We start from the raw sequence: 57,671 nt of genomic DNA on the forward strand, positions 1-57,671 counted from the left end.
CGGATCCCTCAAGAACGAGAAACTTCGTCGCCAGCAGCGCCGCCGCCCTCGTCAGTGAGCGGGGTTATAAGCGGACCCCCTGAAACAAGTCAACAGGACTCTTTCGGAAAAATCCAAAAAAGTGACAATTCTTTGATTCAAAAGAGAAATTCACGATTTTTGAGCGCCGAGACCTCTTCACCATTTGGTAAGAAAGCTTAACGCCCGGACGGGATCAAGAATGCCTGGGCGTGTCGCTCGAAGAGGCTTGGCAATGGCAGAATCCTTGTATGTCCAAGGCAAAACATGCGATATCAGCCGGAAACGATTTTCCGGCCTGCGAGCTGCCCAATCAGAAAGCGATAGAATTGCGCGTCCTTGACCAAGCCACCATTCCCGAACTGCCGAACCACTATCAGGGCAAGGTCCGGGAAAACTACGACCTGCCGGATGGCCGGCGCATCATCATCGCCACGGACCGGCTCAGCGCCTTCGATCGCATTCTCACTTCCATTCCCGACAAGGGTCATGTGCTGACTCAGACCGCACGGTACTGGTTCGAGGCGACACGGGATATCTGCCCCAATCACGTACTGGACTATCCGGATCCGAACGTGGTCGTCGGCCGCCGCCTCGATATCCTGCCGGTGGAGATCGTCGTGCGCGGCTATCTGGCGGGTACCACCGGCACGTCCCTGCTCACGCTATACAGAAAGGGTGAGCGCAACATGTACGGGCTTTCCCTGCCGGATGGGCTCAAGGACAACGAGGCGCTTCCCGAGCCGGTCATTACCCCGACGAGCAAGGCATTTCACGGCGGCCACGACGAGCCCCTGACCCCGAAAGAGATCGTGGATCAGGGACTGCTGACGAAAGCGCAGTGGGAACAGCTTTCGCATCATGCGCTTGCGCTCTTCGCACGCGGCCAGAAGCTTTCGGCCGAACGCGGGCTCATCCTCGTCGATACCAAATACGAGTTCGGCACGGACGCCGAGGGCAATATCGTGCTTGCCGACGAGATCCATACGCCCGACAGCAGCCGCTACTGGATGGCCGACAGCTACCGRCAGGCGTTCGAGGCCGGCTCCCGGCCGAAAAGCTTCGACAAGGATTTCGTTCGAGCATGGGTGGCGGAGCGGTGCGACCCTTACAAGGACGATATTCCGCCGATTCCCACCGAGCTCATCGARGAAACCGCGACGGTCTACCGAACCGCCTTCGAGATGATCACCGGCAAGCCGTTCATCGCGGATACCGAGGGCGTGACGGTTCTCGACCGCATCAGAAACAACCTTAAACCCTATTTCACCGCGAGTTGATCGTGCTGTGAGCGCTGGAACGGAGCTGTTGAAGAGAACGACATTGCGCAGGCCCAGACGAAAAGCAGAGGAAACGCGGGAGGATATCCTCGCCACCGCGGAAGCGCTTTTTCGCGAGAAAGGCATCTCCGGATGCTCGATCGCCGATATCGCCAATGCCCTGCAAATGTCGCCCGCAAACGTCTTCAAGCATTTCCATTCCAAGGCCGCGCTCGCCGATGCCATTTGCGAGCGTCATGTTGACCTCATGATCGGGCGCTTCGGAACGCTGGACGACCCCGCCCCTGCACCCGAGAGGCTTTGCATTGTCGTTCGTAAGCTGATGGAAGCGCATCTGCGGGATATCCGGGAAAATCCCTTTCTCTTCGAGATGATCTTCCTGATGTCGGAGGCTAACCTGCCGAGCGGCCTTCACTATAAGCAGTTGATCGAGTCTCTCTTCCTCGACCTTATCCGCGAGGGGATAGAAAGCGGCGTCTACGACGTGAAGGATCCGGAAACTCTCAGCCGGCATGTAGCGGCCRCCTTCGCGAGCGTATTGCATCCCATACTCCTCGCGAAGACTGATATCGAGGAATTGCATGACCGGTGCGAGGGGCTCACCCGGCTGGTCAATGCTGCGCTGCAAAGTCCGCTTGCAAAGTGACGAATTTTAACTTACGTCACTTTCCGCCGGAAGCGCAAGCCAGGCCGGCATTTGTTGGTGAGCCACTTCCGCGACCGATAAAAACGGCTTAATTTCCCGATCTTCTGCCGCCGGCGAACGAATCGCGCCGGGGCCGATGCCCCCGACGCCCTTGCTGGATGAGACCATGACCGGACGCAAGTTTACCCTCCCCCTGCTTTTCGCCTTGGCACTCGCCGGCTGCAGCGATTCCGGCCAGAACGGGGCCGGAAACCCGGCTGGAGGAGCCGCCGCCGAGCGCCCGCCGTCGCCCGTCAGCGTGGTCACGATGAAGAAGTCGGAGCAGCCGATCACCCGCATCCTGCCGGGCCGCGCTGTGGCCTATCAGCTGGCCGACATCCGGCCGCGCGTAACCGGCATCGTTCGGGACGTCGCCTTCAAGGAGGGCAGCGAGGTCAAGGCCGGCGATATCCTGTTCCAGATCGAGGACGATACCTATGCGGCGGAAGTAGCTCAGGCGCGCGCCAGCCTCTCCAAGGCGGAGGCAAGCATTCCGAGCGCCCAGGCCAACTTCGCCCGCTACGAGCGGCTGGTCAATAGCGGCGCGACCCAGATCGAGTTCGAGAATGCCCGAGTGACGCTGCTGCAGGCCCAGGCGGATGTGGAGCAGGCGAAGGCGGCGCTTGAGGCTGCCGAAATCAATCTCAACCTGACAAAGGTACGCGCTCCCTTCGATGGCATCACCTCGATCTCCAACGTCGACATCGGCAACATCGTGACGGCCAACCAGACGACGGCACTCACCACGCTGCGCCAGCTCGACCCGGTTTACATCGACCTTACCGAGTCGAGCACCAATCTTCTGGAACTTCGATCCGCGATGGCTTCGGGCCGGCTGAGCARCACGCCGGGCGAGGCAGCAATCAAGCTGACCCTGGAAGATGGTACGGAATATCCTCACGCCGGCAAACTCGACATGGCCGAAATGGCGGTAAGCGAAACGACGGGCACATACCAGATCAGGGCGCTGTTCGAGAACCCGAACAGGATCATCCTGCCGGGAATGTATGTGCGGGCCACCGTCACCCTCGGCTTGGAGAGCGGCTATCTCATTCCCCAGCGCGCGGCGACGCGCAACGCGAACGGGCAGCTCTCGGCCAAATTCGTGAGCGCCGAAAACAAGGTGGAAACCCGCATCTTCGCGACCAGCCAGGTCTCCGGCGATAACTGGCTCGTGACCGAGGGCATCGCGGACGGCGATCGCCTGATCGTTGACGGTTTCCAGTGGATCGCCGACGGCGCCGCGGTCCAGCCGGTCGAAGCCACCGTCAACGAGGAAGGCCTCGTCGTGGAATCTCCCAAGCCGGACGCCGCCCAGCCGGGCGCCAATCCATAAATCTCCTCGCAGCAGAAGACGAAACAGGCGCAAGGAACTCCAATGGCCAATTTCTTCATTCGGCGACCGGTTTTCGCCTGGGTCATCGCGATCGTCATCATGCTTGGCGGGGCCCTCGCCATCTTCACCCTGTCGATTTCCCAATATCCCGACATCGCCCCCACGACGGTCCGCATCACCGCGAGCTATGACGGGGCAAGCGCCGAGACGGTCGAGAAATCGGTGACGACGATCATCGAGGACGGCATGACCGGCCTCGATGACCTCACCTATATGACATCCTCTTCCTCCACCGGCAGTGCTTCGGTAACGCTCACCTTCGGCAACAGCATCATGCCTGACATTGCCCAGGTGCAGGTACAGAACAAGCTGCAGCTCGTGCAGTCGCAATTGCCGGACGTCGTGCAGCAGCGCGGCATCCAGGTTGCCCGCTCGACCTCCAGTATTCTTATGGTTGGCGCACTCGTTTCGACCGACGGAAAGCGTAATTCCGTGGATCTCGGCGACGTCTTTTCGACCCAGATCGAAGACAAGATAAAACGTCTCGAGGGCGTCGGCAGCATCGATATCTTCGGCTCTGGCTATGCGATGCGCATCTGGCTCGATCCCTTCAATCTGCAGAAGTACCAGCTTACCGCAGCCGATGTAACCGCAGCCATCCAGGCACAGAACACCCAGGTTTCGGTCGGCTCGCTCGGCGGCCTTCCCTCCGAGAAAGGCCAGCAGCTCACCGTGACCATGACGGCGCAGAGCCAGCTCACCACCGTCGATGAATTCGAATCGATAATCCTGAAGGTCGAACAGGGCGGCGCGACCGTTCGGCTGAGCGACGTCGCCCGCATCGAGATCGGCCAGGAAAGCTACGCGGCAAGCTCCCGCCAGAACGGCCTCCCCTCCACCGGTTTCGCAGTCAATCTGGCGACCGGCGCAAACGCTCTGGATACGGCCGCGCGCGTGAAGRCCGCCCTGACCGAGATCGGGCCCACGCTGCCGCAGGGGATTGAAATCACCTATCCCTACGACACCACGCCCTTTGTCCAGCTTTCCATCGAAAAGGTCGTCCACACGCTCATCGAGGCCATTGTCCTCGTGTTCGTCGTGCTCCTGATATTCCTCCAGAACCTGAGGGCCACGTTCATTCCGATGATCGCCGTGCCGGTGGTGCTGCTGGGTACCTTCGGCATTCTTGCGCTGGCCGGCTATTCCATCAACACACTCACCATGTTCGCGATGGTGCTGGCGATCGGCCTTCTCGTCGACGACGCGATCGTCGTCGTCGAAAACGTCGAACGCATCATGGATGAGGAAGGTTTAGGCCCGCTCGAGGCGACCGAAAAATCGATGGGCGAAATCACCGGGGCAATCATCGGTATCGCACTGGTGCTGACCGCCGTCTTCATTCCCATGGCATTCTTCGGCGGCTCCACCGGCATCATCTACCGGCAGTTTTCCATCACCATCGTATCGGCGATGCTTCTTTCCGCCGTGGTCGCGATCGTTCTCACGCCGGCGCTTTGCGCCACCATGCTGAAGCCGATCGATCACCATAAGAAGCGCCGCGGCATCGGCGCCTGGTTCAACCGTGGTTTCGATCGCTCCACTCACGGCTATGTCTCGACGGTGGGATATCTTCTCAAGCGTCCGCTTCGGGTGTTTCTGGTCTTCGCGCTGGTCATCGCCGGTTGCGCCTGGTTGTTCACCAGGCTGCCGAGCTCGTTCCTTCCCCAGGAAGACCAGGGCGTTCTGCTGACCATCGTCCAGACTCCGACCGGTTCGACGAGAGCCCGCACGGATGAAGTCGTGAAAAAGGTCGAGGCCTATTTCCTCGAGCAGGAAAAGGAAAACGTCGACGTGGTCTTCGGCGTTCTCGGCTTCAGCTTCGGCGGATCGGGGCAGAACAACGCGATCGTCTTCACCAAGCTCAAGGATTTCGAAGAGCGAACCGGCACCGGCCAGTCGGCTGCGGAAATCGTTCAGCGTGCGAGCGGCTACTTCTTCACGCTGCGCGATGCTCAGGTCTTTGCGCTCCTGCCTCCCGCCATCCAGGGCCTTGGCACGACGAGCGGCTTTTCCATGTATCTCGTGGACAGCGGCAATCAGGGTAACGCGGCGCTGACCACGGCATCACAGCAGCTTCAGCAAACTGTCCTCGGCAATCCGAATATCAGTTCGCTGCGAACCAACAGCCAGCGGACAGAAACCCAGCTCAAGATCGTCCTGGATCAGGAAAAGCTTGGCGCCATGGGCGTGGATCTGGCTTCCGTGAACTCCATGCTGGCGACGATCTTCGCCGGCCGGGACGTCAACGACTTCACGCTCAACAACGAGCTGAAACCGGTCTATGTCCAGGGTGATTCACCCTTCCGCATGCAGCCAGACGACTTGAAGTACTGGTATGCCCGCAACAATCAGGGAGAAATGGTGCCCTTCTCCTCCTTCGCCAAGGTGGAATGGATATCGGGCTCTCCCCAGCTTGAACGCTTCAACGGCACCAGCGCGGTCGCGCTTGACGGAGCTGCGGGTCCAGGGGTCAGCACCGGACAGTCCATGGACGAGATGGAACGGCTCACAGCCGAAATGCCCGGCGGATATTCGGTCGCCTGRCAGGGCATCTCCTACCAGGAACGGCTTTCCGGCTMGCAGGCACCGATGCTTTACRCACTCTCGGTCTTGATCGTCTTCCTGTGCCTCGCCGCCCTTTATGAGAGCTGGTCGATTCCGTTCTCGGTGATTTTGGCTGTTCCCGTCGGCGTGCTCGGCGCGCTTACCGCGGCGTTTTTGTTCGGCCAGGCGAACGACGTCTACTTCAAGGTGGGCCTGCTCACGACCATCGGCCTGGCCGCCAAGAACGCGATCCTGATCGTCGAATTCGCCAAGGACCGCCAGGAAGGAATGGGCCTCATCGAGGCGACCTTGGAGGCGGCCCGCCTCAGGTTGCGGCCGATCGTCATGACTTCGCTCGCCTTCATCCTGGGCGTGGTACCGCTGGCGATTGCTACCGGCGCGGGTTCCGCGGCGCAGAATGCCATCGGCATCGGGGTCTTGGGTGGTATGCTTTCTGCAACACTGCTCGGAATTTTCTTCGTTCCGTCCTTCTTTGTGGTCGTCAGGCGGTTATCAAAACGTGAAAAACAGGAGATGACAGTATGAGTTCTGTTAAGAGCTGATAATGTACGCTCGCCGGAAGTATTGAGTCGGTCCGGGCGTAGAGTGCGGAAGGCTGGGCCGGGGGGCCTGCCTTTCTAGAGTTTGTTAGGGCACTTAGGACAGAAAAATGACATCCATTCGCGCAGCGGCTCCACTCGTCCTGCTCCTGCTTTCCGGCTGCGTCGTCGGCCCGGACCATAAATCTCCGGAAATCACGCTTCCCGCCAAGTTTGGCGAGGGCGGCACCAAGAGCAATGGCGATGTTTCCATGGCTCCCTGGTGGAATGCCTTTAACGACAGCCGCCTCAACGGATACGTCCAGCAGGGCCTCTCGCAGAACCTCGACGTGCTGCAGGCGCTGGAGCGGATCAACCAGGCGGAAGCCAACGTGGTCGCCGCGGGCGCCGGCAGCCTGCCGAGCCTTACGCTATCCGCAAACAACACCACGAGCGGCGCCGACATGCGCCCCAACTCCCCTGCCACCGAAGCAACTCGGAACAGCACTGCCGGCAATGTCGACGTTTCGTGGTTCCTCGATCTCTTCGGCCGCTACAAGCGATCCAGGGAGAGCGCGCTTGCGAGCCTCGACGCAGCCTATGCCAGCGTCGACGTTGCTCGCCTTTCGCTGCTTTCGCAGATCGCGGCCGCCTATATCGATGCCCGCTACTATCAGGAGCGTATTGCACTCGCCCGGCAGAACCTCAGTTCACGCCGTGAGACGCTGCAGTTGACGCGCCTCCAGCTTGAGGCCGGCGCCGCTTCGCGCCTCGATGTCGTGCAGGCCGAAGGTCTCGTCAACTCCACCCTGGCGGATATTCCGGGGCTTGAGACCAATTTCCGCCGCGCCGCCCATCGTGTGGCGACGCTGCTTGGCCAACCTGCCTCCACGCTTGTACCGGAACTGCAGAAGGGTGCCCGTCAGCCGGTCGCCCGCTACAATGTCAAGGCCGGCGTTCCGGCCGACCTTATCCGCAACCGGCCGGATATCCGTGCCGCCGAGCGGCAGCTGGCCGCTTCGGTCGCGCAGGTCGGCGTGGCGGAATCGCAGCTCTATCCTTCGATCAGCCTCGGCGGTTCCATCTCGCCGAGCTATACCGCCATTTCGAGCAGCCCGGACAGCCGTGGCATTTCCTGGTCCTTCGGTCCGGCGCTCACCTTGCCGGTCTTCGACGGCGGTGCCCTGAAGGCCAATGTCCGCAGCGCCGAGTCCATCGCAAGGGAAGACTATCTCACCTGGAAGCAGACCGTGCTCAATGCGGTTGAAGAGGTCGAAAACGCCCTGGCTGCCGTTGCCCGGGACAGCCGTACCGTTGCCGCACTTCGGGAAACGGTACGCTCCTACCAGGAAGCGCTGAGCCTCGCGACAGCAAGCTACCGTGACGGCGCCTCATCGCTGCTCGATGTTCTCGATGCCCAGCGCCAGGTCTCAACCGCCCAGGCCAATCTCGCCGCGGCCATTCAGCAGATGGCACAGGACTACGTATCGCTCAACGTGGCGATCGGCGGCGGCTATGGCTTCGGCCAGGGAGGCCCGACCAAGGTTGCCGCAGCAAGCGCTGGCCCTGTCATCACCAAGTAAGAGGAGGCCGGCAACGGCCTCTTCACCCGACCAAAACAAAAAACCTCCGAAGCGGCAGCTCCGGAGGTTTTTTAATGTCGATGAAATCGGCTCAGTTCTTGGCGCGCTCGACGTAGGAATTGTCTTCGGTCGCGATGACGACACGGGTACCGGCATCGATATGCGGCGGAACCATCGTGCGGATGCCGTTGGAAAGCATCGCCGGCTTGTAGGAGGAGGAAGCCGTCTGACCCTTTACGACCGGCTCGGTCTCGACGATCTCGAGCGTGACGTGACGCGGCAGTTCGAGCGCCAGCGGTACGCCTTCATGGATGGAAAGGATGCAGGTCATGCCTTCCTGCAGATAGGCCTTCTGATCACCCATGGTCTCTTCGCTGACGACCACCTGGTCATAGGTTTCGGGATTCATGAAGTGGAAGCCCTCGCCGTCCTCATAGAGATACTGGAAGTTCACGTCTTCCACGAAAGCACGCTCGACCTGCTCGGTCGTACGCCAGCGCTCCGACACCTTTACGCCGTCGACGATGCGGCGCATATCCACCTGCGTGACGGGCGTGCCCTTGCCGGGGTGGAAGTTCTGGGCGGTAAGAACCACATAGAGCTTGCCGTCGACTTCGAGGACGTTGCCCTTGCGGACGGAGGAGGCGATGACCTTGACCATAAGATTCCCTTGTGCGTATCGGCTTGTGCTTGCCGGAAATGCGTCGTAGAGGACCGGATGATTGACCGGGCCCGAAGGACGGACGATCTGTTTTCTCGGCGCACCTACCCTAAAATGGCGCAAAGTGGAAGCCTCGCCGCAAAGAACCGGCGAAGAAAGCCTTGAAATGAGCCCCTTTCGATCAGCTCAAGTCCCCACACCCTGGTGGACGCCCGAAAGCCACGCGGACCGCCGGCCATTCCTCCTGGGCCGCAATGCCATTCGGTCCGGCCTGCGGGGTTTCTTTGCCGAGCGGGACTTCCTCGAGGTGGATACGGCCACACTGCAGGTTTCCCCCGGAAACGAGACGCATCTTCACGCCTTTTCGACCGAAGCGATCGCCATCGACGGACGAAAGGCACCGCTCTATCTGCACACCTCGCCRGAATTCGCAGCCAAGAAGCTTCTCGTCGCCGGCGAAAAGCGCATCTTCACCTTCGCGCATGTCTATCGCAATCGGGAACGCGGGCCGCTCCACCACCCCGAGTTCACAATGCTGGAATGGTATCGCGTCGGCGAGAGTTATGAGCGACTGATGGCCGATTGCACCGAAATGCTGGCGCTCGCGGCCGAGACCGCGAAGACGAAACACTTCAGCTTCCGCGGCATCGAGGTCGATCCCTTCGCCGAGCCGGAAAGGCTGACGCTCGCCGAGGCCTTTGACCGTTTCGCGGGTATCGATCTCCTGGCCTCCATCACTCCGAACGGAGAAACGGATCGCGATCGCCTGGCGGCGGCGCTTACGGATGCCGGCATACGCTTTTCCGATGACGACAGCTGGGCCGATCTTTTCAGCAAGGTGCTGGTGGAGAAGGTCGAACCAAATCTCGGGCAGGGCCGGGCCACCATTCTTCATGAATATCCGATTTCGGAAGCCGCACTTGCCCGGCCCTCCGGTCACGATCCCCGCGTGGCCGAGCGCTTCGAGCTCTACGCCTGTGGCGTCGAGCTCGCCAACGCCTTCGGCGAGCTGACCGATGCCGGCGAGCAGCGCCGCCGCTTCGAGCATGAAATGGCGGAAAAGGCCCGCATATACGGAGAGCGTTACCCAATCGACGAGGATTTCCTCGATGCGCTTCAGGCTATGCCGGATGCGAGCGGCGCAGCCCTCGGCTTCGATCGGCTGGTAATGCTGGCGACCGGGGCTACCCGCATCGATCAGGTGATGTGGGCACCCGTCGCGGAGGTGTTCGAATGACAGCCGCCGCACGTTCATTGAAAACGCCTGAGGAACTGGCATCGGCCGGTCTCGTCGAGCCCGCGAACCTGAGCGGCATCCACGCCGTGGCGGATCGCTATGCGATTGCGCTGACGCCGACGGTCGTTTCGCTGATCGACCAGGCCGACCCGCAAGACCCGATTGCACGGCAGTTCGTGCCTGATCTCAGCGAGCTTCTGACCACGCCGGAGGAGCGAGCCGATCCGATCGGCGATACCGCACACAGCCCGGCCAAGGGGATTGTTCACCGCTATCCGGACCGGGTGCTTCTGAAGGCGGTGCATATCTGCCCGGTCTATTGCCGTTTCTGCTTCCGCCGCGAAATGATCGGCCCGCAGGGAGAAGGCACGCTCGCGCCTGAAGAGCTTTCGGCAGCACTTGCCTATATCCGCGATCACTCGGAAATCTGGGAAGTGATCCTCACCGGCGGCGATCCGCTGGTGCTCTCGCCTCGCCGGCTTTCCGCCATCATGCAGGGCCTTGCCAAAATCCCGCATGTGAAGATCATCCGCTTTCACACCCGCGTGCCCGCGGTCGATCCCGAAAAGATCGATGACGCRCTGATCGCGGCACTCAAGGAAAGCGGCAAGGTGGTCTATGTGGCGCTCCACGCCAATCATCCCCGCGAGCTGACTGAAAGTGCCCGCGCCGCCTGCGCTCGGCTGATCGATGCGGGTTTTCCGATGGTGAGCCAAACGGTGCTGCTCAAGGGCGTCAATGACGATGCGGTCGTGCTCGGTGAGCTGATGAAAGCCTTCGTCGAGACGCGGATAAAGCCCTATTACCTGCACCATCCCGATCTTGCTCCCGGCACCAGCCATTTCCGGCTGGACATCACCGAGGGTCAAAAGATCGTCTCGGCACTGCGCGGCAACATATCCGGACTCTGCCAACCGACCTATGTGCTGGATATCCCCGGCGGCCACGGCAAAGCCGTCATCGGCGAAAGCGCGGTCCGCCGGGAAGGCGGCTGCTATTCCGTCAGCGATTTCCGTGGCGGGGAGCATGAATATCCTCCGAGGTCATGATCGGCCTCGCCGCTCTCCCTGAGAGTCGGGCATGCGTCCACACCCGCACGGCGCACGATGCCTGCGGTTTCAAGGAACGGGTATCGGAGAGCCCACACGAATGCGGAACCTCGCTATTGTTTAGTTGAGTGGCTCCGCATTCACGTGGCCTTCRGCGTTCTCTCGGGGCTTCCGGCCCCTACAGGTGAAACGCCTCGCCTCGCTGCGTGTGGTTATTGCGCATGATCTTCTCCGAAAACCGCTTACGCTTTTCGGGATCATGCGTTGTCGCCACACTTGCACGGCTCAACCGAACCTGGCCTGGCGGCCAGGGGGAGGCTTGATAGGGAGGGTTGCCTTTCGGCGCGCCTTTCCATGGTTTTCACCTCTTCCACCTTCGCCGCACGTTACGGTTCCGATGGAAGCGCCGGCTCCCGCCTGCCCGCGAACGTCTCGCGAAACACTCCGGCGACGGAAGCGGGCAATTGTAGGCATGGATGGAGAGAGCGGGGATGAGAAAAGTGATAAGTGTTTGATGGAATTGAGATCGGGTGGTGGTTTCGTCCCCGCGGGACCGCTAATCGGCGCTCGCCGAAATTCGTTTTTCCCGCCAGGCCRCAGTTGCGGCAAGCCATTCGCGCGTCCGTCCCTCGGGATCGGCATGGCGTGTGATGTCTGTCACCACCGCTGCGCTGTCGGCTCCCCGCTCCAACACCAGCGGCGCGCGCTCTGCCGTGATCCCGCCGATTGCCACGAGCGGCAGGTCGCCGATCCTTTTCTTCCACCCTGAAATCCGTTCCAGCCCCTGGGGAGCCCACTTCATTTCCTTCAGGATCGTCGGCCAGATGGGGCCAAGGGCGACGTAATCGGGCTCGGCGGAAAGTGCCGTTTCGAGCTCCGTCTCGTCATGCGTCGAAACTCCAAGCCTGAGACCTGCCCGCCGGATCGCATCGCAATCTGCCTCCGCCAGGTCTTCCTGCCCGAGATGGACGAAATCGCAGCCTTCCTCGATCGCCAGCCGCCAGTAGTCGTTGACGACCAGCTGGCAGCCGTGGGCTGCGCAGGTTTCCTTGGCCTCGCGGATCTGCCGCCGAAGCTCGGCAGGCGGGCAATCCTTGATCCGCAACTGCACCAGCTTGACGCCCAGCGGAACCAGCCGGACGATCCAGTCGGCGCTGTCGACGATCAGATAGAAGGGATCAAGCTTCATGCGAACACGCCCTTTCCGATGATAGGGGTCGAAGCGACGGCAACGTCGCGCGGCTCCAGCATTCCGGCCTCGAAGGCTTGCCGGCCTGCCATGGTCGCGCGGGAAAAAGCCTCCGCCATCGCGGGCGGATCTCCCGCCCCGGCAACCGCGGTGTTGAGGAGGACCGCATCGTAACCGAGCTCCATCACTGTGGTCGCGTGGGAGGGACGGCCGATGCCGGCATCCACGATCAGCGGAATGCCCGGAAAAGCAGCCCTCATCGCCGTCAAGGCAGATAGGGAACGGGGGCCTGACGCGCTGCCGATCGGCGCGCACCAGGGCATCAGGACCTCACAGCCCACGTCGAGCAGCCTTTCAGCCACGACGAGATCGTCCGTCGTGTAGGGAAAGACGGCGAAACCCTCCTCACAGAGAGTGCGCGCCGCTTCGACGAGCTCAAAGACGTCCGGCTGCAGATTGTCGTGGCGACCTATGACCTCCAGCTTGATCCAATTGGTGCGGAACACCTCCCGCGCCATTCGGGCGGTCAGGACCGCTTCCGCCACGGTGTGACAGCCGGCCGTATTGGGCAAAATGCGCACGCCGAGCGAGCGGATCATCTCGAAAAAGGCGCCGCCGGCCTTGCCGCCGGCCATTTCCCTTCGGAGCGAAACGGTGACGACTTCCGTTCCAGACCGGCGCACGGACTCCGCAAGGACAGCTGGAGAGGGATAGCGCGCGGAGCCCAGCAGCAGGCGCGACGAAAGTTTGGTTTCATAAAGCGAAAGCACCGATCATCCTCCCTGCATGGGTGAAAGTATTTCAACCCGATCGCCCGCGCTCAGAATGTGGTGCGACCGATCTTCCCTGTGCACGAGATCGCCGTTGACGGCGGTCGCGAGCCAATCCCCTTCATATTCAAGCTCATCGAGAAGGTCGGCGAGTGTCGAACTCCCGCAATCCCGCAGCTCCCCATTAACCAGTAGTTGCACGATTAAATTCCTTTCCTGCTGGACGCAACCTTTGTTCAAGCAGCGCGGCGGCTTGCCCGGCCATTGCGGGTGCCAGGAGAAAACCATGGCGATACATGCCGGCAATCGCCAATCCATCGGGACGTTCGACCACGCACGGCAGGTTATCCGCAAAGGCGGGGCGAACGCCCGTTCCTGTCTCCACCACCCGCGCCTCCCCGAAAGCCGGGTGCACCGCATAGGCGGTATTCAGAAGTTCCATGAGGGAACGCGCGGAGATCGGCCCTTCGTCCTCGGTTTCGATCATGGTCGCGCCGATCATGAACCGGCCGTCACCCCGCGGAACGATATAGATCGGATGGCGCGGATGGAGCAGGCGGACAGGCCGGGAAAGGCAGATGTCCGGCGTTTCCAGATAGAGCATCTCCCCGCGCACGCCGCGCAGACCGGGAAGGGTCGCGATTGCCGTCGGCCCGGTGCAATCCAGCACCGCGGAAAACAGTCCCTCTTCCGGTTGCCCTCCACTTCCGAGATGAAATGTGACCCCGCGCGCCGCCAGCATCTCATGAAGGCCGTTCAGCGCCCGGCGCGGATCGAGATGGGCCTCCTCGGCAAAGAACAGCCCATGCTGGAAGCGCCCGGCCAGGTCGGGCTCAAGAGCCTCGATCTCTTCGGCGTTCACCCGGCGATAGCCGCGCGTGCGGGCAGCGAAGCGATTGAGCTCCGGCAGATCGCGGCCGGAGGCCACGACCAGCGTTCCGTTGCGCACCACCTCGCCGGGCAGGGCCTCCTCCCACCAGCTTGCCGCATGGATGCCGAGCGTCAGGACCGCCTCTTCGGCGACCTCCCGCTCGCAATAGGGAGCCAGCATGCCCCCGGCATAGTGGGACGCTCCGAGCCCGACCGCGCTCCGTTTCTCCGCCACCTCGACGGCGAAGCCTCGGCGGACAAGTTCGAGGGCCGCCGTCAATCCCGCGACGCCGGCCCCTTTCACAAGCAGGCGCATCCGCCTATTGCTCCACCGGCATGTAGAGATCGCCGCCGTCGCGATACTTCGCCGCCATCGCCTCCAGGCCCTCCTTCTGCGCCTCGGCGCGGATATCGTGAGAAATCCGCATGGAGCAGAATTTCGGTCCGCACATGGAGCAGAAATGCGCCACCTTGTGCGCCTCTTTCGGCAAGGTCTCGTCGTGGAAGGAGCGCGCCGTTTCCGGGTCGAGCGACAGGTTGAACTGGTCCTCCCAGCGGAACTCGAAGCGGGCGCGGGAGAGCGCATCGTCGCGGACCTTCGCCGCCGGATGGCCCTTGGCGAGATCGGCCGCATGGGCGGCGATCTTGTAGGTGACGACGCCGACCTTCACATCGTCGCGGTCCGGCAGGCCCAGATGCTCCTTCGGCGTGACGTAGCAGAGCATGGCGGTGCCGAACCAGCCGATCATCGCCGCCCCTATGCCGGAGGTGATGTGGTCGTAGCCGGGCGCGATGTCCGTCGTCAGCGGGCCGAGCGTATAGAAGGGCGCCTCGCCGCAGACCTTGAGCTGCTTGTCCATGTTCTCCTTGATCTTGTGCATCGGCACATGGCCGGGGCCTTCGATCATCACCTGACAATCCTTAGCCCAGGCGATCTGCGTCAGCTCCCCGAGCGTCTCCAGTTCCGCGAATTGAGCGGCGTCGTTAGCATCCGCGATCGAACCGGGGCGCAAGCCGTCGCCGAGCGAGAAGGAGACGTCATAGGCGCGGCAGATATCGCAGATTTCCTCGAAATGCTCGTAGAGGAAGCTTTCCTTGTGGTGGTGCAGACACCACTTGGCCATGATCGAGCCGCCGCGCGAGACGATGCCCGTGACGCGGTTGACGGTGAGCGGGATATAGGCGAGCCGCACGCCCGCATGGATGGTAAAGTAATCGACGCCCTGTTCGGCCTGCTCGATCAGCGTGTCGCGATAGACTTCCCAGGTCAGGTCCTCGGCGATGCCGTTCACCTTTTCAAGCGCCTGGTAGAGCGGCACCGTGCCGATCGGAACCGGCGAATTGCGGATGATCCATTCGCGGATATTGTGGATGTTGCGGCCGGTCGACAGATCCATGACCGTGTCCGCACCCCAGCGGATAGCCCAGACCATTTTCTCCACCTCTTCCGCCATGGAGGACGTGACGGCCGAATTGCCGATATTGGCGTTGATCTTCACCAGGAAGTTCCGGCCGATGATCATCGGCTCGCTTTCCGGATGATTGATGTTGGCGGGAATGATCGCCCGGCCCTCGGCGACTTCGCGGCGGACGAATTCCGGCGTGACGAAATCGGGAATATGCGCGCCGAAACTTTCGCCGTCTCTCTCGAGGGCTTCCTTCGCGGCCTGGCGGCCGAGGTTTTCGCGAATGGCGATGAATTCCATTTCCGGCGTGATGATGCCGGCGCGCGCATAGGCAAGCTGGGTTACGGCCTTGCCTTCCTTCGCCCTGAACGGCGCGTTGCGGACCGGGAATTCCGGCGTCAGCCGTTCGCCGGTGGCAAAGCCGTTGTCTTCCGGCTTGACCAGGCGGCCCTCATAGCTTTCGACATCGGCGCGCGCCTTGATCCAGCTTTCGCGAAGCCGCGGCAGGCCGGATTCGATGGCCACCGCATGGGCAGGATCCGTATAGGGGCCGGAAGAATCGTAGACCGTCACCGGTGGCTCGCCCGCCGTCGGATGCAGCGCGATCTCGCGCATGGGAACCCGGATATCCGGATGGACTGTGCCGGGCTTGAAGACTTTCGTGGAAGCCGGAAGCGGGCCGGTCGTGACGACCGGAGTAAGCTTGGGGGTAGCGATATTCATGGGCAAGGCTCCAAGGTTTGACGTTTGGAGACCCAGTCCGGTGTTGGAATGATGGAAAAACGCCTTGAGCCGGGTTGGCCGGAATCCAGCCGTGAAGCCGCAGCGTTCGCACCGTCCCTACGCCAGTATGAACTGGATCAGGTTCAACGGGTCACTGCGCGCTCCAGCAGTATCTCAGCCCCTTGCCGGGACCCCCCTGGTGAATGGTGCGCATCAAAAACCCGACCACGGCGCTTGTCAAGCGCAAGCAAAAGAATCGGATTTTATCGAATCCCGCAGCCTCGGCTTCACCATCTTCCTTAGCTCAATCTTACGCTTTCCCGCTTAAACATGCGGTCAGCGATGAGCGCAGCAAAACCCTCGGGGATTTCATGATGAACCAGACTATTCGCGAACTGCTGGGACGGCTGGGCGGCCTTCCGGTGACCGTTACCGAACTGGACGACAGCGCCGATCTTTATGCCGCCGGCCTTTCCTCCTTCGCCTCCGTGCAGCTTATGCTCGGCATCGAGGAAGCCTTCGACATCGAATTTCCCGATAACCTCCTGAACCGCAAGTCCTTCGCCAGCATCGCGGCGATCGAAGAAACGGTCTCGATGATCCTGAAAGCCCGCGAGGTCGCCTGATGCCTTCCGCCGCCGTCGTCACTGACATGAGCCTCGGCGGCAGGGCGCATCGCGTCGCTGCCATCGCGGCCGAATTCGCCGACCGGGTCGATGTGGAAGGTCGTTTTCCACACGAGGCGGTCGAGGCGATGAAAGCCGAACGGCTGCTCGGCATACAGGTTCCCTTTGCCCAGGGTGGCGAGGGCGCTTCCATGATCGAGATCGCCGAGGTCTGTTCCATTCTGGGCCAGGCTTGCGCCGCAAGCGCCATGGTCTTCGCCATGCACCAGATCAAGCTCTGCAGCCTCGTCGAGCATGGCGGGGAAAGCAGCTGGCACGTGGATTTCATGCGCGAGCTCGCCGGACGGCAGCTTCTGATCGCCTCGGCGACGACCGAAGGCGGCATCGGCGGCAATCTGCGTAATTCCATCTGCGCGATCGAGATCGAGGGCGACACCTGCCGGCTCGAAAAGGACGCGACCGTCATTTCCTACGGCGCCCATGCYGATGCGATCATGATCACCTCGCGCGCCCACAAGGATGCAGCGCCGAGCGATCAGGTGATGACCGTCTTCAGAAAGGGCCAGTACACGCTTCAGAAGACCGTCGACTGGGATACGCTCGGCATGCGCGGCACCTGCTCCGACGGCTTTCTGTTCAAGGGCGAGGCCCCGGCGGTACAGGTCTTCCCGAAACCATTTGCCGAAATCGCCGCACAGAGCATGCTCGCAAGCTCCCACCTTCTCTGGAGCGCGGTCTGGTACGGGATTGCCGCCGACGCGGTCGCCCGGGCGCAGGCCTTCGTGCGCGCCGCCGCCCGCAAGGCGAATGGCCAGACGCCTCCCGGCGCGCTAAGGCTGGCGGAGGCTTCCAACCTCCTTCAGCTCCTGAAATCCAACCTGCTTTCGGGCCTGAAGGCCTATGCCGATGCCAAGGCCGATCCGGACCGGCTTTCCTCCATGGGTTTCGCGATCGCCATGAACAATGTGAAGCTCGCCTCGTCCGAGACGATCCTGACCATTATCAACCAGGCAATGATGATCTGCGGCATCATGGGCTACAAGAACGGCACGCCCTACAGCCTCGGCCGGCATCTGCGCGACGCCCATTCGGCGCAGCTCATGATCTCCAACGACCGCATCCTCGGCAATACGTCGACCATGCTGCTGGTACAGAAACCGGATACCAGCCTCCTCGGCTGAGCCCTCCCTTTGCACACCCATGAACGAGGTGAAGCCATGGACATGCAAGTTTCCTTTCTCGACCGTCTCTTCGAAGCCGGGCTGCTGATCGATACTGGTGTCGACGGTCTCTATGGCCGCAGCGGCGAATTCGAAGAGGTGATCGCCGCCTTCGAACGGCTGATCGACAGGATCGGCGGCGGCGRCGGAGCCGAAGCGATGCGCTTTCCACCGGGCATGAACCGCGCCTATTTCGAGACCAGCGGTTACATGAAGAGCTTCCCGCAGCTCGCCGGCACGGTGCATTCCTTCTGCGGCAACGAACTCGACCACATGAGCCTGTTGAAGTGCATGGAGGTGGGAGAGAACTGGACCGAAGGGCAGGAGGCGACCGATATCGTGCTGACGCCGGCCGCCTGTTACCCGCTCTATCCCACGATCGCCAAGCGCGGCAGGCTCTCCGCCGCCGGCGGGCTCTTCGATCTGCAGAGCTACTGCTTCCGCCACGAGCCCTCGAAGGACCCTGCCCGCCAGCAGCTTTTCCGCATGCGGGAATATGTCTGCATGGGCACCGAGGCCCAGGTGACCGATTTTCGCCAGCGCTGGATGGACCGCGGCGTCGAGATGATGAAATCGGTCGGCCTCGACGTGACGATCGATATCGCCAACGACCCCTTCTTCGGCCGCGCCGGCAAGATGYTCGCCAACAACCAGCGCGACCAGAACCTGAAATTCGAACTGCTGATCCCGATCACCTCCACCGCCAAACCGACCGCCTGCATGAGCTTCAACTACCATCAGGATGCCTTTGGCGCGAAATGGGGCCTCTATCTGGAAGACGGCTCGACCGCCCACACCGCCTGCGTAGGCTTCGGCCTGGAGCGCATCGCACTTGCGCTCTTCCACACCCACGGCCTCAAGACGAAGGAATGGCCGGAAGACGTCCGCGCCGTGCTATGGGGCTGAGCCGATGACCATGGTTTTCCCGGGGCTCGATCCGGCGAACTATCGGCCGCACGGGCTGCATTCCTCCGAACGCATATGGCCGGAAACCAATTGCTATGTCGATCTGTGGATCGAAGTGCTTTCGGCGCAGAACCTGCCGCCGGAAGCCATGCTCGGCTTTACCCTGACGCAGGACTTCGAAGGCGACCAGGCCACCTTCTTCAAGGTGCCGCTCGAAGATCTCGAAACCCTGTTCGGCATTCGCGTGACTGAGCTAGCAATCTTCGACCGGCCGGAACTCCATGTCCTGGAACAGATCGCCCGCGGCCGGCTCTGCCTCATGGAGCTCGACAGCTTCCATCTGCCCGACACGCGGGGCCTCACCTACCGCCAGGAACACGGCAAGACGACCGTGGCCATCAACCGGCTCGACCTTGACCGCCGCGAACTCGACTATTTCCATAACGCCGGCTTCTTTCATCTTTCCGGCGAGGATTTCGACGGGCTTTTCCAGATGAATGCGGCCTCGGATGCACTGCCCTTCCTGCCCTATACGGAGTTTGCGAAATTTCCGGCGAGCTATCCCGAAGAGGTGGCAATCCGCGAGACGGCATGGCGGCTTCTGCGCCATCATTTCACGCGCCGCCCGGCGAAAAACCCGATCCGCGCCTTTGCCGAGGTTTTTCCGGCCCAGGTGGAGCGCGTGGCCGAACGCGATTTCGGCTTCTTCCATAAATATGCGTTCAACACGCTGCGCCAGTTCGGCGCCAATTTCGAGCTTCTCGCAAGCCCTCTGGCCTGGCTGGACGACAAAACCTTTGCCAAAGCTGCCGAGCAGGCCCTGAAGATTTCGGAAGTTATGAAATCCACGCAGTTCCAGCTCGCACGTGCCGTCACCCGAAAAAAATTCGAGCCGCTCGCCACCGCGCTCGATCCCGCGACCGAGGCCTGGGATAGCCTGATGACCGAGATGGCGGTTACGCTTGACGGCACCCGCGAGGCGGCGTGAGCGGATTTTCACCGATCGATGCCGAAACCAGCCTTCTCCACGAGGGCTGGTCGCTCGTGCTGACCRCACCAGGCGCATTTTCCGGACCGGCCGGGCTTCCCGTGGCGCTCGACACCATTCCCGCGATCGTGCCGGGCACGGTCGCTGCCGCATTGGAGGCAGTTGGCCGGTTCGACCGCAACCAACCGGAGCCGCTGATCGACAAGGACGCCTGGTATCGTCTCCTTCTGCCGCATGAAGCGGTGGGACCGGCCATCCTGCGTTTCGAGGGACTTGCCACAGTGGCGGAGGTCTTTCTCGATGGCGAGCCTATCCTCTCCTCGGAAAGCATGTTCGAAGCATATGACGTGGAGATGATCCTGACCGGCGGGCAGGAACTTACGATCTGCTTCCGCGCGCTCGGTCCGCATCTTGAACGCACCGGTCCTCGCGCCCGATGGCGTCCACGGCTCATGAATGCACAAGGGCTGCGGCTCATCCGCACCACGGCGCTCGGCTTCATGCCCGGCTGGTGCCCGGAGGTTCATGCCGTCGGTCCGTGGCGGCCGATCAAGCTGATCCGCGAGCAGGCTTTTACCCCTCCCCCAACCCTTTCCGCCAGACTCGCAGAAAACGGAACGGGCATCCTGCATGTCAGCTTTGGTTACGAAGGGCCGGAGCGAGACTTCCGTCTGGTCTGCGACGGCCGCGAGGTGCGCTTTACGGCAACGGAGGGAAGATATTCCGCCGAGCTGCACATTCCCGATATCAGACCCTGGTGGCCGCATACCCATGGCGAACCGAACCTCTATGACGTGACACTACGGATCGACGGCGTAGACCACCATCTCTGCCGCACCGGCTTTCGGCGGATCGAAGTCGATCACGGCAAGGATGGCCAAGGCTTCGGCCTGATCCTCAATGGCGAGAAAATATTCTGCCGCGGCTCGGTCTGGACGGCCGCCGACATCGTCCGCCTTCCCGGTGACCGCGAAAGCTACGAGCCCTGGCTGCGGCTGGCGAAGGAAGCCGGCATGAACATGATTCGCACTCCGGGCATCGCGGTATACGAAAGCCCGGAATTTTTCGCGCTCTGCGACGAACTGGGCCTGATGGTCTGGCAGGACTGCATGTTCGCCAATTTCGATTATCCGGCTGCCGACCCGGATTTCGTGATTCACGTGAAAACCGAAGCCGAACAGTTCCTTGCAGCCACGCAAGCATCTCCATCGCTTGCCGTGCTCTGCGGCGGCAGCGAAATCCATCAGCAGGGAGCGATGCTCGGCCTGYCCGAACGCATCTGGAAAGGGCCGCTTTTCGAGGAAATCCTTGCCGGCATTGCGGCCGTGAGGCGGCTCGATATTCCCTATGTGCCGAATTCCCCGTGTGGCGGTGCACTACCCTTCTATCCGAATGCGGGGATTGCCCACTATTACGGCGTCGGCGCTTACAAGCGTCCGCTGGAAGATGCCCGCCGCGCCGAAATCCGTTTCGCGGCCGAATGCCTCGCCTTCTCCAATCTCTCCGCCACCGAGACACTCGCAGGTGGGAAGGAAGGCATTCCGCGTGATACGGGCGCGGACTGGGATTTCGAGGACGTGCGGGATCACTATCTCGGCCTTCTATACGATGCGGACCCGCAGAAGCTTCGGGAGAGCGATTTCGACCGCTATCTCGCCCTTTCCCGAGCCGTAACGGGTGAGGTGATGGAAGAAGCCTTCGCCGAATGGCGGCGGCCGGGCTCCACCTGCAACGGTGCCCTGACATTCACCTTCAAGGACGTGATGCAAGGACCCGGCTGGGGCCTGGTCGATGTCAGCCGCCGGCCGAAACCCGCATGGTACGCGCTGAAACGTGCCTTCCGACCGGTGCAGATCATCCTTTCCGATGAGGGCACCAACGGGCTCGACGTGCATCTCATCAACGAAACCGCCTCTCTGTTGCCGACCCTGCTGGAACTCACCTGCTTGCGCGACGGAAAAGTGCCCGTGGTTTCCGCGCGGCGCGAATTGATACTCGAACCTCGAAGCAGCCGCTCGCTCGCCGCAACCGACCTCTTCGGCGCCTTCTTCGACACCACCTATGCCTATCGTTTCGGCCCGCCTTCTCATGACGTGACAGTCGCCCGGCTGAGAAATGCCGGAACCGGCGAGGTGATCGCCGATGCCTTCCACTTTCCGCTCGGCCGGGCAGAAGCCCTCCATGACGCTGTCATTGAAACCGCGCTGACGGAGGATGAGGAAGGCTATCGGCTGGAACTCTCGACGGACCGCCTGGCGCAGTCGGTCGCCATCGAAGCGCCTGGCTTCCGCGCCGGCGACAACTGGTTTCACCTCGCACCGGGCGAGGTAAAGCGGATGAGATTGACTGCCGTCGAGGGGACCGCACCGGGCCGGYCATCCGGCACCGTTAGAGCATTAGGCGGCGAGCGAGCCGTCCCGTTCTGAGGTTCCAGCTTCCGGGTGGTGAATGCGTGTGACGCGCAACGCCATCTCTTCGATCGCCTTGAGATAGGCTGCCCGCGCATGCTCCGGCGTCAGATTATGGTCAGCGTCCGGAATGACGGTGGAGGTAACGTTCGGGAACCGCGCAAAGCCGCTTCCATCATGGCCGAAATAGAAATCGTGCTGTTCAAGGCCGAGATCGTTTTCGCTGTAGATCAGCGCGACCGGCACACCCCGCTGACGCAACGTCCGGAACATGGCATAGATAGCCTGTCCTTCCGGCAGGATGCCGCGAAATGCACGGAGCAGCCCGCTTGCTATCTTGCCTTGGACGCCCTTCAGGATATTCATGCCCGCGCGCCTGATATCGACCTCGCCCCGCAGCAGCCGCCGGAAGGTCTCCGCCCGCAGCACCCGCTGTCCGTAATCCTCCAGCCGCCGCGTGCCGTTGACGATCGCCTCTTCCACGGAGCGGCCGGGCCGCCAGCGGAAGACTGCGGGGTTGACGGACACCACGCCCGCGATGCGGGCATCCGCCAGCGCCGCCTGAAGGCCGAGATAGGCGCCGCTGCAGCGCCCGGCGGCGACCACCGGGCCGAGACCTCGGCTTTTCAGATAATCCATGGCTTCCGAGACATCGGCATTCTGGCATGAATCATAGAGAACCTGCTCCGGCAGGTCCGGTACGGGCGGGCTGTCGCCGGCATTGGCCGTATCGAAACGCAAAGAGGCGATGCCGGAGCGTGCGAGGGCGCGGGCCATCGTCACCGTCGTTCGGCCCCAGCCGGCGTGCCGGTCATAGGCGGAGGTGAGAAAGAGCACGGTCGCCCCCATGCGGGGTTGCAGCGGCTCGCAAAACACGCCGAAAAGCCGATTGTTATTCCCGAAACGAATGGGCGTTTCACGGAAGCCTTCGCTTGCAAGAGCCTTGGCCGAAACCGGCAGCGGGTTGGTCCTGCACTGGTCGGTTGACGCCGGCAGCGAAGCGACCCAGTCCACGAGCTTGTCGGCGACCGGCAACGGCAGTTTCGAGATAGCGGGATTGGAGACGAGTTGATCGTATCCCTCGAACGATTGCTCCGTCACCTCGACGCCGAGCGATTTCAACCGCGCTGCGAACTCCCTGTCGGCAGGCCGATCAACCCTGCCCACCACGAGAGCACGCGGTGCAGGGAGCTCATCGAGCGCCGCCAGATTGACCTTGCGCACCTCTTCCGCCACTTCGTCCGGCATGGTGAACGAAGCGATTGACACGCGATCCCTAACGCGTTGCTCCTGCGGAAGGCCCAGATTTTCATCGACGAACCCGGACCAGACGGCAAGCTCGCGCAGGTGCTGCCGGCCGGAAAGGACGGGAGCCAGAAAGGCCATCGCCGCCAATCCGGCCAGGTCTTTTGCAGCTCTTGCAGCGATAACAGCGCCAAGCCCCTGGGAGATGACGACGGTATTTTCGCAGCCGGAAAGCGCTTTCAACTGATCACCCGCCGCAACGAGGCTATCCGACCAGACCGAAAGTCCGCTGCCGAAATCCACCCCGTCCAGCGCATCGCCAGTACCGGGATAATCGAAGCGCAGGCTGGCAATACCGCGATCGGCGAGCTTTTCGGAGATGATGCGCCAGAATTTCCGTGTGCACATCTCCTCAAGCCCCCACGGGCCTGCAAGGAGCACGGCAAAAGAGGAGGGATCGACGCCCGTGCGGGGGCCGGAGAAAAGGCCGACCGTTCCGTTGAACGTGACCGGCTCGGCGGCGGGCCGAAAGGTAACCGGGGAGATGGGAGTGTTCGGGGCGTCCGCCATGATATCGCCGACAGATCAGAAGAGATCGCCGACGAATACCCCAATCTCGCTGCCAAAGCCTTAAGGCGCCCGCAATAATTTGCGGCATCTCGCCTCGAGTGTGCCGGAATCGCGTGTTGCCGCGTCCGGCACAAAGCGGCAGCGACGGGGATGCGCACGTGAAGGGCGCAACGGGAACGGAATTTTCAGCSTCCTTCCTTAAGCTCAGGTCGACCAAGAGAGATTGAGGCGCCGGATATTCCCTGGCGCCTCGTTCATGTATACATCATGCGGCCGAAAAGAGTGGCGAGGGAATGATGACGAAGATGAATTACGTTCTGACCGTAACCTGCAAGTCCACCAGGGGCATTGTGGCCGCGATCTCCGGATACCTCACGGAGAAGGGCTGCAACATCATCGACAGTTCGCAGTTCGACGATCTGGACACCGGCAAGTTCTTCATGCGCGTCTCCTTCATTTCCGAGGAAGGTGTGAGCCGTCCCGCCCTGATCGAAGGCTTCGAGCCCGTCGCGAAGAAATTCGGCATGGAATGGGATATCCATGACGCGGCCGAGCGCATGAAGGTGCTGCTGATGGTCTCGCGTTTCGGCCACTGCCTCAACGATCTGCTCTACCGCTGGAAGATCGGCGCCCTGCCGATCGATATCGTCGGTGTCGTCTCCAACCACTTCGATTACCAGAAGGTCGTCGTCAACCACGACATCCCCTTCCACCATGTCAAGGTGACGAAGGAAAACAAGCCGCAGGCCGAAGCCCAGCTCATGGATCTAGTCGAGCAGACGGGCACCGAACTCATCGTGCTCGCCCGCTACATGCAGGTGCTTTCCGACCAGCTCTGCGCGAAAATGTCGGGCCGGATCATCAACATTCACCATTCTTTCCTGCCGAGTTTCAAGGGCGCGAACCCTTACAAGCAGGCATATCAGCGCGGCGTGAAACTCATCGGCGCCACCGCACACTACGTCACGGCCGATCTGGACGAGGGCCCGATCATCGAGCAGGACACGGTGCGCATTACCCATGCGCAATCGCCCGACGACTATGTTTCGCTCGGCCGCGACGTGGAAAGCCAGGTATTGGCCCGTGCCATCCATGCCCATATCCACCGCCGCGTTTTCCTGAACGGCAACCGCACCATCATCTTTCCGCCGAGCCCCGGAAGCTACGCCTCCGAACGTATGGGCTGATAGACCGCTTGAGCCTATGGACGCGCGGTTGCGGCGCGCTATCCTCTCCGGGAACATTTGTTTCCGGAGCGGTGCATGTCCGATGCCTTTCCTGCCGATGGCGAAAATGACGGCCGAGCCATATCGGCCGAAGAGGTGGAGGCCGTGCTCAGGGATCACTACGGGCTTTCCGGCACGATCAACCCGATCGCCGGAAGAAGGCATCCCTATTTCCTGATCGACAACGGTCATATGCGTTATCTCCTGAAGGCTGCGCCCGCCGACGATCCTGAACAGGATGTCGAAGGAGAGCATGCGCTGATGCGGCATGTCGCCCGCAGTCCGGACGGACCGCGGGTGCCTGAACCCGTCGCGTCACGGGAAAATGAGGATGTGGTTCGGCTTTCCCTTGCCGACAAAGACTATCGGGTACGCCTCCTCACCTTTCTCGACGGCTCGCCTCCGCCCGCCGAAGGCTCCTTCTCCGAGGAAGCCGTTGCCGCCTTCGGTACGCTCTCGGCGGCACTGACCAAGAGCCTCGAAGGTTTCGACCATCCCGTACTCGACCGCCAGCCGGAACTCGATCTGCGACGCGCCGGACCGCTGACGGTCGAGCTTCTGGCCACCGTCGAGGACCATCCGGCGCGCGACATGATTGCCAAGGCCATGGTCACATCGCTTAGGCGCGTTCAGCCGCTCGGAGCGAAACTGCGCGTCCAGCCCTCCCATCAGAACCTCACCGGCCTGTCGGTCGTAGGAGATATGAGCGAGGGAGATTGGCGTCCCGACGGTTTGACGGATTTCACCGGCATTGCCCGCGGCTGGCTCGTGGCGGGCCTTGCCACGAGCTGCGCTTTCCTGTTTCGGCGCAATGGCAGCGATCCCTTTTCCATCCTGCCGGCGGCGCGGGCCTATCATGCGCTTTATCCGCTGACGGAAGCCGAGTTGGAGGCTCTGTGGCCCCTGGTGGTAATTCGCATCGCCTTGATGGCMGCGACTGCGGAGCACAGGCACGCGGCCGATCCGGAAAGCTATGAGGCAGCGGCGGAAGCCGAGGAAGGGCAACGCCTTCTTGCGAAAGTCACGGAAGCCTCGCCCGCCCTGATGAGCGCGGCCATCCWCGATGCCTGCGGCATAGCCAAGACCATGCCGGTTATCGGGCGGCTGCTGCCGGAAATCGAGCCCGACCGCATACGACTGGTCGATCTCGGCATGACCAGCGCACATTTCCGGGAAGGAAACTGGGCCGAGCCGGAAATAGACTGGAAGCTGCTGGCTCATGTCGCGTGGGAAACGGGCATGGGCAGCACCCGCTACGGTGAATTCCGGCTATCACGAACAAAGACGAATACCCGCAGCCGGTCGGAAAACTTCGCCCTTCATATCGATGTGTGCGTTCCCGCCGGAACGGCTGCGGCCGCCCCTTTTTCCGGCAGGCTGAAAGCGGCCGGTCCAAGACTGGTGCTTTCGGGCGCCGGGCTGACGCTGCATGCGGAGGGTCTCGCCTGCGAGCTTGCGGTAGACACCGAGCTTGCCGCCGGCGAAACGATCGGCGCAGTTGCCGGCGCCGAGGGTTCGGTCGGTGGATTGAGACTGCGTCTCTGCCGCGATCCCGAACTCGTGCCTCCACTGTTCTCGACGGCGGAGCAGGCGGGCATCTGGAGCATCGTTTGCCCCTCGCCTTCCGCCTTGCTCGGCATCGATGTCGATGCACCTCAACCGGAGGAACCGGCGCGGCCCGTGCGGGGCTGGCGTGAATACCTTTATGATGGTGCCGCCCGGCCTCTTCTCGATTTCAGCGGCGCAGCCGGCCTCGTCGGCCACGGCCGAAGGGAACTTGCATCCGCGGCGGAGCGGCAATTGCGGCTGCTGGACGCGGCGCCGGAAAATGCTTCCCGCGCAGAGGAGGAATATCGCCGGAGGATGGCTGCCCTTCTTCCGGACGAACTTGATAGAGCTTTCTTTGTCGAGAGCCCCGCGGCCGCAGCCCAACTCGTGGCGAAGCTGAAAACGGCCCGGGATGGCCTTGCGGTCGCCGACGAGACCGCCACCGGCTATGGCCGGCTCGGGCATTATGCCTGGGCCTTTGAAGAGACCGGGCTCGTGCCGGATATCCTGATTGCCGAAAGCCCAGCGGCAACCGGCTTTGTCGGTGTGTTTACCAGAAGCGAAATCGCGGCCGGTCATCTTGACGAGCGAACACCTCGATCGATCGGCGCGACGAGCTTTGCCGTGGCGAATGCCGCACTGGAACTCCTGGAGAAGGAAGCGCTTCGGGAAAACGCCCGCGAAACCGGCGCCTATCTCAAGACCTTCCTCGAACGTTTCTCCGAACGCTTTCCAGCGGTCGTGACCGTTCACGGCAATGGGCTTGATCTCGCGATCGACTATCACGGTGACGCCGAAGCCTTTGGCGCTAGATTGCGCCGGAACGGAGTGTTGGTGACCAATGAGGATTCCAGTCGGCTTCGGCTGCGCCCGCCGCTCTGCCTGGCGCCGGAGAGCGCCTACTTCTTCATTGAGGTCCTGGAGGATGTCCTCTCGGAAAGTTGAGGGATGGAAACCGTCGTCGAAGGAGATTTCCTCGCACCGACCTTGTTCGGGCCGCTTCTCATCCTATCTAAGGGCAGACGGACGAAGGTCGCCCAATTGCGAATGAGATTTCACAATTCCGCCCTTTTCTTGTCATGCTACAGAAAAAAATTCTATGTAGCGTGTTTTTCGTTGATTGCATCGATGGATTCGCATACATTCCGCTTCGTCGAGATCGGCGAATCCGCTCGGCAGAGGCGCAACCACCACACTGGGGAGAGTGACATGAATAAAATGATCCGCGTCGCCACCAGCTTTGGTCAAGCCGCGTTTAAAGTGAATGGCACGGGACCCTGCTCCCTTCCGTGCTGTCGAATGTAACGCTCCGGTTCAATCGTTCCAGAAAATTCATTCGCAGAGCTGCCTCGGCAGCCACAGCGGGAGTCTGTTCCATGCAGAAGCAAGTTATTGAGTTCGGCGGTGAGCCCGTCGGCATCGTAGTCCCGGACCAGGACCGCCTGAAGTTCATTGCGGTCAAGTTCCACGTCATCGACCTCGACGAGCAGCGTTTCGACACGCCGGATCAGGTGCGTCTGGCGATCCGGGATCTCGTGCGCTCGCGCAACAATGTGCCGGCCGCCATTCACGCCTGATATTTTCAAGCCGAAACAATTTACGAAACCGCCCGCATTGCTGCCGGGCGGTTTTTCATATCCGGATCCGAGGTTTTTTAGGGCTCACGCGATTATTAGATGTTCCTTGAAGGAACAACCGCTTTTTTCTTGACATACCCTATCCGCTTTAGCAAAAAAAGCGGATGCCGATGGTCAGGTTTGACGGGTTGCGTAAGAATGCTGGTTTGCAGTTGTAATTACATTACCGAAAAGGAAATCAGGGACACTATCGTCCAACTCCTTGATGAAGACTGTTGGCAGCTCATAGTACCTGCCAAGGTCTACCATGCCATGGCAAAACGCGGTCGCTGTTGCGGCTGTTTCCCGAACGTCGTCGATCTGATCATTCGCACGACGGAGGAATATCACGCCCGCCGCCACTCGACGGAAGCCGAGGTTGTCGTTTATATGTCCCGCTTGAAAGAATTCCACGAGGAAAACAGGAGAGCGGACATTGAAAGGCGACTCAAAAGTCATCGAGCAGCTTAACGAGGCACTGTTCCTGGAGCTTGGCGCCGTCAACCAATACTGGTTGCATTACCGCCTTCTCGAGGACTGGGGCTATACCAAGCTCGCAAAGAAGGAACGCGCCGAATCGATCGAAGAGATGCATCACGCCGACAAGCTGATCGAGCGCATCATCTTCCTCGAGGGCCATCCGAACCTGCAGACCGTCGGACCGCTGCGCATCGGCCAGAACGTCAAGGAAGTCCTGGAAGCCGATCTTGCCGGCGAATATGACGCCCGCACGGCATACAAGGCCTCCCGCGACATCTGTCACGCGGCAGGAGACTATGTCTCCATGAAGCTGTTCGAAGAACTGCTCGCCGACGAGGAAGGCCATATCGACTTCCTGGAGACCCAGCTCGAACTTCTCGAAAAGATCGGTGAAGAGAAGTACGGTCAACTCAACGCTGACTCGGCCGATTCCGCAGAATAATTTGCTGGAGAACGAAGTCCGGCGGGCTATCCGCCCCGCCGGGCTTTGCTCTTGGCTCAGGCTGTCGCCGGAGCGAGAGAGGCGAATTCCGCCACCACCTGATCATAGACCGCTCGCTTGAACGGTACGATAAGCCCCGGCAGATCTGCCATTGGCTTCCATTCCCAGGCATCGAATTCCGGCTCATGCCCTCCAGGTGGCGGATTGATGGAAATCTCGCTTTCATCCCCCTCGAAACGGAAGGCAAACCAGCGCTGCGTTTGGCCGCGATACTTTCCCTTGAGGCCGATGYCGATCAGTTGCGGCGGCAGATCGTAATTGATCCAGTCTCTCGACTGGGCCAGCAGCGAAACCGAGCGGATACCGGTTTCCTCATAGAGTTCCCGATAGGCAGCAGCTAATGGGTCCTCACCCTTGTCGATCCCTCCCTGAGGCATCTGCCAAAGCTGCGGCGAGCCGTCATATTCGGTATTCCCCTCGGCAATCCGCCGGCCGGCCCATACCAGGCCTTCCCGGTTCAACACCATCACCCCAACGCAAGGCCGATAAGGAAGATCTTCCGGTCTCACGGATTTCTTGCCGCCGTTGCTCATTCTCGTTTCCTGCCCCGTTTAGATTGGATTTAGGTGTACCTGTGGCTCAATTCCCTTGCGCCTTTGCAGGATCGGTCACCAGTGCGGATATCCCGACGATTTCGATGCCGCGCCGCTCGGCCTCCCCGGCCCATCTGCCAATGGCTTCTATGCTCTCGTCGAAAGCGGAGGCAACCCCGATCGCCGTTCCGTTGCGGCGCGCTATCCTCTCCAAGTCGTCCAGCTTTCTCAAAACCGCCTCCACCTGCAACTGACTATCGAGCGTCACATCCGCGAAGGCGTGCGGCAGTTCGATCGCCTTCGCGATATTCCCGCTCACCGATGGCGTCGAGGAGCCATCGTCGAGAAACAGCAAGCCACGGCTCGCAATGTCACGCAGAACAGGCTCCAGCGCATCAGCATCGGCGAGATAGCGGCCGCCGAGATAGTTCATGATACCGGTGTAATTGGTGATCCGGCCCATCGCTTCGTGCAGCCGGGCCAGATTTTCCTTCGCCGAAGCATCCGCAAGAAGCGTCGAGGGGCCGGGATCATTATTCGGATAGCCGAAAGGTTCGAGCGGAACCTGTATGAGGATCTCATGGCCGCTGCGGCGCGCTTCCTGCATCCACCGCTGAAGGCTGTTGCCGGTGGCCGCAAAAGCAAGCGTCACGCCTCCGGGCAATTCCTTGATGGCCTTCTGGGAGCCTGTCTGACTGAGCCCCAGCCCCCCAAGCACGATGGCGACGCGCGTGCCGCGAGCGCCGGACCAAGGACGCGCATATTGATCCATGGGGCGCAGGCCATCCGAGCTGATCACGGGCAATCGGCCTTGGGGCGTTTCCTCGAGGAGCGCTTCATTCGGCAGGGCGGCCATTCGCGGATCCTGGCCAACTCGCGGCGTATCGATCAGTACCCGCCCCTCGCCCTGACGCTGGCGAGGCGTGTATTTGGTCACTACCGTCCCATCATCGGTGAGCGTTCGCTCAACGCTCGCCCCGGAATGCGGGCCCGATCGCGGCAGGCCATTACTTGCGAGGTCGCTGGAGTTCGCGACGGTCTTTTCAGCTGCATTCCCTGCCGGTTCGACAGTTGGCGGGGAAGCATCTTCCGACACCTGCCTCAGCGTTTCATCGCCCCGCATGGCATAAAGGGAGAGACCCATAATGCCGACGATGCCGGCAAGAGCCAACAGTAGGGCCGGAAAAAACACCGTTGTCCGGCGCCGGCGGGACGGCCGGTTCTGTCCCAGCGGTGCATGGAGATCGGTGCCCAAGGGTTTGATAACCTCAAGAAGAAGCCGGCTCTAGGCCGGCTCCCCATCGGATTACTGCTTGACGGCGGCGGCCGCCTTTTCCGGGTTCGGCGGGAAGGACGGATCCGTCTTCCTGCCGTGCAGGAGATCAAGCGCATAATTGAGCTGGATATCATCCTTGGCCTCAGGGGGTACATAGGCGGCGGAGCCGGAGCCTTCATCGGTCTCGTTCTGCCCCTGAATATGCCCGCGGAGGCTCGATTCACCTTCGGCGCGCACTCTTCCCTGCAGTTCTTCCGGAAGCGGCTGCTCGACCTTGATGTCCGGCTCGATGCCGGTGCCCTGGATCGATTTGCCCGACGGCGTGTAGTAAAGTGCCGTCGTCAAACGAAGCGCGCCTGCATCTGCGAGCGGGATGATCGTCTGGACCGAACCCTTGCCGAAGGAGCGGGTACCGACGACGGTCGCCCGGCGCAGATCCTGCAGAGCGCCCGCGACGATTTCCGAAGCGGAGGCGGAGCCGCCGTTGATGAGCACGACAACTGGCTTTCCATCCGTCAGGTCGCCCGGTCCGGCATTGAAGCGGCGTGTCTCGTCGGCATTGCGGCCGCGCGTGGAAACCACTTCGCCACGCTCCAGGAAGGCATCGGAAACATTGATAGCCTGATCGAGAAGACCGCCCGGATTGAGCCTGAGGTCGAGGACGTAGCCCTTCAGCTTATCGGCCGGCACGTCCGCCTTGATCTTCTGGATCGCCTTCTCCAAATCGTCATACGTCTTTTCCGTGAAGGAAATCACGCGCAGATAACCGACATCACCACCTTCGACGCGGGATTTGACGGCACGCACGGCGATGATATCGCGCACCACGGTAATTTCGAGCGGCTTGTCGGCACCCTGGCGGATGACCGTCAGCTTGATCGGCGTGTTGACCGCGCCGCGCATCTTCTCGACCGCGTCTTCCAGCTTGAGACCGCGAACGGGCGCGCCGTCGATTTCGGAAATGAAATCGCCTGCCAGGATGCCGGCACGCGCCGCGGGCGTGTCGTCGATCGGCGCGATCACCTTGACCAGCTCGTTCTCCATCGTGACTTCGATGCCAAGCCCGCCGAACTCGCCGCGCGTCTGCGTGCGCATGTCCTCGGCATCCTTGGAGTTCATGAAGCTCGAATGCGGATCCAGGGAAGTCAGCATGCCGTTGATGGCGTTCTCGACAAGCTTCTGCTCATCCGGCGGCGTCACGTACTGCGCACGGACACGCTCGAAAACATCGCCAAAAATCGACAGCTCCCGATAGGTCGAGGGGCCCGCCGCCTGCGCCGGCACTCCGGCCGAGTAAATCATGCTCATCGCGGTCGCCCCCATGAGCGCGCCGACGATGACGAGAGAAGCCCTACGAATCATTTCGTGCCCTTCCAGTTTCTTGCGCGGTCCACCACGGTCTCGAATCGACCGGCGTGCCGTCCTTTCTGAACTCAATGTAAAGCGTTGGCCGCTCGGTTTCCAGCGCCAATGCCGTTGCGCTTGCCACTCTTTTCTGTCCCATCACCGCGATGGGTTCGCCGGAAAAGACGAACTTTCCCTGCCTCACGTTCACTTCATCCATGCCGGAAAGGACCAGGTGGTAACCGTCTCCGGCATTGAGAATGATCATCTGCCCGTAGCTCCTGAAGGAGCCGGCGAAAACGACCAGGCCATCGGCCGGCGCCGTCACCACGGAGCCGGGATTGGAGGCAACGGTAATGCCCCTGGCGGTATGTCCGGTCCCGTCCGCATCGCCATACCGGCGCAGAACGTCACCGGCGACCGGAAGCTCCAGCTTCTGCCTCAGGCTCGAAAACGCATATGCGGGGGTAATGCGGTTTTTGTCGGGCATGCCGCTCGCGGCAAGCTCCTTCGCCCTCTCGCGCTCGGCCTGGGAAAGCCGCTTTTGGCGCTCTTCTTCCCGACGGGCCTGCTCCATGGCCTCGCGCATGGAGGCGATTTCTCCTTCGAGCGAGCTGATGAGGCCTTCGAGCGAGGTGGCACGACCCGCGAGCTCCTCGGAACGATGTCGTTCCGCTTCCAGCTCGGCCGTGCTTTTCTCATTCAGCTTTTCATTCTCCGCGAGAAGAAGATCCATCCGCTTTTCTTCTTCCAGGTTCGCGGCGATGGTGCCGGCAACCGCGGTCTTTTCATCGACCGCTTCGGCCTGGAGGTTGGCCAGCGCCTGGAGATCGACCACCAGTTTCTCGGTCTCCGCGCGCATTCCCGGAACGACCGCGCCGAGCAGGATAGCACTGCGCACCGAGGCAAGCGCATCTTCCGGCGTGACCAGAAGTGCCGGCGGCGGATTACGCCCCATGCGCTGCAGGGCGGCGAGCACTTCCGCGAGCACCGCCCGCCGCTCCTTCAAGGAGCCGCGAATGACGCCTTCCTGGACGTGTAGCCGCGCAAGTCTCTGCTCGCTCGAAAGGATTTGCTTTTCCAGCTCCTTCCGGCGAGCCGCGGAATCGATGAGCGCCTGGCGCAGATTGGCCGCAGTCTTTTCGAGTTCGGCAATATTCTGCTCGATCGCCGCCGCCTTTTCCTCCGAAAGCGTGATCGTACGGGTCAACTCCTCCAATTCGCCGCGCGTTTCGTCGCGCTTGCGCTGAAGGTCGGTTGAAGGATCTGCGGGGGTGGCGGAAGTGGATGATGCGGCTGCAGGCTGTTGCTCGGTGACCTGGGCCAGCGCCACGGATGAAGCGGAACCGGCAAGACAGGCCAGGCCGAGGCCTGCCGCGATGAGCGGCAGCGCGCGCCTGGGAAATTGCGAAGCCGGTGGTTTCATGCCCGTTCCGATAAGGCTGGATCGCTTGAAGCGTCTCAAGGCTAAGCTGATTTGTCGCTCAAGGCCAGAAACAAGATCGTGTTTGCCGTTCACACCCGGTGATAGGGATGGCCTGCGAGAATGGTGACGGCTCTATAGAGCTGCTCGGCGATCAGGATACGCACGAGCTGGTGCGGCCAGGTCATGCTGCCGAGGTTCAGGACCGCATCCGCCCGGTTCCGAAGCTCTGGATCGAGCCCGTCGGCACCGCCGATCGCCAGCATCATGTCACGCTTGCCCCCGTCGCGGTAACGGCCGATCAACTCCGCRAATGCTTCGCTGTCGAGGCTCTTGCCACGTTCGTCGAGCAGGATGAGGACGGCACCTTCCGGAAGCGATTTTTCGAGCCCCGCCGCTTCCTCGCGTTTGCGGGTTTCGGCATTGGYCGCACGGCTTTCCGCGATCTCGATCTGCCTGGCCAACTCAAGTCCCACCGCCGGCCCTGCCTTGGCGAAGCGGTCCATATAACGGGACGCAAGTTCCTTTTCGGGTCCAGCTTTCAGCCGTCCCACGGCAAAGAGGCTTATCCGCATGTCCTGTCCTGATGATTTTGACGATCGAATTCACGTCGGCGCCGAGCCTATGCCCGACCACCAGGATTCGACCTCCGATCCGACCGGTTCAGGACAAGCCTAAGCCCGATCAGTGTAGCAGCGCACCTTCCTCGATATCCGGAGCGGCCCACATCTTTTCGATATTGTAGAACTCGCGGATTTCGGGGCGGAACACATGAATGATGATGTCACCGGTGTCAATCAGCACCCAATCGCCCGTCTCCAGGCCCTCGACCCGGGCACTTCCATACCCTTCGTCCTTGAGGTCCGAAATCAGGTGATCGCAGATCGCCGTGACATGCCGGCTCGATCGTCCGGAGACGACGACCATGTAGTCCCCGAGCGCAGATTTTCCGGCGATGTTGATGGTGACGATATCTTCGGCTTTGGAGTCCTCGAGGCTTGCGAGGACCAGTTCTAGAGAGCGGGCAGCGGCATCGGCGCCACGTTCCAGGCTCTGCGGGAGGACGGAGGCCGTCTTTCCCTTCGCGTGCACTGTTGTCAGGGTTCTTCCTTTCTTCCGTAACAGCTACAGGCATTCCCGGCGAATCCGGCTTGATCCGGCCGCCTGTTCAGAAAGGTGGCATCGAATTGACGATCTTTCAAGGGACAGCGCCAAAAGGTGAACAGGAGAGGCGGGAAACCATACTTTGGCGTTATTCGGCAGCCGGTTTTTCGCGCCTTTTGCCCGTTTCCCAGCCATTTGCCCGGATTGCGGTGGAACTCAGCGCCGACCTCGGCCCGTGAATGAACGTCCAGGCCGGAGCAGTTTTTTTCCAAAGCACTCCGGCATCGTCTTCATCGACGCGARCATAATCGAAGGCACGGGCCATCCGCGAAGACAGGAACGACAATGTCGAACCCGGCCGGTCAATGACAGCTATCGGGAAGGTGCAGGCGATCTGCCGCCACTTCTGCCATTGATGAAAGGTCTTGAGGCTGTCCGCACCCATGATCCAGATGAAGCGGATATCCGGGTTGCGCGCCTTGACGAAGGCGAGTGTCCTGGCCGTATAGGCGCTGTCGAGGCTCTTTTCGAAAGCAGTGATCTTGATTCGCGGATCGTGGATCAGCCGTTCGCTCATGGCGAGCCGGTCTTCGAGCGAAGCGAGTTCCTTGCGGCTCTTCAACGGGTTTCCGGGAGTGACCATCCACCAGAGCTGGTCCAGGCCCAGCCGCCGAAGCGCGATCTCCGCGACCAGCAGGTGCCCCTCGTGCGGCGGATTGAAGGAACCACCGAAAAGCCCGACGACCATGCCGCGCTCCACATGCGGCATGACGAGATAGCGCCGGTCTATTCGTTCCCCCTCCACGTGATGTCAGGGCCGTATTTGCCCGGTGCCGTGCACGCGGTATTTGAACGAGGTGAGCTGCTCGACGCCCACGGGTCCACGGGCGTGCATCTTGCCGGTGGAAATGCCGATCTCGCCTCCCATGCCGAATTCCCCGCCATCGGCGAACTGCGTCGAGGCATTATGCAGCAGGATCGCCGAATCGAGCTCGTTGAAAAAGCGCTCCACCACCTTCGGGTTTTCCGCGATCACTGCTTCGGTATGGTTGGAGGAATAGGTATTGATGTGGCGGATGGYGCCGGAAATACCATCGACGATCGCGACCGAGATGACCGCATCGAGATATTCCGTGCGCCAATCCTCCTCGGTCGCCGGCTTGAAGCCGGGGAAGACCTTCAGCACCGCCGCGGAAGCCCGGATTTCGCAACCCGCTTCCGTCAACGCCTCCAGGATCGGCATCAGATGCGTGCCGATCGCCGCGCTGTCGACCAGCAGGGTCTCGGCCGCGCCGCAGATGCCGGTGCGGCGCATCTTGGCGTTGACGACGATCTTTTTCGCCATTTCCAGATCAGCGGAAGCATCCACATAGATATGGCAAAGGCCTTCGAGATGGGCAAACACCGGCACGCGAGCCTCATTCTGAACGCGTGCGACGAGGCTTTTCCCGCCACGCGGCACGATCACGTCGATCGCACCGCCGAGACCGGACAACATGGCGCCGACCGCCGCACGGTCGGTCGTGGGCACGACCTGGATCGCATGTTCGGGAAGTCCGGCAGCTTTCAGCCCTTCGACCAGGCAGGCATGGATCGCTTGGGACGAATGGATGGAATCCGATCCGCCGCGCAGGATCACCGCATTTCCGGCCTTGAGGCAGAGCGCGCCTGCATCGGCGGTCACGTTCGGGCGGCTCTCGTAAATCACCCCGATGACGCCGAGGGGCGTGCGTACCCGCTCGATCCGCAATCCGTTCGGGCGGTCCCAGGCGGAGATCACATCACCGACCGGGTCCTTTAGTGCCGCAATCTCCCGAAGTGCTTGCGCCATGTCGGAAATACGCTTTTCCGTCAGCGTCAGGCGATCGACGAACGAGGGCAGGAGCCCCTTGCCTTCGGTATTCTTCAGATCCGCCGCGTTCGCGGCGAGGATCTTATCCTTGGACACTAGAATCGCATCGGCCATGGCGAGGAGGGCTTTGTCCTTGGCCTCTGTGCCAGCTGTCGCAAGCGCCCGCGCCGCCGCCTTGGCGTTGCTGCCGATCTCGTCCATGATGGCCGTCACATCCGTCATCGCGACCCTGTCAAGCATGAGCGGCATCCTCCTTGTGATCCTCTTTGCGGGCCTTCCGCCCGGCCGGCGCGGTCATCACCAGATCGTCGCGATGGACCATGGCGGCACGTCCCGCATAGCCGAGCACCGCCTCGATCTCGCTGGATTTGCGGCCGGTGATCTGGCGCGCCTCCTCGGCATCGTAGCTCACCAGGCCACGGGCGATCTCCCGGCCATCCGTCCCGATGATGGCAACCGTATCGCCACGGTGAAAATTGCCTTCGATGCGGCGTACGCCGGSAGGCAGCAGGCTCTTGCCGCTGCCGAGGGCGGTTTCCGCGCCCGCATCCACGAAAAGCTCCCCGGCCGGCTGAAGCTGCCCGGCGATCCAGGTCTTGCGTGCCGTTACCGGCGTGCCGGAAGGTGCAAACCAGGATGAACGGGCGCCCTCCTCTATCGCCTTCAGCGGATGCTCGGCCTTGCCGGACGCGATGATCATCRCGCAACCCGCGCCGGTCGCGATCTTTCCGGCATCGATCTTGGTGCGCATGCCGCCGCGTGACAGCTCCGAGGCCGCGCCCCCGGCCATGGCCTCGATCTCGGACGTGATGGCCGGTACGACGTCCATGAATTTCGCGTGCGGATCGAGATGCGGCGGAGCGGTGTAGAGGCCGTCGATATCGGAGAGCAGGACGAGAAGATCCGCCCCCGTCATGGTCGCGACGCGCGCCGCCAGCCGGTCGTTATCGCCGTACCGGATTTCCGAGGTCGCGACGGTATCGTTCTCGTTGATGATCGGCACGGCGCCGATCTTCAGCAGCTGGTTGATCGTCGCGCGGGCGTTCAGATAGCGTCGGCGCTCTTCGGTATCGCCCAGCGTGAGCAGGATCTGGCCTGCGACGATATCGTCCTTCGACAGGCTTTCCGACCAGGCGCGGGCGAGCGCAATCTGGCCAACGGCGGCGGCCGCCTGGCTTTCCTCARGCTTCAAGGCGCCGGAAGGCAGGTCGAGAACCGTGCGGYCAAGCGCGATTGCGCCCGAGGAAACGACCAGCACATCGACATTCTGTTTCCTCAGCGCGGCAATATCGGCGCAGATCGCGTCAAGCCACGCCTTCTTCAATCCGCTCTTGCGATCGACAAGCAAGGCGGATCCGATCTTGATGACGATCYGGCGATGGCTGGCGAGCGGCTTGCGGGAGGCGCTCATTGAGCCTCCTCCTCGCCGGCGTCCCTCAGCGGCACCGACCGGTCCGGCAGTGTCGTCTCTTCGCCTGCGCTCGCCTCGACGATTACGTCGCGGAGTGCACGCAATACCTCCGTCATGCCCTTGTTGGTGACTGCGGAGATCAGGAAGGGTTTCTGCCCGCTCGCCTTTTCCAGTTCCTTGGCCTTTTTCCTGAGTTCGGCCTCGTCCAGCACATCGATTTGCGAAAGGGCCACGACCACCGGCTTGTCGATCAGTCCGCCGCCATAGGCCTCCAGCTCGTGCTTTACTGTCTTATAGGCCTTGCCGACGTTTTCCTCCTGCGCCGAAACGAGGTGCAGGAGCACCCGGGTGCGCTCGACATGGCCGAGGAAGCGGTCACCGATGCCTACGCCCTCATGAGCACCTTCGATCAGCCCCGGAATATCGGCCAGCACGAATTCGCGGCCGTCGATGGTCGCAACCCCAAGGTTGGGATGCAGCGTGGTGAACGGGTAGTTGGCGATCTTCGGCCGCGCCCGCGTGACGGTCGCCAGGAAGGTCGACTTGCCGGCATTCGGCAGGCCGACGAGGCCGGCATCGGCAATCAGCTTCAGCCGCAGCCAGATCGTCTTCTCTTCCCCTTCGAGCCCAGGATTGGCCCAGTTCGGCGCCTGATTGGTGGAAGACTTGAAATACGCGTTTCCGAAGCCGCCATTGCCGCCTTTCGCAAGGCGAAACCGCTGGCCTTCCTTCGTCATGTCGACGATCAGCGTCTCGTTGTCTTCCTCAAAGATCTGCGTTCCGACCGGCACTTTCAGCGTCACGTCGGCACCGTTCGCGCCGGTGCGGTTGCGGCCCATGCCGTGCGTGCCGATCTTGGCCTTGAAGTGCTGCTGATAGCGGAAGTCGATCAGCGTGTTGAGGCCGTTTACCGCTTCGACCCAGACATCGCCGCCGCGCCCGCCGTCGCCACCGTCCGGACCGCCGAACTCGATGAACTTTTCACGCCGGAACGAGACCGCGCCCGCGCCGCCGTCGCCGGAACGTATGTAGACCTTTGCCTCGTCGAGAAATTTCATCTTCTGGGAAGTCCTGTTTTTTGTCGGGGCCTGACCTTGAGGCAATCGGTGGATTTCGTATCGCCGGTTTGGGCGAAGGTCAAAGATTATCACGAAGTTCGCGAGCCATAATATCCCATCGGAAATGACATGGGCGTCGCGCTGCAGCCGGCGGAGGCCTGCCCCGCCGGCTGCTCTGGACGTATCATGGTCGGCTGGATAACCGCAGGTTCCGGGCATCCAGCACGGTTTCGATATGTGGCGCCATGCTGTTGCGCGACAGGCTGAAAAGCTGGCAGGCATCGACGATGTTGAAACCGAGCTTCGTCTGAACCCGCAGTGAAGCGATGTTGTCGGCAAAAGCCCCGGAGTGAAGCGTGGTTTCCGGCATGCGCCGGAAGAAGCGCTCCACAACCGCGCCCGTGGCCTCGGTCATATAGCCGCGGCCCCAGTAGAAGCGGTTCAGCCAATAGCCTAGATGCCAGAGCTCATGCCTCAACTCGATGCCGACGACACCGATATGGACGTCGTCACCGGTCGTAATCGCAAGCGCCCACTCGTTCAGGTCGCCGGAAACCCGCGGAGCGAGCCAATCCAGCGCATCCTGCCTGTCATAGGGCTGCGGCACGCGCGAAAGCATGCGGCTCACCTGAAAGTCCGCAAGCGACTCGGCAATCATTGCCGCATCGCTCATTCGGTGGGGCCTCAGCATCAGCCGGCCTGTGGAGATGACGGGGCAGGGCCCCGGCATGGGGCGGGTTACGACCCGCCTTTCCAAGACGGCGGCGTTCATCTGAGCTCCCCCCAGCTTCTCAGCGACATCCAGGTCTTGCGGTCGAGCCGGTACCATTCGACGGCAATCATGCCGCCCAGCGCCAGCGAACCCACCATGCCGCTGCCCTGGAACTGGAAACCCGATTTCTGGATGACCCGGCGGGAAGCGACATTGGTGACCCGGCAGCGCGCGTCGATATATTCGATGTCGCGGGTCCGGAAGGCCATGTCGATCAGCACATGGGCGGCCTCGGTGGCATAGCCCTGGTTCCAATAGGGTTCGCCGAGCCAGTAACCGATTTCCAGCGCCTTTTCATCCTCCTGTGGCTCCAGCGCGCAGCAGCCCAGGAAGGCGCCGTTGTCGGCTCGCGTGATGGCATAGACGCACTTGCCGATCTCGCCGTTTTTCGCGCGTCGCACGAAATCGGCTGCGTCTTTTGCCGTATAGGGATGCGGCATACGCGACACCATGGTCGCGATATTCGCATTGTTGGCGAGATGGGCAAGGGCGTCGATGTCTTCTTCGTGGGGGGCTCGCAGAACCAATCTCTGCGACAGTAAGACGGGGCAATCGCGCCTCGACCGCTCCGGCCGTAGCCGTTCCTCTGGCGGCCGGGATTGGCTCGCCCTCAACAATTCGCCTTGCATGTTCAGTCCTCCTGTTGGGGGTAAAGAAAARGGGAAGATGGTGGTGTCCCATCTTCCCTTTTTTCTTACTGAACCTTGGACGTTCAGCCGGGTCGATGTGACACCGGCTGCTTAAGAACGCTTACCGGCTTTATTCTGCTGCTTCCGCTTTCGGCATTACGGACACGTATACTCGGCCGTTGGCCTTCGTACGGAAGTTCACATTGCCGGCCGTAAGCGCAAAAATCGTGTGGTCCTTGCCGAGGCCGACGTTCTGACCCGGATGCCACTGCGTRCCGCGCTGACGCACGATAATGTTGCCTGCGATGACGGCTTCGCCGCCGAACTTCTTCACGCCAAGGCGCTTGGATTCGGAATCGCGACCGTTACGCGACGAACCGCCAGCTTTCTTATGTGCCATTGGTGTTCTCCTTTAACCTTCGAAATCCCGATTAAGCCAAGATGTCCGTGATGCGGACGACCGTGTGGTGCTGCCGGTGGCCGCGAATCCGCTTGGAATTCTGGCGGCGGCGCTTCTTGAAGGACAGAACCTTCTTGCCACGGTTGTGCTCGACCACTTCGGCCTTGACCGTCGCACCCTTGACGAAGGGGGCGCCGATCTTGGCATCGGCGCCTTCGCCGATGACCAGGATTTCATTGAATTCTACGACGGCGCCAGCATCGGCTTCCAGCTTTTCGATGGTAAGCACGTCGTTGGCGGCCACGCGGTACTGCTTACCGCCGGTCTTGATGACTGCGAACATTTTTTATCCTTTCATGTTCGTTCCGGCTCTGCCCCTTTCGGAACGGCCGTCTTTTTGTCAGTCGGTCTCTAGCAGGATTTTCGAAAGCAAGCTTTTGAAGACGTCTGCCGGTGAATTTCGCTTAGAACACCGGAAGGGTTCTCCGCGAAGAAAGAGAGCTGGAATCCTTTTCCACCTCTGATCGCGTGCGGGCATACGTGACAGACAAAAAACTGTCAAGATGAAAGCTTGTAAAGACTTGATATTCGCCCCTTGCCAGCCCGATCTTTCATCGCTATGAGAACGCCCGCGCCGTCCAAAGCGCGACCAGCCCCGTGGAGAGGTGGCTGAGTGGTCGAAAGCACCGCACTCGAAATGCGGCATAGGGGCAACTCTATCGTGGGTTCGAATCCCACCCTCTCCGCCAGTTTGGCACCAAGCCAAATTTGAGAAACATCCCCGCCGACAGCGCCATCGAATTCGTCAGCAAGCTGCCTCGGTCAAGCGCTGCGAGACATCCCACAGACGTGCCGCGGTCGCGGCGTCAAGTGCCTGCGGCGGTATCTTCGCTTCGGCTGGATATCCCCGCCCCTCGCTCAACCCGTCCGGACCGTAGTAGGCGCCGCCTTTCGCGTCCGGCGAAGTCGCGGCAAAAAGCGTGGGAAGAGCGCCTTGCCATGCCGGCTGGAAAAGGAACCACAGAAAAGTGCGGGCCATGCCTGCAGCGCTCCAGCGTCCCGGCGCATTGTGGAGAAGATCGGTGCGGGACACACCGGGATGCGCGGCGATGCTGGCAACACCCCACCCACCGGCTTCGCTCCTCCGTTGCAGCTCGAAGGAAAACATCAGGCAGGCGAGTTTCGACTGACTGTATACGGACATCGGTCTGTAGCTCTTCTCCGCATTCAGATCGTCGAAGTCGATCGCGCCGTTCCGGGCAGCGACGCTCGACAGTGTGACTACGCGCGCATCCTTTCCCTTCCGCAGAAGCGGCAGAAGTTGCCGTGTCAGTGCGAAATGACCCAGATAATTGGTGCCGAACTGCAATTCAAAACCGTCCACCGTTTCCTGCCGCTTCGGCGGCACCATCACGCCGGCATTGTTGATCAGCAGATCGAGACTGTCCCTCTCGCTTCGCAGCCTTTCGCCGAAATCCGCAACGGAGTTGAGATCTGCTAAATCGAGCCGCTCGAACCGGATATTTGCACCTGGTGCGTCACTCCGAATTCTCGCTACCGCGGCAGCCCCCTTCTCAGGGTTGCGGCCTGCGATGATGACCTCGCCACCCGCCCGCCCCAGCGCCAAGGCATCCTCGAACCCGAGACCTCCGGGGCCGGTGACGATCGCCGCGCGACCTTTCTGCGAAGGAATGTCGGAAGCCGTCCACTTTGCCATGATCCTGCCTTTTCGGAAAACCGCACTTGGTGTAAAATAATTATTACACTAAGTGCAATTTTCAAGAGGCTACTGGATGAAAACGAGTGGCGGGCCGGAAACTCCCCCTGAAGGCTTGCGGGAGCGCAAGCGCCGCGAGACTCTGCAGCGCATCACGGATGCCGGAATCCGTCTGTTCATCGAGAAGGGATACGAGGCGACAACGCTCGATGCGATAGCGGCCGCAGCGGGCATTTCCCGGCGGACGTTCTTCTACTACTTCAAATCCAAGGACGAGATTCTGCTGTCCCTGCAAAGCGGTGTGGGCGACATGATCGTCGATGCGCTGAGGGAAGTCCCTCGGGGCAGGCGGCCTCTCGACGCAATCCGCGAAGCGGTCGTAAAAGTCTGCGCGCTCATTCCTACCGACGACATGATCGCCATCGATCGCCTGATGCGCTCYAGCGAAGCCGTTCAGGCCCGAAAGCAGGCGAGCTATGTTCAGCAGGAAAAGGCTCTATTCGCGGCACTGCGGGAACGATGGCCGGACCCTCAGCGCGAAGCCGGCCTGAGGCTCGTTGCCATGCTCGCGATCGGCGCTATGCGCCTCGCCTCCGACGCGTTCAACCGTGAAGGCGGCAGGCGCTCCATGGCGGAACTGCTGCAGGAAGCATTTGACGCGCTGCAGGCCGAAATCCGCCCCTCACCGGAGTAGATGACCGTCCGGCCTATCGCCATCGTCGCACGTGTTCGACCAGAACCCGAAGCTTCGGCGCCATGTTGCGCTTATGGGGGAAGTATAGAAAGAAGCCAGGAAAGGGCGGCAGGAAGTCCTGCAGCAGCGGAACGAGCCGGCCGGTCTCCACATAGGGCCGGAAGGTCTCTTCCAACGCGAAGGTTATCCCGGCCCCGCTGAGCGCCGAGCGAAGCATGAGGCGCAGATCGTTGGTGGTGATCTGCGGCTCGACCGCTACATCGAAGGGAATGCCGTTCTCTTCGAATTCCCAGCGATGCGGCGCGACATTYGGTGCCGGACGCCAGCCGATGCAGCGATGGCGGATCAATTCGCGGGGATGCTTCGGGGTGCCGTGCGCTGCCAGATAGGCGGGCGCGGCAACGGCCGACTCGCGCTGGTCGCCCGAAAGCGGCACCGCGATCATGTCCTGTTCGATGACCTCACCCAGCCTGACGCCCGCATCGAACCCGGCAGCGACGATGTCGAACTCCTCGTCCGTGACAGTGACGTCTATCGTGACATGCGGACATGCCTCTGCAAAGGAGGCAAGCAGCGGGCCGGACAGGAACTGCTCGGCGATCGAGGTCACGGCGATCCGCAACAAGCCTCGCGGCTCATCGTCACCCGCGACCCGATCGAGCGCCGTGGCGATGTCCGACATCGGCTGCGACAGAGCCTCGCGCAGCCGCTCGCCCGCCTCCGTCAGGTGCACGGAGCGCGTGGTGCGGGTAACGAGCATCGTTCCGAAGGCGTCCTCCAGCCGACGCATTCCCTGACTGACGGCCGAGCGGGTCACGCCGAGACGATCGGCGGCAGCCCTGAAATTGTCCTCTTCCGCGACGGCCAGAAAGAGCGGCAGAAGGTTCATGTCGATCTTCATTGTCGAGYTTTGCTAACCACCGAGTTCAGCGAGCGATGGATACCGGCAACAATCACAAAAGTCCATCTTCTCCACGAAACGGAAAAACGGAGCATGACATGGACAAGATCATTCTGATCACCGGAGCATCCAGCGGCATCGGCGAGGGCATCGCCCGGGAACTCGGTGCCGCGGGGGCGACGCTGTTGCTGGGCGCGCRCCGCCTGGATCGCATCGAGGCCATAGCCGCTGAAATTCGAGAGGCGGGCGGACGCGCCGAGGCCCGAGTGCTGGATGTCACGGACCGCCGGTCCATGGCCGCCTTCGCGGAGACAGCGGTCGAGAAATGGGGTCGCATCGACGTCCTGGTGAACAATGCCGGCGTCATGCCGCTCTCGCCGCTTGCCGCCGTCAAGCTGGACGAGTGGGAGCGCATGGTCGACGTGAACATCAAGGGCGTGCTCTGGGGCATCGGTGCGGTATTGCCGGTCATGGAGGCACAGCGCAGCGGACAGATCATCAATATCGCCTCGATCGGCGCGCTTTCTGTCGTACCCACGGCCGCCGTCTATTGCGCGACGAAGTTCGCGGTCCGGGCGATCTCGGACGGGCTGCGCCAGGAGAGCTCTTACATCCGCGTCACCTGCGTCAATCCCGGCGTCGTGGAAAGCGAACTCGCCTCGACCATCACCCATGAGGAGACCATGGCGGTGATGGACGCCTATAGGGCGATCGCGCTTCAGCCCGCCGACATCGCACGCGCGGTTCGTCAGGTGATCGAGGCTCCGCCGGGCGTGGATACGACCGAGATAACGATCCGGCCGACTGCGTCGAGCAATTGAGGCGTCCGGAGTCCTTCCGACCGAAGAACGGTCCCGTGACAACGGCATTTTTCATCCTCCAGCAACCGAACGAAAGGAATGATCCCATGACCTTTTTCTCGTCGCTCAATCGACTTGCCGGTGCCAGCCACAAGCTGCTGATCGTTTCAGCATTTGTGGGCACAGTCGGCCCGGCTATGGCCAATACCCCCGCACCGGATACCGATACCGAAGCCCGCAACCAAGCCATCGTGCGCGAGGCGTTCGATAAATGGGGTGCCGGCGGCAATATCTTCGCAGGGCTTCTCGCGCCCGATGTCGTCTGGACGATCCATGGCTCCGGCCCGGTGGCCGGCACCTACCGCAGCGTCGAGGACTTCGTCAAGCGGGCCTCGGCTCCGCTGATCAGCCGTCTCGCGACCCCTCTGATCCCGGAGGTGCATGATATTTTTGCTGACGGCAACACGGTCATCATCCGCTTCGACGGATCGGCCACCACGACCTCGGGCGCTCCCTACCGCAACCAGTTCGTCTGGATCTTCCGTATGGAACAGGGTTCCGTCGTGGAGGCCGAGGCCTTTCTCGATCTCGTTGCCTATCAGGAAGTCGTGGAGAACAACGAGCCCCGCGCGCAATAGCGACGTTCCCGAATTTGATTGCGGGACCGGAGCAAAGCACGCTTCGGCCCGCCCCGCCCCGAAACGTTTATGACGAGGAGCCTGACCATGCAGCATGCCTTTGCAGTCTTGATGACCGTCGCACTCCTGAGCCAATCAGCACAAGCCGAGGAAAGCGAATTGCAAGCCAATCACCCCTATGTCGGCCTCTGGGTCACCAAAGACGGCCATATCCGCCATGAACTTCTACCGAACGGGCGCTATGTCGAGGCGCGCGGAACCCGCGAGCGCGCCTACGAAGGACGCTACGAAGTGAGCGGCAACCATATCGAATATTGGGACGATACCGGATTCACCGCGGATGGCGATTTCATTGACGACGTTCTGCACCACGCCGGCATGATCCTTTATCGCCAGTGRAAGCGGACGATTGTTCGCTCAGCCGCGCGCGATCGCGTGAAAGAAGGTGCCGCTGACGAACCCGCGCCTGCCTCCCGACGGGCCGATCTCCTTGCCGGCGCCATCGGCGATCCTCGCAAAAGGCTCATCCGCACCGGGTGAAACCGTGCTTGCATAATGGAACTCATGCCCCCGGACCGTTTCGCCCTTTCGGCCTAGCGGTCCGTTTTCCAGTAGCTCAGCCTGCCGGTAGCCAAGGTTCATCTTGCGCCTGGCGAAACTGGTGCGGTGGGAAAGCAGCCCAGTCATCTCGTGGGTAGCGCCTTCGGCATCCTCCAGCGTCTCGCCGAGCACCATGTAGCCGCCGCATTCGCCATGAACCGGTTTCGTTTCGGCAAAACGGGAAAGTCCCGCCTTGAAGTTCATGGCAGCCGCGAGCCTCCCGGCATGAAGCTCGGGATAGCCGCCCGGCAGCCAGCAGACATCGCAATCCGCCGGCGGCGCCTCATCTGCGAGCGGCGAGAAGGGAATGATCTCCGCGCCCGCTGAACGCCATTCCCGTGCCAGATGCGGATAAAGGAAAGTGAATGCCGCGTCGCTTGCAAGCGCGATCCGCTGACCGGGTGGCGGCAGCGACTTTTCCGCCGAACCGGGCGGAATATCGAAGGGCTTTGCCAGTGCAAAGATCGCGTCGAGATCGAGAGAGGCTTCCATCGCATCTGCCAGCCGCTCGATATGCGCATCCATTTCCGGATGCTCGCTCGCCTGCACGAGGCCGAGATGCCGTTCGGGAAGGATGAGCGTTGGATCGCGCAGGATCGTGCCGACCACAGGCAGTCCGGCAGCCTCGATCGCATCGCCGCAAAGCTTCCTGTGCCGTTCGCTGCCGGCGCGATTGAGGACGCAGCCGGCGATCTCAACGGTCGGATCGTAGTGGGCAAAGCCGTAGGCGATAGCGCCTGCGGTCTGCGACTGGCCGGACACGTCGAGCACCAGCAGCACCGGCAACCGGAACAGCCGGGCAAGATCGGATGCGGCCCCCGAGCGATTTTCTTCGCTGACGATGCCGTCGAAAAGCCCCATGGCACTTTCGATCAGCAGAAGTTCGGCATCTTCCGCCTGGCCGCGCGCGAGATGCCGCAGCAGGTCCGGCGCCATGGCCCAGCTGTCGAGATTGAGGCCGGGCAGATGGGTCGCAGCCTGGTGAAAGCCGGGATCGATATAGTCGGGACCGGTCTTGATGCCGCGCACCTTCACCCCCCGCCGCGCGAAGGCCCGCAACAGGCCGATGGTGACGCTCGTCTTGCCGGAGCCGGAGCGCGGTGCCCCAATGATGAGCGCGCGCGCCGTCATCGAATAATCTTGCCTTCCAATACTGYCTGCATGGAAACGATCCTACCGATGACGACAAGCGCGGGTGCGGCAAACTCTTGCCGCTCGACCTCCGCCTCCACGGTGGAAAGCGTCGCGACGAGCGAACGTTCCTCCGGCGTGGTCGCCGACATCAGCACCGCGACGGGCGTGTCTGGCGATAGGCCTCCTTCCATAAGAAGCCGGGCGATGGCGCCGATCGTCCGCAATCCCATATAGACGACGATCGGCTCGCCAGTCCTGGCGAGCGCCTTCCAATCGAGATCGTCTTCCGTTCCCGCGGCATGGCCGGTCGCCAGCGTGATCGCCCGGCTGATGCCGCGCATGGTGGCTGGAATGTTGGCACTCGCGAGCGCCGCGAGCGCCGAGGTCATGCCCGGCAGGACGCGGAAGGAAATCTTCTCCCGCGCAAGCGCCTCGGCCTCTTCGCCGCCGCGCCCGAAGATGAATGGATCGCCACCCTTCAGCCGCAGCACTCGCTTGCCCTGATGGGCAAGTTCGACCAGCTTGGCAGTGATTTCGTCCTGGGCGATCGAGGGCTTGCCGCCGCGCTTGCCAACGAAGATCAGCTCGGCGGTTTTCGCAAGCGACAACACACCTTCGGAAACCAGCGCATCGTGGACGATCACGTCGGCCTTCGCGAGCGCATCCGCGACCTCGAGCGTCAAATAGCGCGGATGACCGGGACCGGCGCCGGCAAGCCAGACATGGCCGGCCTCGAAGGCAGGTGCCTCGATGATCGTTTCGATGGTTTCACTTAAACGCATATGCAAACCTTTTGCCGGTGATCGCCGGTCGGGATATAGAAGCTGCCATGGAAGCGGCCAAGGAACCAGATAGCAAGAACCTGCGCCGTGGCTGGACCACGGGAACCTGCGCGGCGGCGGCCAGCAAGGCGGCCTGCATGGCGCTCGTTTACGGCAAGTTTCCCGATATGGTGGACGTGACGCTGCCTGGAGGCCAACGCCCGAGTTTCGCGCTTGCCGTGGAAGAAAGCGGCGAAGGATTTGCCAGGGCCGGCATCGTCAAGGACGCCGGCGACGACCCGGATGTCACCCATGGCGCGCTCATCGTCAGCACGGTGCGGCACGGTGCGCCGGGCAGCGGTATCACTTTTCGCGCCGGCAAAGGCGTCGGCACGGTCACGAGGCCCGGACTTCCTCTGCCGCCCGGCGAACCCTCGATCAATCCTGTACCTCGGAAAATGATTGCGCAGGCAATCGCCGAGATTGCAGGAGAAGCCCGTGATTTCGAAGTGGAGATCTCGGTTCCGGACGGTGAGAAGATCGCTGAAAAGACGCTGAACGGCCGGCTCGGTATTCTCGGCGGCATTTCGATCCTTGGGACGACCGGGATCGTCATTCCGTTTTCCTGTTCGGCCTGGATTCATTCCATCTGGCGCGGCATTGATGTCGCCCGCGCCGCCGGCCTCGACCATGTCGCCGGCTCCACCGGCAACACCTCCGAAAAGGCGGTTCAAGCCCATCACGATCTGCCCGAGATCGCGTTGATCGACATGGGCGATTTCGTGGGCGGCATGCTGAAGTACTTGCGCGACCATCCGGTCCCCAAGATCACCATTGCGGGCGGCGTCGCCAAGATGACAAAGCTCGCCCAGGGCATGCTCGACGTGCATTCCAAGCGCGGGCTTGCCGATCTCGAAGCCCTGGCAAAGGTCGCGGCGGAAGCCGGCGCCGGTAGTGACCTTGTTCAGCGCATCGCGACAGCCAATACTGTTTCGCAGGCCTTCACGCTGGCCGATGAAACCGGATTGCCGCTCGGCGATCGGATTGCTGCGCTTGCCTGGAAGACGGCGGCGAAGGCCCTCAATGATCGGAGCATCGCCCTGGAAATCCTCGTCTTCGATCGCCAGGGCAGGCTCGTTGGGGAGACGCCGTTCACGCCCTCGGATCATTCGGAATCCTTGTCCGGCTGACTGTCGATATGCGGCCAGCCCGGTCGGAAACGACGGACATAATCGGCATTGTATAGCTGGCTTTCCACAAAGTCCGTCAATCCGAGCCCTCTTCCGACAAAAATCAGCGCGGTGCGCTCCGCCGGCTCGGCCGCCAGCCTCTTCCGGATGTCCGCAAGCGTGCCGCGGATAACCCGCTCGTCCGGCCAGGACGCCCGCACCACGATGGCAACCGGGCAATCGGCGCCGTAAAGCGGTGTGAGTTCGTCCACCACCCGGTCAATCGCATGGATGGCGAGGTGGATGGCAAGGGTCGCGCCCGTCGCGCCGAAGGCTGCAAGCGTCTCGCCCTCCGGCATTTTCGAGGCTCGGCCGGAAACACGCGTCAGCACCAGGCTCTGGGCGACTTCCGGTATCGTCAGCTCGCGCTTGAGAGCGGCCGCCGCAGCCGCGAAGGAGGGTACGCCCGGCGTCATCGTATAGTCTATGCCGTGCTTCTCAAGCCGCCGGATCTGCTCCGCCACCGCGCTCCAGACGGAAAGATCGCCGGAATGCAGGCGCGCGACGTCTTTTCCCTGAGTATGCGCGGCCACATATTCCCCCTCGATCTCATCGAGCGACATCGACGCCGTATCGACGATGCGGGCGTCCTTCGGGCAGTAGTCCAAGAGTTCGCGCGGCACGATCGAGCCGGCATAGAGGCAGACGGGCGAACGGGCGAGGATATCGCGCCCCCGCACGGTGATCAGGTCCGCCGCGCCCGGCCCGGCGCCGATGAAATGAACCGTCATCCGACTTCCTTCATCTCCGCAAGCGCGCAGGTGGCGCCGTTGGATATCAGCCGCGCCACGATGATTTCCGAATGCTCGCCGGCAACAGCCAGAGCCGCGGCCTCCGAAAGGCTGGAGGAAAGCGTCTTGGCGATGCTGTGCCGGGAAACCGTCCGCGTGCGCGGTTCGGCTTCAAGCAACGCCTCGTCATCGACGATGTGCAGCGGAAGCCCGAGCTTTTCGGCAAGCTCGATGATACCGGCCTCCTCCCGCTTGATCTCGCCGGTTGCCAGCGCAGTTATGGATATCCGTGAAATGCGCGCCTCCGCGCAGGCTGCATCCAGCGCCGACATCACATCTTCCGCCGAGCAGCCCTTGCGGCATCCCAATCCCGCTACGATCATGATTCTTACCCCTGTTTCTGCCATTTCCATTGCGTCACCGGCAGGGCCGGCCGCCAACCCGACATGCCGCCGATTGGGGCGGCCCGAGATACTTCGATGCGGACCAGTTCGCCGCCGAGATGGRCATGGGCGGCAAGAAGAACCGCCTCCATTTCCAGCGTGACGGCATTGGCGACCAGCCGCCCGCCCGGCTTCAATGCTGCGACGGCCGCATCGAACACGCCCGGTTCGCTGCCACCGCCGCCGATGAAGATAGCATCGGGTGTTTCCAATCCCGCAAGGGCATCGGGCGCTTTTCCCTGCACGACGTGCAGCCCCGGCGCGCCGAAGGCAGCAGCATTGCGGGCGATGCGGGCCGACCGCTCATGATCCGCTTCAACCGCGATCGCCTGGAGCGACGGATCGGCCAGCATCCATTCGATGCCGATCGAGCCCGACCCCGCGCCGATATCCCAGAGGAGCTCGCCACGGCGAGGAGCAAGCGCCGAAAGCGTCATTGCCCGGATTTCCCGCTTGGTGATCTGCCCGTCATGCTCGAAGAGCGCATCATCCAACCCGAATGCGCGCGGCAGGATACGGGCATCGGCCTGCGCCTCGACCTCGACGGCAACGACGTTCAGCACGTTGATAGCTGGCAATGCAAATTCATCCGCCTGCGCGGAACGGATGCGTTCCGCCTCCCCGCCCAGCGCCTCCAGCACCGTCAGCCGCGACCGTCCGAAGCCTGTCGCCGTCAGCAGCTCAGCCAGCTCCATCGRCCCCTTTTCATCCGAGGTCAGCGCGATGATCCGACGGCCGGGATGCAGGAGTGGTCGGATCAGATCGAGCGGACGCCCATGCAGCGATACGGTTTCGATCCCTTGCAACGGCCAGCCGAGGCGCGAGGCGGCGAGCGAAAAGGCGGAAGGTGCCGGGAAAGCTATGAATTCTTCCGCAGAGACATGGCGCGAGAGCGTCGCGCCGACGCCAAAGAAGAACGGATCGCCCGAAGCGAGCACGCAGATCTTCTGGCCGCGCAGACTAATCACATTGCGCATGGCCGCGTCGAAAGGCGTCGCCCATGGCCGGGCCTCGCCGGAGATCAGCGAAGCGGCAAGCTCCAGATGCCGCCTGCCGCCGAAGACGATGGAGGCGGAGGAAATTGCGTTGCGGGCGTTCTCGCCAAGGCCTTTCACCCCGTCTTCACCTATGCCGACGATGGACAGCCAGCGGCTTTGGTTTAAATCTGGGAGGGTTGATTCAGGAGGCATAGTGAAACACTCCATCCTCATACTCGGCGGTACAGCTGAAGCCCGGCAGCTTGCGGCGGCGCTCGCCGGCGACACGCGTTTCGAGGTCGAGCTTTCGCTTGCAGGCCGTACCCGCGCGCCTGCCGGACAGCCGGTGCCCGTGCGGGTCGGTGGCTTCGGGGGCCCGGAGGGTCTGGCCGCCTATTTGAGGCAGAAAAGCGTCACCATCCTGATCGATGCCACGCATCCCTATKCGGCGCGGATTTCCGCCAATGCGGCTGTTGCGGCCAAACTTGCCGGCGTACCGCTGGTTGCGCTTCGCCGGACACCTTGGCAGAGGCAGACAGGCGATCGCTGGACGGAGGTCGAAAGTGTCGCACATGCCGTCGGGGCGCTTGGCGAAAAACCTCGCCGCGTATTCCTTACCCTCGGCCGCCAGGAACTTTTGCCCTTCGAGGCCGCTCCCCAGCATCATTACCTCATCCGCAGCGTCGATCCGGTGGAGCCGCCGCTCGATGTACCGCACGCGATCTATTTGACCTCGCGCGGCCCCTTTGCCGAGGCGGCCGAAACGCACCTGCTTCAAGACCACGCCATCGAGGCGATCGTCGCCAAGAACAGCGGCGGGCCGGCGAGCTACGGCAAGATCGCGGCTGCTCGCTCGCTCGGGATCGAGGTGATCCTGATCCAAAGGCCCGATTTGCCGGACGTGCCATCCGTCGAGACGGTCGAGGAGGTGCTGGCCTGGCTCTCTCATCTGCCGGCACCYCCGGGATTGCCCTTGAAGTAACGTGGCGAATAGACGATCGGCCGTTTTCCATCTCTCTCGATGATCCGCGTTTCCGCGGAGCCGACGATCACGCAGGTCGCCATGTCGGCCATGCCGCTTTCGGCCTCCGAGAGCGGCACCATGCGGATCTCCTCGTCCGGGCGGCCCGCGGCCCGGCCGAAGATCACCGGCACCGTGCCCGGCAGATGCCGGCGCAGGATTGAAAAGGCATCGCCGAGCTGGTGAGGCCGCGCCTTGCTGATCGGATTGTAGAAGGCCATCACGAAGCCCGCTTCAGCCGCCGCGATCAGCCTCTTTTCGATGATATCCCAGGGTTTCAGGTTGTTGGAAAGCGAAATGGCGCAGAAATCGTGTCCCAGCGGCGCGCCAACCTTTGCCGCCACCGCCAGCATGGCGGTGAGCCCCGGCACGACGGAAAGATCGATCTCGCGCCATTCGGCAGGACCTTCATCGATCGCCTCACACACCGCCGCCGCCATGGCGAAGACGCCCGGATCGCCGCCCGAGACCACACAGACCTTGCCGCCCTTCGCGGCGAGTTCGAGTGCCGCCCTTGCGCGGGTCAGTTCCTCGCGGTTGTCGGAGGCGTGGCGGCGCTGGTCGGGCCTCAAATCAAGCCGGTCGATATAGGGAAAATAACCGAAGAAATCCTCTGCCGTCTCAACAGCTATACGGGCTTCCGGCGTCATCTGATCCGGATTTCCGGGACCGAGGCCGACGACCGTCAACGAGCCGGTCATTTTCCATCCCCCTGATCCCCTTGATCCCCCTGGGGCCGCGTCTTCCAGCCGGGAACCAGCACGATCGAGAAATAGGGCGCCGGGCTTTCATCGCGTGTCTCCAGCCTTTGCGCCGCACCGTTTGCCATGGTGCCGCGCTCGACATAGAGCGCGCCGGAAAGCTTGCCCACCGAGGCGAGCGCCCGGCGGATCTTCGGCAGATTACGTCCGACCTTCATGATGACGGCGCCGTCCGTGCCGGCAAGCCGCTCCGCAAGGGTCTCTTCCGGAAGCGTGCCCGGCAGCACGCTCAGGATGTCGTCGCCCTGCACCAGCGGCAGGCCGGTCATCGACCAGCAGCCCGACATGGCGGTGACGCCCGCCACCACGTCTGCCTGATAGCGCGCTCTGAGCCGCACATGCAGGTGCATATAGGAGCCGTAGAAAAGCGGATCGCCTTCGCTGAGGACAGCCACATTCTTGCCGGCATCGAGATAGGCGGCGATCTCTTCCGCCGAACGATCAAAGAATTCGGCGATAGGCCCTCGATAGGAATCCTCGTCCTTGTTGGTCTCGGTGGTGACCGGATAGACCAGCGGCAGTTCCAGCGTGCCGGGCCGGATATGCGCCTCGACGATTGCCCGGCCGTTGCCGCTCGAACCCTTCTTGCAAAAAAAGGCAATCACATCGGCTTCGTTGATGGCGCGTACCGCCTTCAACGTCAGAAGCTCCGGATCGCCGGGACCGGTGCCGACACCCGTCAGCCGGCCCTTGAGGATGGCCGCGTTCAAAGCCCCGCCCTCGCAAGAGCGTTGACCGCAGCCGCCGTCATCGCCGAACCGCCCATGCGCCCGCGCACCACGGCATAGGGAATGCCGAGCCGCGATTCCATCAGCGCTTCCTTGGATTCGGCCGCACCGACAAAGCCGACCGGCATGCCGATGATCGCAGCCGGCCGCGGCGCGCCGGCATCCAGAAGCTCGAGCAGCCGGAAGAGCGCGGTCGGCGCGTTGCCGATCGCCACCAGCGCCCCCTCCATCTCATCCCAAAGATCGAGCGCTGCCGCCGAGCGGGTATTGCCGATGATCCTGGCGATCTCGATCGTGCGGCTGTCGCGCAGCGTGCAGATCACCTGGTTCTCGGCCGGCAAGCGGGCGCGGGTGATCCCGTGAGCCACCATTTCAGCGTCACAGAAGATCGGCTTCCCGGCATGCAGTGCACCCCGCGCCTGAGCGACGAAATCCTTCGAGAAGCGAAAATGTTCGGCCGCTTCGACGAGCCCGCAGGCATGGATCATTCTGACGGCGATATCCGCCTGTTCGGCGGAAAAAGCGGAAAGATCAGCTTCCTCACGAATGATGGCGAAGGATTTTTCGTAAATCGCGTCACCCTCGCGGATGTAATCATAGGCGTTCATGGTCGTCCTGACGTAACAGCCGCGGAAAGCCTTTCCGGCCCGAGCCGGGCAAGGCATGCGGCGGAATTTTCGTCGCCTTGCCGTTCGGCCCGAACGAGGTCGGCGATACGGCGCAACGCGGCGTTGGTATCGGCAAATGTGACGGAAGCAAAGGGCCGATCGGCCGCTTTTCCGTCAGCGATGAAGGAAAGGCCGGCGGCGGTGCCCGTTAGCGAGAGAGCCGCCGGTTGAGGATGGGCGCATCCCTTGGCACATCCGCTCACATGCAACCGGAACGAACCGTCGAACAGGCCGGCGCATTCGGCCGCAGCCGCAGTCGCGACGTCATGCGTGACAAAGCTTGCCGATTGGCAAGCAGGACGGCCGGGGCAAACGGCGACATGGCTCCGAGGATCGGCTGGAGAGACGATGAAGCCACTGTTTTCGGCGAACGCCGCCAGCGCTTCGCAAGCTGCCTTGGCTCCGAAGAAGAATAGCGAATGGTCAAGCGCCGGTTTGACCGATCGGATTCCCAGTCGAGAAGCTTCGTCGCAAAGCGCGATCAAGTCCGCAGCCGTCGCCTGCCCGAACGCGGGGCCGATACCGACCGCGTGGAAGCCGTTCCATAGCGCGATCAGGCTGAATGGCGATGACGGCGCCGCCGCCCCTTCCGTCAAGCTCGGACTCGACGATGGAGAAGATGTCGCAAGATCCTTTCCACGCGCCCTTTCTCCCAGCGCTGCAAGCCGCTTCAGCAGCGCCATCACGATATAGACCGCCTCTGTTTCACGTAAAACATCGAACACGCGCCCGGTCGCTTCCGTGCCGCCGAGCAGAAGCGTCCAGCGAATACCGGCATCGGTCCCCACCGCGACCAGCCGGATATCGGCAAGCAGCGAGGAGAGCCGCAACTGCCCGCCGCCATCGATCACGACGGACATTTTCGGTGCCAGGCCGGAAATCTCGCGCGCGCCTTTCCGTATCGCTTCCGCAATCGGCCGGGGATCCGCCAGTTCGTGACTGTCCATTCCGGCAAGCGGCGGYGTCTCAACGGCCAGCCCTTCACGCAAAGGCAGGCTGAGCGCTCGGATACCGGCTTCCAGCTGAGGTGCCGAGGTTTCCGTCAGGCCGCGGATTTGCAGGTTGCCGCGGGTGGAAATGTCGAGAATCCCATTACCGTGCCGGCGGGCCAGGCGGCACAGCTCGGCCAGTTGCAGAGGCGAAATCGCGTCGACCAGCGACACTCGCACAAGCAGCCCGTCGCCCGTCATCATCGGCGCAGAAAGAGCAGGGCAAGCGCCGCGCCGCATATCAAGCGTGAACCGGTCGAAAGAAAGGGCCGTCATGCCGCCTTCTCCCCGATTAACATTTCCAGTTCCGCATCGATCGCGTTGCGGCGGGGATGCCAGAGACCGCGGCGAAGCGCCGAACGGAAACGCTCGGCCATATACCGCGCGCCCTCCGGGTTCTGCGCCAGCAGGAAATCGCGAACCTCTTCGTCGCCGATATAGGCGTCATAGGTGGCCTCAATCAGCGATTGCGGTATCGCATGGGTGGTTTCTGCAAAGCCGATGAGCCGGTCGACAGCTTCCACCAGTTCGGCCGCACCGCGCGGGCCGTGGCGCATCTGGCCGGTAATGAAGCGCGGATTGACGGCACGAGCCCGCACCACGCGCGTCACGGCCTCGGAAATCGAGCGGGCCTTCGGCTTCAGCGGGTCGGTAGTGTCGAGGGCAATCACATCCGCTTTGCCGCCAAGTGCTGCGACGGCTGCGGAAAAGCCGCCGATGAAAGCGACATCCGCCGAGCCGTCCAGAAGGTCGCGGCCCGGATCATCGCCGGTATGGACAAGAAGGTCGGCGGTTCCGATGCGATCTGCAAACTGGCCCGGCACATGCGTCCCCTCGCCCCCCACACCGCTGAAGGCATGGCTCGTGGCATCCAGATAGATACGTCCGAGCTCTTCCCGTTCTCCCCATGTTCCCTCGGCAAGCTTTTCCTCGATGCCGGAACCATAGGTGCCGGGCGCCGAACCGAAGATGCGGGGCGGCACGTGCCCCAGCCTTTGCGCCTCTTCGGCCAGTGGATTGTCGCCCGGCGCTTCCTCACGGGCAGCGATCGCCCGCATGGCGGTATCCAGCAATGCGATCAACGCCGGGAACATATCGCGGAAAAGGCCGGAAATCCTTAAGCTCACGTCTACGCGGGGCCGCCCGAGCTGGGCAGGAGGCAGGACTTCGATGCCGGTGACGCGGCCAGTCGCCATGTCCTGCACCGGTTTCGCCCCCATCAGGGCGAGCACCTGCGCCACTTCCTCGCCACCGCTTCTGAGAGAAGCACTTCCCCAGAGATCGAAGACCAGGTTTTTCGGCCAATCGCCATGATCCTGCAGATAGCGCCGCAGGATTTCATCGGCCGCCCGTTTGCCGAGTTCGAAGGCGGTCGGAGTCGGCAGCGTGCGAGGATCGCTGGCGAAGAGATTGCGGCCCGTTGGCATGACGTCCAGACGCCCGCGGGCCGGAGCGCCGGAGGGACCCGGGCGAATAGGCTTTCCGTCGAGAGCATCGATCAGCGCTTGCCGTTCGGTTTCAGCGCTTTTTATGCGTAGCTGGTCATCATCTCCCGGCGCGACCTCTCCGAAAACATGCTGGCCGTCCTTGATCGCGAAATCCTTGAGATCGCAAAGGAAGGCGTCGATGCGGCTGAGTGCCGTATCCGGATCGTCATCGCGGGAAACGCCGGCTTCCGAGGCCAGCCCGGTATCGCCCGCGGTCTCGACGATCAGCTTCGCCAGCCGGTCTCGGCGGCGTCGGTCGAGGCCGTCGGCCTGAGCATATTCGTCCACCAGCAGTTCGAGCTTCT

55 protein-coding genes, 1 tRNA gene, 1 pseudogene and 1 riboswitch (1 of these 58 running past the window's edge) are annotated in these 57,671 nt (G+C 62.1%); of the genes and pseudogenes, 24 read left to right on the forward strand and 33 right to left on the reverse strand.

Features of this window, described 5'->3' with window-relative positions; genetic code table 11:
* Positions 1-269 precede the first annotated feature (269 nt).
* From LCM4573_RS13405 to LCM4573_RS13425, 5 genes are all read left to right on the forward strand, one after another.
* Positions 270-1,298 carry a phosphoribosylaminoimidazolesuccinocarboxamide synthase gene (locus LCM4573_RS13405; protein WP_407071734.1) on the forward strand — a complete coding sequence of 343 codons (1,029 nt, stop codon included), beginning with the start codon at positions 270-272 and terminating at the stop codon, positions 1,296-1,298.
* Between the two features lie 43 nt (positions 1,299-1,341).
* Complete coding sequence (locus tag LCM4573_RS13410) at positions 1,342-1,944, forward strand: TetR family transcriptional regulator (RefSeq protein ID WP_071006826.1); 603 nt, start codon at positions 1,342-1,344, stop codon at positions 1,942-1,944.
* Between the two features lie 166 nt (positions 1,945-2,110).
* Positions 2,111-3,319 (forward strand): efflux RND transporter periplasmic adaptor subunit, encoded by a 1,209-nt coding sequence (locus LCM4573_RS13415; protein ID WP_071006993.1) that lies wholly within the window; start codon positions 2,111-2,113, stop codon positions 3,317-3,319.
* Between the two features lie 42 nt (positions 3,320-3,361).
* Positions 3,362-6,469 (forward strand): efflux RND transporter permease subunit, encoded by a 3,108-nt coding sequence (locus tag LCM4573_RS13420; RefSeq protein WP_071006827.1) that lies wholly within the window; start codon positions 3,362-3,364, stop codon positions 6,467-6,469.
* A 124-nt stretch (positions 6,470-6,593) separates the two neighbouring features.
* A complete protein-coding gene (locus LCM4573_RS13425; protein ID WP_071006828.1) occupies positions 6,594-8,045 on the forward strand; it encodes an efflux transporter outer membrane subunit in 1,452 nt (483 codons plus the stop codon).
* Between the two features lie 91 nt (positions 8,046-8,136).
* Here the strand turns inward: LCM4573_RS13425 and efp are convergent, their stop codons facing one another.
* Positions 8,137-8,706 (reverse strand): elongation factor P, encoded by a 570-nt coding sequence (gene efp, locus LCM4573_RS13430; protein ID WP_071006829.1) that lies wholly within the window; start codon positions 8,704-8,706, stop codon positions 8,137-8,139.
* A 166-nt stretch (positions 8,707-8,872) separates the two neighbouring features.
* Here efp and epmA point away from each other — a divergent pair, with 166 nt between their 5' ends.
* Entirely contained in the window at positions 8,873-9,943 is a 1,071-nt protein-coding gene (gene epmA / locus LCM4573_RS13435) for an EF-P lysine aminoacylase EpmA (RefSeq protein ID WP_071006830.1), read from the forward strand.
* The gene (locus LCM4573_RS13440) at positions 9,940-10,992 is read left to right on the forward strand and encodes a lysine-2,3-aminomutase-like protein (RefSeq protein ID WP_071006831.1); all 1,053 of its coding nucleotides are present in this window, start codon (positions 9,940-9,942) and stop codon (positions 10,990-10,992) included. The genes epmA and LCM4573_RS13440 overlap by 4 nt, the downstream gene beginning before the upstream one ends.
* Positions 10,993-11,548: 556 nt before the next feature.
* Here the strand turns inward: LCM4573_RS13440 and LCM4573_RS13445 are convergent.
* The 5 genes from LCM4573_RS13445 to thiC are packed head-to-tail and all read right to left on the reverse strand — an operon-like array spanning position 11,549 to position 15,950.
* Entirely contained in the window at positions 11,549-12,181 is a 633-nt protein-coding gene (locus LCM4573_RS13445) for a thiamine phosphate synthase (protein ID WP_071006832.1), read from the reverse strand.
* Positions 12,178-12,951: a thiazole synthase gene (locus LCM4573_RS13450; protein ID WP_071006833.1), complete on the reverse strand. Its 774-nt coding sequence runs from the start codon at positions 12,949-12,951 to the stop codon at positions 12,178-12,180. Before LCM4573_RS13450 ends, LCM4573_RS13445 begins: the two co-directional genes overlap by 4 nt.
* Before the next feature lie 3 nt (positions 12,952-12,954).
* Positions 12,955-13,152 (reverse strand): sulfur carrier protein ThiS, encoded by a 198-nt coding sequence (gene thiS / locus LCM4573_RS27245; RefSeq protein ID WP_083347433.1) that lies wholly within the window; start codon positions 13,150-13,152, stop codon positions 12,955-12,957.
* Positions 13,136-14,137, reverse strand: coding sequence for a glycine oxidase ThiO (thiO, locus tag LCM4573_RS13455; RefSeq protein ID WP_071006834.1), 1,002 nt, complete (start codon positions 14,135-14,137; stop codon positions 13,136-13,138). Before thiO ends, thiS begins: the two co-directional genes overlap by 17 nt.
* Before the next feature lie 4 nt (positions 14,138-14,141).
* Positions 14,142-15,950 carry a phosphomethylpyrimidine synthase ThiC gene (gene thiC, locus LCM4573_RS13460; protein ID WP_071006835.1) on the reverse strand — a complete coding sequence of 603 codons (1,809 nt, stop codon included), beginning with the start codon at positions 15,948-15,950 and terminating at the stop codon, positions 14,142-14,144.
* A gap of 96 nt (positions 15,951-16,046) precedes the next feature.
* A riboswitch (TPP riboswitch) is annotated at positions 16,047-16,158 on the reverse strand.
* A 166-nt stretch (positions 16,159-16,324) separates the two neighbouring features.
* Here thiC and LCM4573_RS13465 point away from each other — a divergent pair.
* Genes LCM4573_RS13465 through LCM4573_RS13485 form a run of 5 tightly spaced genes read left to right on the forward strand, consistent with a single transcriptional unit; the run spans position 16,325 to position 22,116 of the window.
* Positions 16,325-16,576, forward strand: a complete 252-nt coding sequence (locus tag LCM4573_RS13465; protein WP_071006995.1) for an acyl carrier protein — start codon at positions 16,325-16,327, stop codon at positions 16,574-16,576.
* Positions 16,576-17,757 (forward strand): acyl-CoA dehydrogenase family protein, encoded by a 1,182-nt coding sequence (locus LCM4573_RS13470; RefSeq protein ID WP_071006836.1) that lies wholly within the window; start codon positions 16,576-16,578, stop codon positions 17,755-17,757. Before LCM4573_RS13465 ends, LCM4573_RS13470 begins: the two co-directional genes overlap by 1 nt.
* Before the next feature lie 36 nt (positions 17,758-17,793).
* Entirely contained in the window at positions 17,794-18,702 is a 909-nt protein-coding gene (locus tag LCM4573_RS13475) for an amino acid--[acyl-carrier-protein] ligase (protein ID WP_071006837.1), read from the forward strand.
* Positions 18,703-18,706: 4 nt separating this feature from the next.
* Positions 18,707-19,690 (forward strand): DUF1839 family protein, encoded by a 984-nt coding sequence (locus tag LCM4573_RS13480; RefSeq protein WP_071006838.1) that lies wholly within the window; start codon positions 18,707-18,709, stop codon positions 19,688-19,690.
* A complete protein-coding gene (locus LCM4573_RS13485; RefSeq protein ID WP_071006839.1) occupies positions 19,687-22,116 on the forward strand; it encodes a glycosyl hydrolase 2 galactose-binding domain-containing protein in 2,430 nt (809 codons plus the stop codon). The genes LCM4573_RS13480 and LCM4573_RS13485 overlap by 4 nt, the downstream gene beginning before the upstream one ends.
* On the opposite strand, the gene LCM4573_RS13490 is transcribed toward LCM4573_RS13485, so the two are convergent.
* Entirely contained in the window at positions 22,087-23,913 is a 1,827-nt protein-coding gene (locus LCM4573_RS13490) for an alpha/beta fold hydrolase (protein ID WP_071006840.1), read from the reverse strand. The two genes, LCM4573_RS13485 and LCM4573_RS13490, sit on opposite strands and share 30 nt — an antisense overlap.
* Positions 23,914-24,209: 296 nt before the next feature.
* Between LCM4573_RS13490 and purU the strand changes: the two genes are divergently transcribed.
* From purU to bfr, 5 genes are all read left to right on the forward strand, one after another.
* Entirely contained in the window at positions 24,210-25,100 is an 891-nt protein-coding gene (gene purU, locus LCM4573_RS13495) for a formyltetrahydrofolate deformylase (RefSeq protein ID WP_071006997.1), read from the forward strand.
* A gap of 75 nt (positions 25,101-25,175) precedes the next feature.
* A complete protein-coding gene (locus tag LCM4573_RS13500; RefSeq protein WP_071006841.1) occupies positions 25,176-27,632 on the forward strand; it encodes an aminotransferase class III-fold pyridoxal phosphate-dependent enzyme in 2,457 nt (818 codons plus the stop codon).
* Positions 27,633-28,063: 431 nt separating this feature from the next.
* Positions 28,064-28,264 carry a hypothetical protein gene (locus LCM4573_RS13510; protein ID WP_046796801.1) on the forward strand — a complete coding sequence of 67 codons (201 nt, stop codon included), beginning with the start codon at positions 28,064-28,066 and terminating at the stop codon, positions 28,262-28,264.
* Positions 28,265-28,363: 99 nt separating this feature from the next.
* Positions 28,364-28,774 (forward strand): hypothetical protein, encoded by a 411-nt coding sequence (locus tag LCM4573_RS28545; RefSeq protein ID WP_083347434.1) that lies wholly within the window; start codon positions 28,364-28,366, stop codon positions 28,772-28,774.
* Positions 28,740-29,225 (forward strand): bacterioferritin, encoded by a 486-nt coding sequence (gene bfr, locus LCM4573_RS13515; RefSeq protein ID WP_046796799.1) that lies wholly within the window; start codon positions 28,740-28,742, stop codon positions 29,223-29,225. Before LCM4573_RS28545 ends, bfr begins: the two co-directional genes overlap by 35 nt.
* Before the next feature lie 56 nt (positions 29,226-29,281).
* Here bfr and LCM4573_RS13520 read toward each other — a convergent pair whose 3' ends face one another.
* The 14 genes from LCM4573_RS13520 to rplU all read right to left on the reverse strand — a co-directional run bounded on the left by LCM4573_RS13520 (position 29,282) and on the right by rplU (position 41,430).
* Positions 29,282-29,818: an RNA pyrophosphohydrolase gene (locus LCM4573_RS13520; protein ID WP_071006843.1), complete on the reverse strand. Its 537-nt coding sequence runs from the start codon at positions 29,816-29,818 to the stop codon at positions 29,282-29,284.
* A gap of 46 nt (positions 29,819-29,864) precedes the next feature.
* Positions 29,865-31,073, reverse strand: a complete 1,209-nt coding sequence (locus LCM4573_RS13525; RefSeq protein WP_071006844.1) for a divergent polysaccharide deacetylase family protein — start codon at positions 31,071-31,073, stop codon at positions 29,865-29,867.
* 51 nt (positions 31,074-31,124) lie between these two features.
* The gene (locus LCM4573_RS13530; protein ID WP_071006845.1) at positions 31,125-32,456 is read right to left on the reverse strand and encodes a S41 family peptidase; all 1,332 of its coding nucleotides are present in this window, start codon (positions 32,454-32,456) and stop codon (positions 31,125-31,127) included.
* The gene (locus LCM4573_RS13535; RefSeq protein WP_071006846.1) at positions 32,446-33,864 is read right to left on the reverse strand and encodes a murein hydrolase activator EnvC; all 1,419 of its coding nucleotides are present in this window, start codon (positions 33,862-33,864) and stop codon (positions 32,446-32,448) included. Before LCM4573_RS13535 ends, LCM4573_RS13530 begins: the two co-directional genes overlap by 11 nt.
* Positions 33,865-33,953: 89 nt before the next feature.
* Positions 33,954-34,436 carry a 23S rRNA (pseudouridine(1915)-N(3))-methyltransferase RlmH gene (rlmH, locus tag LCM4573_RS13540; protein WP_071006847.1) on the reverse strand — a complete coding sequence of 161 codons (483 nt, stop codon included), beginning with the start codon at positions 34,434-34,436 and terminating at the stop codon, positions 33,954-33,956.
* A 109-nt stretch (positions 34,437-34,545) separates the two neighbouring features.
* Positions 34,546-34,986 carry a ribosome silencing factor gene (gene rsfS / locus LCM4573_RS13545; protein ID WP_071006848.1) on the reverse strand — a complete coding sequence of 147 codons (441 nt, stop codon included), beginning with the start codon at positions 34,984-34,986 and terminating at the stop codon, positions 34,546-34,548.
* Positions 34,987-35,113: 127 nt separating this feature from the next.
* Complete coding sequence (locus tag LCM4573_RS13550) at positions 35,114-35,734, reverse strand: nicotinate-nucleotide adenylyltransferase (protein ID WP_071006849.1); 621 nt, start codon at positions 35,732-35,734, stop codon at positions 35,114-35,116.
* Between the two features lie 42 nt (positions 35,735-35,776).
* The gene (locus tag LCM4573_RS13555; protein ID WP_071006850.1) at positions 35,777-37,057 is read right to left on the reverse strand and encodes a glutamate-5-semialdehyde dehydrogenase; all 1,281 of its coding nucleotides are present in this window, start codon (positions 37,055-37,057) and stop codon (positions 35,777-35,779) included.
* Positions 37,050-38,228: a glutamate 5-kinase gene (proB, locus tag LCM4573_RS13560; RefSeq protein ID WP_071006851.1), complete on the reverse strand. Its 1,179-nt coding sequence runs from the start codon at positions 38,226-38,228 to the stop codon at positions 37,050-37,052. Before proB ends, LCM4573_RS13555 begins: the two co-directional genes overlap by 8 nt.
* A complete protein-coding gene (gene obgE, locus LCM4573_RS13565) occupies positions 38,225-39,286 on the reverse strand; it encodes a GTPase ObgE (protein ID WP_071006852.1) in 1,062 nt (353 codons plus the stop codon). Before obgE ends, proB begins: the two co-directional genes overlap by 4 nt.
* 184 nt (positions 39,287-39,470) lie before the next feature.
* A complete protein-coding gene (locus LCM4573_RS13570; RefSeq protein ID WP_071006853.1) occupies positions 39,471-40,058 on the reverse strand; it encodes a GNAT family N-acetyltransferase in 588 nt (195 codons plus the stop codon).
* Entirely contained in the window at positions 40,055-40,687 is a 633-nt protein-coding gene (locus LCM4573_RS13575) for a GNAT family N-acetyltransferase (protein ID WP_071006854.1), read from the reverse strand. The genes LCM4573_RS13570 and LCM4573_RS13575 overlap by 4 nt, the downstream gene beginning before the upstream one ends.
* Positions 40,688-40,817: 130 nt before the next feature.
* Positions 40,818-41,087, reverse strand: a complete 270-nt coding sequence (rpmA, locus tag LCM4573_RS13580; protein WP_071006855.1) for a 50S ribosomal protein L27 — start codon at positions 41,085-41,087, stop codon at positions 40,818-40,820.
* Between the two features lie 31 nt (positions 41,088-41,118).
* On the reverse strand, positions 41,119-41,430 hold the full coding sequence (gene rplU, locus LCM4573_RS13585) for a 50S ribosomal protein L21 (RefSeq protein WP_071006856.1): 312 nt from the start codon (positions 41,428-41,430) through the stop codon (positions 41,119-41,121).
* 316 nt (positions 41,431-41,746) lie between these two features.
* Here rplU and LCM4573_RS13590 point away from each other — a divergent pair.
* Positions 41,747-41,836: transfer RNA gene (locus LCM4573_RS13590), tRNA-Ser, on the forward strand.
* A gap of 56 nt (positions 41,837-41,892) precedes the next feature.
* Here the strand turns inward: LCM4573_RS13590 and LCM4573_RS13595 are convergent.
* Positions 41,893-42,804: an SDR family oxidoreductase gene (locus tag LCM4573_RS13595; protein ID WP_071006857.1), complete on the reverse strand. Its 912-nt coding sequence runs from the start codon at positions 42,802-42,804 to the stop codon at positions 41,893-41,895.
* Between the two features lie 76 nt (positions 42,805-42,880).
* Between LCM4573_RS13595 and LCM4573_RS13600 the strand changes: the two genes are divergently transcribed.
* On the forward strand, positions 42,881-43,498 hold the full coding sequence (locus LCM4573_RS13600) for a TetR/AcrR family transcriptional regulator (RefSeq protein WP_071006858.1): 618 nt from the start codon (positions 42,881-42,883) through the stop codon (positions 43,496-43,498).
* Between the two features lie 13 nt (positions 43,499-43,511).
* Here the strand turns inward: LCM4573_RS13600 and LCM4573_RS13605 are convergent, their stop codons facing one another.
* Entirely contained in the window at positions 43,512-44,399 is an 888-nt protein-coding gene (locus tag LCM4573_RS13605; protein WP_071006859.1) for a LysR family transcriptional regulator, read from the reverse strand.
* Positions 44,400-44,497: 98 nt separating this feature from the next.
* On the opposite strand from LCM4573_RS13605, the gene LCM4573_RS13610 reads away from it, so the two are divergent.
* From LCM4573_RS13610 to LCM4573_RS28550, 3 genes and pseudogenes are all read left to right on the forward strand, one after another.
* Positions 44,498-45,220, forward strand: a complete 723-nt coding sequence (locus tag LCM4573_RS13610; RefSeq protein WP_071006860.1) for an SDR family oxidoreductase — start codon at positions 44,498-44,500, stop codon at positions 45,218-45,220.
* Between the two features lie 86 nt (positions 45,221-45,306).
* Positions 45,307-45,837 carry a nuclear transport factor 2 family protein gene (locus LCM4573_RS13615; RefSeq protein WP_071006999.1) on the forward strand — a complete coding sequence of 177 codons (531 nt, stop codon included), beginning with the start codon at positions 45,307-45,309 and terminating at the stop codon, positions 45,835-45,837.
* 87 nt (positions 45,838-45,924) lie between these two features.
* A pseudogene (locus tag LCM4573_RS28550) lies at positions 45,925-46,239 on the forward strand (Atu4866 domain-containing protein); the annotation flags it as partial.
* 15 nt (positions 46,240-46,254) lie between these two features.
* Here the strand turns inward: LCM4573_RS28550 and LCM4573_RS13620 are convergent.
* Positions 46,255-47,568, reverse strand: a complete 1,314-nt coding sequence (locus tag LCM4573_RS13620) for a cobyrinate a,c-diamide synthase (RefSeq protein WP_071006861.1) — start codon at positions 47,566-47,568, stop codon at positions 46,255-46,257.
* Positions 47,565-48,353, reverse strand: a complete 789-nt coding sequence (gene cobA / locus LCM4573_RS13625; RefSeq protein ID WP_071006862.1) for a uroporphyrinogen-III C-methyltransferase — start codon at positions 48,351-48,353, stop codon at positions 47,565-47,567. The genes LCM4573_RS13620 and cobA overlap by 4 nt, the downstream gene beginning before the upstream one ends.
* 47 nt (positions 48,354-48,400) lie before the next feature.
* Between cobA and LCM4573_RS13630 the strand changes: the two genes are divergently transcribed.
* A complete protein-coding gene (locus tag LCM4573_RS13630) occupies positions 48,401-49,522 on the forward strand; it encodes a cobalt-precorrin-5B (C(1))-methyltransferase (protein ID WP_071007001.1) in 1,122 nt (373 codons plus the stop codon).
* Here the strand turns inward: LCM4573_RS13630 and cobM are convergent.
* From cobM to cbiE, 3 genes are read right to left on the reverse strand one after another with little or no spacing between them, the layout of a single operon-like run.
* Positions 49,498-50,292, reverse strand: coding sequence for a precorrin-4 C(11)-methyltransferase (gene cobM, locus LCM4573_RS13635; RefSeq protein WP_071006863.1), 795 nt, complete (start codon positions 50,290-50,292; stop codon positions 49,498-49,500). The two genes, LCM4573_RS13630 and cobM, sit on opposite strands and share 25 nt — an antisense overlap.
* Positions 50,289-50,675 carry a cobalamin biosynthesis protein gene (locus LCM4573_RS13640; protein ID WP_157895507.1) on the reverse strand — a complete coding sequence of 129 codons (387 nt, stop codon included), beginning with the start codon at positions 50,673-50,675 and terminating at the stop codon, positions 50,289-50,291. The genes cobM and LCM4573_RS13640 overlap by 4 nt, the downstream gene beginning before the upstream one ends.
* Before the next feature lie 5 nt (positions 50,676-50,680).
* Positions 50,681-51,925, reverse strand: coding sequence for a precorrin-6y C5,15-methyltransferase (decarboxylating) subunit CbiE (gene cbiE / locus LCM4573_RS13645; protein ID WP_071006864.1), 1,245 nt, complete (start codon positions 51,923-51,925; stop codon positions 50,681-50,683).
* A gap of 1 nt (position 51,926) precedes the next feature.
* On the opposite strand from cbiE, the gene LCM4573_RS13650 reads away from it, so the two are divergent.
* Entirely contained in the window at positions 51,927-52,694 is a 768-nt protein-coding gene (locus LCM4573_RS13650; RefSeq protein ID WP_071006865.1) for a cobalt-precorrin-6A reductase, read from the forward strand.
* Here the strand turns inward: LCM4573_RS13650 and LCM4573_RS13655 are convergent.
* The 5 genes in view from LCM4573_RS13655 to cobN are tightly spaced (each overlapping or abutting the next) and all read right to left on the reverse strand, a layout consistent with a single transcriptional unit that may run on beyond the window.
* Entirely contained in the window at positions 52,658-53,434 is a 777-nt protein-coding gene (locus LCM4573_RS13655) for a precorrin-3B C(17)-methyltransferase (RefSeq protein ID WP_071006866.1), read from the reverse strand. The genes LCM4573_RS13650 and LCM4573_RS13655 overlap by 37 nt on opposite strands.
* Positions 53,431-54,204: a precorrin-2 C(20)-methyltransferase gene (locus tag LCM4573_RS13660; RefSeq protein WP_071006867.1), complete on the reverse strand. Its 774-nt coding sequence runs from the start codon at positions 54,202-54,204 to the stop codon at positions 53,431-53,433. The genes LCM4573_RS13655 and LCM4573_RS13660 overlap by 4 nt, the downstream gene beginning before the upstream one ends.
* The gene (locus tag LCM4573_RS13665) at positions 54,201-54,830 is read right to left on the reverse strand and encodes a precorrin-8X methylmutase (RefSeq protein ID WP_071006868.1); all 630 of its coding nucleotides are present in this window, start codon (positions 54,828-54,830) and stop codon (positions 54,201-54,203) included. Before LCM4573_RS13665 ends, LCM4573_RS13660 begins: the two co-directional genes overlap by 4 nt.
* Positions 54,827-56,155 (reverse strand): precorrin-3B synthase, encoded by a 1,329-nt coding sequence (cobG, locus tag LCM4573_RS13670; RefSeq protein ID WP_083347436.1) that lies wholly within the window; start codon positions 56,153-56,155, stop codon positions 54,827-54,829. Before cobG ends, LCM4573_RS13665 begins: the two co-directional genes overlap by 4 nt.
* On the reverse strand, positions 56,152-57,671 hold the end of the coding sequence (gene cobN, locus LCM4573_RS13675; protein WP_071006869.1) for a cobaltochelatase subunit CobN. It continues 1,774 nt past the right edge of the window; only the last 1,520 of its 3,294 coding nucleotides appear in the window; the start codon falls outside the window, past its right edge; its stop codon occupies positions 56,152-56,154. The genes cobG and cobN overlap by 4 nt, the downstream gene beginning before the upstream one ends.

The organism is Rhizobium sp. LCM 4573 (genome assembly GCF_001854865.1).
Taxonomy (GTDB): domain Bacteria; phylum Pseudomonadota; class Alphaproteobacteria; order Rhizobiales; family Rhizobiaceae; genus Neorhizobium.

Bases quoted from the DNA above. Each gene is read 5' to 3' on its own strand.
- LCM4573_RS13570 (WP_071006853.1), bottom strand. From the start codon at position 40,058: ATGAACGCCGCCGTCTTGGAAAGGCGGGTCGTAACCCGCCCCATGCCG.
- LCM4573_RS13640 (WP_157895507.1), bottom strand. From the start codon at position 50,675: ATGATCGTAGCGGGATTGGGATGCCGCAAGGGCTGCTCGGCGGAAGAT.
- LCM4573_RS28545 (WP_083347434.1), top strand. From the start codon at position 28,364: ATGTTCCTTGAAGGAACAACCGCTTTTTTCTTGACATACCCTATCCGC.
- LCM4573_RS13465 (WP_071006995.1), top strand. From the start codon at position 16,325: ATGAACCAGACTATTCGCGAACTGCTGGGACGGCTGGGCGGCCTTCCG.
- thiC (WP_071006835.1), bottom strand. From the start codon at position 15,950: ATGAATATCGCTACCCCCAAGCTTACTCCGGTCGTCACGACCGGCCCG.
- rplU (WP_071006856.1), bottom strand. From the start codon at position 41,430: ATGTTCGCAGTCATCAAGACCGGCGGTAAGCAGTACCGCGTGGCCGCC.
- LCM4573_RS13665 (WP_071006868.1), bottom strand. From the start codon at position 54,830: ATGAACGCCTATGATTACATCCGCGAGGGTGACGCGATTTACGAAAAA.
- LCM4573_RS13620 (WP_071006861.1), bottom strand. From the start codon at position 47,568: ATGACGGCGCGCGCGCTCATCATTGGGGCACCGCGCTCCGGCTCCGGC.
- LCM4573_RS13480 (WP_071006838.1), top strand. From the start codon at position 18,707: ATGACCATGGTTTTCCCGGGGCTCGATCCGGCGAACTATCGGCCGCAC.
- LCM4573_RS13425 (WP_071006828.1), top strand. From the start codon at position 6,594: ATGACATCCATTCGCGCAGCGGCTCCACTCGTCCTGCTCCTGCTTTCC.
- LCM4573_RS13510 (WP_046796801.1), top strand. From the start codon at position 28,064: ATGCAGAAGCAAGTTATTGAGTTCGGCGGTGAGCCCGTCGGCATCGTA.
- purU (WP_071006997.1), top strand. From the start codon at position 24,210: ATGACGAAGATGAATTACGTTCTGACCGTAACCTGCAAGTCCACCAGG.
- LCM4573_RS13595 (WP_071006857.1), bottom strand. From the start codon at position 42,804: ATGGCAAAGTGGACGGCTTCCGACATTCCTTCGCAGAAAGGTCGCGCG.
- LCM4573_RS13535 (WP_071006846.1), bottom strand. From the start codon at position 33,864: ATGAAACCACCGGCTTCGCAATTTCCCAGGCGCGCGCTGCCGCTCATC.
- obgE (WP_071006852.1), bottom strand. From the start codon at position 39,286: ATGAAATTTCTCGACGAGGCAAAGGTCTACATACGTTCCGGCGACGGC.
- LCM4573_RS13630 (WP_071007001.1), top strand. From the start codon at position 48,401: ATGGAAGCGGCCAAGGAACCAGATAGCAAGAACCTGCGCCGTGGCTGG.
- efp (WP_071006829.1), bottom strand. From the start codon at position 8,706: ATGGTCAAGGTCATCGCCTCCTCCGTCCGCAAGGGCAACGTCCTCGAA.
- thiO (WP_071006834.1), bottom strand. From the start codon at position 14,137: ATGCGCCTGCTTGTGAAAGGGGCCGGCGTCGCGGGATTGACGGCGGCC.
- cobM (WP_071006863.1), bottom strand. From the start codon at position 50,292: ATGACGGTTCATTTCATCGGCGCCGGGCCGGGCGCGGCGGACCTGATC.
- LCM4573_RS13490 (WP_071006840.1), bottom strand. From the start codon at position 23,913: ATGGCGGACGCCCCGAACACTCCCATCTCCCCGGTTACCTTTCGGCCC.
- LCM4573_RS13530 (WP_071006845.1), bottom strand. From the start codon at position 32,456: ATGATTCGTAGGGCTTCTCTCGTCATCGTCGGCGCGCTCATGGGGGCG.
- LCM4573_RS13615 (WP_071006999.1), top strand. From the start codon at position 45,307: ATGACCTTTTTCTCGTCGCTCAATCGACTTGCCGGTGCCAGCCACAAG.
- LCM4573_RS13575 (WP_071006854.1), bottom strand. From the start codon at position 40,687: ATGCAAGGCGAATTGTTGAGGGCGAGCCAATCCCGGCCGCCAGAGGAA.